Consider the following 54,491-nt stretch of genomic DNA (forward strand, 5'->3'; position numbering starts at 1 on the left):
GCACCGGGCAACCACGAGTATTACAGCGACTACAACGCGTGGATGACCCACTTCCGCAGCCTGGGGCTTAAAACGCTGGAAAACCAAAGCGTCAACATTGACATCAACGGCGCACGGCTCGCGCTTTCAGGCGTGGGCGACCCTACCTTTTACCGCAAAGGCCCTGTGCACCACGACGGCGGTATTGCCCCCGATATTCCCGCGGTTGTGCAGCAGGCCCAAGGCAGCGACTTTCACATCTTGATTGCGCACCAACCCAAGCTTGCGCGTGAAGCCGCCGCCACAGGAAGAATTGATCTTCAAATCTCCGGCCACACCCACGGCGGGCATATCGTGGGTATGGACCGCTGGCTGGTTGCGCCATTCAACGACGGCTTCGTGCGCGGGCGCTACCAAATAGGCAGTATGGCGCTCTACGTCGTTCCCGGCGCGGGCCTATGGGACGGCTTCAGCACCCGCTTAGGCGTGCCAGCCAAAATTAACGTGTTTATTTTGAAGAAGGGCGGCTAGCGCGGCAGGCGCTTTTTCCAACTGCCACGGCCATTGAATGCGATAGTAAATCGCTCAACCAGGTGTCCGTGGGAGAGGGGCAAGACCACAGTATCGATTTCCGATGAGCGATCCGGTCTGGCCATACCCGGGTTGTAGAATTATTCGTGCTTATTTGCTAATTAAACTGCACTTATTCGCGAATTAAACATTCTTGTACTTATCATTCTGCCTCGGCCATCGAGCAGTTCAGGCTAGCGCCAATACCCTGCAGAGCCACGCGGCCGCTTTGTTTGAAGCGGCCTCACGCTCGAAACTCTGAACAATTACTGTACGCGCCAGTTCTATATTCAGTTTTCGTTACGCCGCCATGGGCGACAGTGGCCCCACGCAGCAACCATAACGCTGCGGATTACAACATTCACACGGAGGTTTATCCCCATGAAGCGTTTTACGATTGCACTCGCCCTTGCTGCTGCCCTGCCTTTCGCTGCCACTGCGGCTGACGGCATCAACTACAACTATGTGCAGGGCGGCTATGTCCAGTCCCGCGTTGACGGCCACAAGGCTGCTGATGGTTACGGCGTGGCCGGCTCGGTCGCCGTGCACCCGAACGTCCACGTGTTCGGCAGCTATGCCAACCAAGACATCAAGAACACCAATGTAGATTTCGACCAGTGGACCATCGGTGCCGGTTATAACAAGACGATCGGTTCGCGTACCGACTTCGTTGCCAATGCGGCCTATGAGAAGGTTGACGCTGGCCACGGTATCAACGCGGACGGCTACAGCGTAGAAGGCGGCGTGCGCAGCATGTTGGCTTCGAACATCGAAGGTTATGCCCTGCTCGGCTACGCCGACGGTGATGATATCGATGGCGACGTTTATGGCCGCTTCGGTGCCACCGCCCACTTCACCCCGAACTGGGGCGTGGACGCCAATGTGCGCCTGATCAAGGGTGGCGACACCCAATGGTTCATCGGCCCGCGCTTCAGCTGGTAAGTCTTACCCACGTAGCACAACCAAACGCCCGGCAGTGCCGGGCGTTTGGCTATGTGGGTTTTGCAGATTAACCGAACAGCGTTTGCGGGTATTCGGCCTTGCGTTCGCGCGCCATCAATCTCGCCAGCCCTTCGGCTGGGGTGACGGTACCGTGTAAGACATCACGCACACCTTCGGCGATGGGTAGGTCGATGCCGTGAATCCCAGCCAGCCGCATCACTTCATCGGCGGTTTGCAGCGATTCCACTACTTGGCCAATGTCACGTACCGCATCGGCAATGCTCGAACCACGCCCAAGGGCAAGGCCTAAGCGCCGGTTACGCGACAGATCGCCGGTGCAGGTCAGCACGAGATCCCCCAGCCCCGCCAGCCCCATCAGTGTTTCCGGGCGGCCACCGAGGGCGATATTGACCCGCAGCATTTCATTGAGGCCGCGGGTGATGAGCCCAGCGCGGGCATTAAGGCCCAGGCCCATGCCATCGGCCACGCCGGTAGCCACGGCCAGCACGTTTTTCATCGCACCGCCAAGCTCAGCCCCGCGCATATCGTTGCCGGTATAGGCACGAAACGCCGGGCCGTGCAGCACATCGGCCACCTGCTTGCAGAACACGTCGTCATCGGCGTGTACGGTGAGCGCAGTGGGCAGCCCTTCGGCCACCTCTTTGGCAAACGACGGGCCGGTGACCACGGCCAGCGGCACGTCTTCGCCCAGCACGTCGGCAGCTACTTCATGCAGAAAACGCCCACTGCCGGGTTCAAACCCCTTGGTGGCCCACGCCACACCGGCCTGCGGTGGGCGCAGTGGTGCCAGCGCGCGCAGGGTTTCGGCAAATGCGTGCGAAGGCACTACCACCAGCACCAGCGTGGCATCGGCCAAGGCCTCATGCAGCGAGGTGGTGGCGCGCAAACCCGCAGGCAGGGCAATGCCCGGCAGGTAGCGCGGGTTTTCGCCTTGACCTTCGATCGCGGCGATGGTGGCGGCGTCACGCCCCCACAGCACTGCTTTGTGGCCGTGGCGGGCAATGAGTGCCGCAAGCGCGGTGCCCCAAGAGCCCGCGCCCAGCACCGCAACCGATACGGGCGGTTGTTGCGTCATACCGCTAAAACTTAAGCGTTGCCAGCGGTTTCAGCGTCGGCTAGCGACGCATCACCTTGCCCAACTTGCGCAGCGCGCTGACGCAGGGTTTCGGCATACAGCGCATCAAAATTGATCGGCTGCATCGGGAACGGCGGGAAGCCGCCTGCGGTGATCAGTTGGCCCACGGTGGCCGAGGCATACGGGTACAGAATGTTCGGGCACTGAATGCCGAGCATGGCATCCAGAATATGGTCTTCCATGCCGCCCAAGCCAAATACACCAGCCTGCTCCACTTCAGCAAGGTACGCCGTTTTGCCGTTGATGGTGCAGGTCAGGGTGATGCCGAGGCTAACTTCGAAGGCGTTTTCGCCCAAACGCTGCACCTTTTGGTTCAGCTTCATTTGCAGATCGGGCTGGCCCTGTTCGTTGAATACCTGCGGCGCGTTCGGCGCTTCGAAGGAAATATCCTTCACATACAGCTTTTCGACGGTGAACATCGCGCCCTGCGGCTGATCTTCGGCGGCTGCGGCGGTGCCGTTCAGGTTTTCATCGGACATGGAACACTCCAGAAACTTGGGTGGTGCAATGGAAAGGAAGGTGTGAATAAACGCACCGGAAATACGGCACTTCTAACGATGTGGGGCGCAAACGCGCAATCACAAGGTGGTTTCGAAAAAACTTAACGCCCCTTAACCAGCGGCAGATCGGCCATTTGCCAAGCGCGAATGCCGCCTTCCAGCACAGACACATTGGCAAACCCGGCTTTACGCAAGCGCTTGGCCGCCGTGGTTGCGGTTTGGCCGACATTGCACACAAGCACCACCGGCAGCGCTTTGGCAGGCGCAAGGTTTTTACTTTCTGGGTCGAATTGGCTCATCTGCACGTTTTTCGCGCCCGCGATATGGCCTTTATCGAAGTCATTGATGGCGCGCAGATCCACCACGAGGGCGTCATCGCGGTTGATCAGCGCTACCAGCTGCGCTGGGCCAATGCGGCGGATGCCACTGAGCAAACCGGCAATTTCGTTGCCGATCAGCGCTAGGGTAATGCCCACCAGCGCAAGCGAAAGCAGCAGGTGGCGGCTTAAAAAGTCGGTCAGTTCGGCGATGGTCACGTTTCAATGGCCGGAAAATGCAGGGCGGCCATTGTAGCGGCTTGCGCGGCTATTCGTCCTGCCAGAGGTTGGGCATGCCGCTCATCTGCCACCAAACACGCCCAGCTTCGTCGTAATGCCAGCGCTCGCGGTAGCGCACACTGCGCTCGGCCAAGGTGTTGCGATTGATGACGCCAATCTCAATATCGCGCACCACATCACCATTGCCCAGAACCGTGCCGCCGACGTCGCGATAGGTGGAAATTTGTACCTGCTTATAGCGCGACAGCTCCAAATCGGTGATGGGCTGCTGCTTGCGCAGCTCCGGGTCCACCAAGCCCCACGCACCCTCGAAATCGCCCCAGCGAATCGCCGCCGACCACGAATACTGCGCTTCTTCCAGCGCGCTGCCTTTGCTGGCCGACTTCGGGCAGCCTGCCAACATCAAAACACTCAATAACAACAGGCAGCGCAATAACCATTGGCGCATGGGGGTTCCCCGATTCGAGTCAGCGCTCATCGTAACCGTTTGCACTTAGCTCTTGGCAATGGCCACGTAACGCCCCACGAACGTTGCGGCCGTGCCGCCATCGGTCAGCACGGTCTTTGCCTGCAGACGAATGCTGGCGCGCCCCTGCTTGCGTAGCGTATCGGCCAGTGCGGCGTGCTCGGCCACATCGTCGTATGTGGCCTCTACCACGATGTCTTCAAATACCGGCTTGAGGTAGCGCACGCGGCTATCGGCCACAAACACGTCGGCATGCAGGCCTGCTTGCGCAAGTTCAAGCGATACGAGACCCCAAGCGGAAATGGTCATCAGCGAAACCAAGCTGCCGCCAAACGCGCAGGCTTTATCGTTGACATTTGCGGCCAGCGGCGCCGACAGACGCAAACAGCCGTGCTGCCAGCTCAAGATTCGGGGCTGGAGCGCGGCCACGGGGGGCATGCCGGCAAAATGGGTGTTCAGCGCGTCCAGCGCGGTGGGGGAAAGCGAGGGTGTGTCCATGCGTCAAGCCTGACGCATTCGCCCCACTATGCCAAGCTGTATGCATGCAGCCTGTTAGCAATCAACCTCTTCCGCTTCAAGACTGGGCCGTATTGTCGCTGCGTCCGCGCGGCCAGCACGCCAGTTTGCGCAAGGCCGCCGCGCGTACCGGGGCGCGGCTTGTGGCGGTTTCGGTCTTGGCCATTCGCCCGCTTTGCGATGCACACACGCTGCACACCCTACAAGAAGCGCTTGCCGCCGATTGCGTCCTTTTCACCAGCCCGAATGCAGTCGCCGCAGCCGCTCGGCTTGTGCCGCTGCACGCGCAAACAACACAGCACTGGATTGCGGTGGGCGAAGGCACGCGCCGCGCACTCCAGCGGCATGGCGTAAGCGCTCTTGCACCTTCGCGCATGGACAGCGAGGGGCTGCTCGCACTGGCGCCGCTACGCTGCGTGGCGCACCGCCGCGTTGGCCTGATTACCGCCCCCGGCGGGCGCGGCATGTTGGAGCCTGTGCTGCGCGAACGTGGCGCGGAGGTGATTCGCGCCAATGTGTACCAACGGGTGACAGTAGAACTTTCGGCGCACCAACGCGCACAGCTGAACACCCTTCTACAGCAGCCGCAGCAGGTTGCGCTGGCCGTTAGTAGCGGCGAAGCGCTGCAGGCCTTGCTGCAACAAACACCGCCAGCCGCGTTGATGCAGGTGCTCGTGCTGGCCGCCAGCGCACGCTTGGCGCAGCAGGCACGCGAAGCGGGCTTTACCCGCATTGCCACCGCCACCAGCGCGCGCCCAGCCGCCCTGCTGCACGCGGCCACCAAGGCGGCCTGCGCATGATGTTTGTGGTGGTGGCTGCGCTGTGCAGCGTGTTGGTTTCGGTATTGCTGAAGCTGGCCAAGCGCGCCGATATCGCGATTGATCAAGCGGTGGCATGGAATTATGTAACCACAACGGCGCTGACTCTATTTACCCTGCAGCCCAGCGCCAACGTGCTGCAGCACGCGGGTGTGCTGTGGCTGGTGTTCGCCGCCTTGGGTGTGCTGCTGCCGACCATCTTTTTGGCGCTGGCGGCCTCGGTGCGCCACGCTGGGATCGTGCGTTCGGACGCCGCGCAGCGGCTATCACTGCTGATCCCACTCCTCGCCGCGTTCACCCTGTTCGGCGAAACACCCGCACCCCTCAAGCTCGTGGGCTGCGCGCTGGGGCTGTTGGCACTGCTGGCGATGGTGTGGCGCACATCACCGCAGGCGCAGCCCCAATGGCGCTGGCCGCTGCTGGTGTTCTTCGGCTTTGGCGTGATCGATGTGTTGTTCAAACGCATTGCAGCGGCGGGCATCCCACTGGGCAGTTCGCTGGCCGCCGTGTTTTCACTGGCGCTGTTGGTGGCCTTCCTCATTGTGTGGAAAAAACGTAACCCACTGACCTTGCGCAGCGCACTTGCAGGGCTGCTATTAGGGCTGTTCAATTTTTCCAATATCTTGTTTTATCTAAAAGCCCACCGCGCCCTTCCCGAACACCCGGCCTTGGTGTTTGCCAGCATGAATTTAGGTGTCGTGACACTGGGTACTGCGGTGGGTGTGTTGGCCTTTCGTGAGCGCCTATCGCGCATCAACGCGCTGGGCGTGCTGTTGGCGCTGTTGGCGATTTTTCTTCTTACCCGCGCTTGATCCATATCAGCATTTACGCCCACACCACCTGCGCGCATCGCTACAATTTGCGAATGAATAGCATTCCCGATATCAGCACTGTCCACGCGTACCTCACCGGCCTGCAAGACCGTATTTGCAGCGCGATTGAAGCCGCCGACGGCAGCGCCACCTTTCAAGAAGATCACTGGACGCGCAGCGAAGGCGGTGGCGGGCGCACCCGTGTGCTACGCAACGGCGCGGTGTTTGAGCAAGCGGGTATTGGTTTTTCTAACGTCACCGGCAGCACCCTGCCGCCTTCGGCCACGGCCGCGCGGCCAGAGTTGGCAGGTGCGTCGTGGCATGCGGTGGGCGTGTCGCTGGTGTTTCATCCCAAAAACCCGTACCTGCCCACCACCCATGCCAATGTGCGGCATTTTCGTGCGCTGCGCGACGGCGAGCCGGTGGCGTGGTGGTTTGGCGGCGGCTTCGACCTGACCCCGTTCTATCCGTTTGATGATGACGTGCTGCACTGGCACCAAGTGGCGCGCACGCTATGCGAACCGTTTGGTGGGCAGGAGCGCTACGAGGCGCATAAGCGCTGGTGCGACGAGTATTTCAACCTCAAACACCGGCAAGAAACGCGCGGTATTGGCGGGCTATTTTTTGATGATTTGCACGGTGACTTCGCGCAGTCGTTTGCGTATCTACAAGCCGTCGGCAATGGCTTTTTAGACGCCTATTTGCCGATCGTGGAACGTCGCAAAGACACGCCCTATGGCGAGCGTGAGCGCCAGTTCCAGCTGTATCGGCGCGGCCGCTATGTGGAGTTCAATCTCGTGTTCGACCGTGGCACGCATTTTGGCCTGCAGTCGGGCGGGCGCACCGAATCCATTTTGATGAGCATGCCGCCGCTGGCACGCTGGGAGTATGGCTATACACCTGCTGCCGGCAGCGCCGAAGCGCTGCTCTCCGACTATCTACGCCCGCGCGATTGGCTGCGCGAGCTGGGTTAAACAGACGCGCTTAATCGCGCATTAGGGTGGATTTGCCAAACAGGCTTTCCACCAAATCTACGGCGAGCCGCGCGGTCATATTGCGGCGATCCAGCGCGGGGTTGACTTCCACCAAGTCTAGCGAGCCAAGGCGGCCGCTATCAGCCACCATTTCCATAATGAGCTGCGCTTCGCGGTAGTTCACTCCTCCCGGCACGCGTGTGCCGGTACCCGGCGCGATGCTGGGGTCAAGCATGTCTACGTCGAAGCTCACATGCAGATGGGTGTTGGCATCCACGCCTTCCAGCGCCTGCTCAACCGTGCGGCGCATGCCTACTTCATCGATATGGCGCATGTCGTAGATATCGAGGCCATGCTGCTTGACCAGCTTCTTCTCGTCGGGGTCCACCGAGCGAATACCAATCTGCCGCACCTGATGCGCCTGCAATACCGGCGCGCTGCCTCCCAGCGTCGTCAATGGCTCAGGGCCAAGACCAACAAGGCAAGCCACCGGCATTCCATGAATATTCCCACTGGGGGTGATATCGGAGGTGTTGAAATCGGCGTGCGCATCCAGCCACAGCACGCGCAGGTCTTTGCCCTTGGCCTTGCAGTGCGCTGCCACCGCAGCAATGGAGCCAATGGCCAAACAGTGATCACCGCCCAGCATGATCGGCATCCGCCCATCGCGGAGCTCACGCGTGCTGGTGTCAAACACAGCGCGGTTCCACGCCACCACTTCGTGCAGGTGGCGGTAGCCATACACCGGTGGCGACTGCGGATTACGCGGGCCTTGGACATCGCCCACATCGCGCACATCCACACCGCGTGCCGCGATGGCCTGCACCAGCCCCGCCACGCGCAGGGCCTCCGGGCCCATCGACGCACCACGGCGCGATGCGCCAATATCGGTAGGAACGCCAAAGATAGACACTGGCGAATAAGTACGACCCATAAAGCCCCCGGCGCTTGCGTTGTTATCGTTATGCCACGTCGGCAGTCCCCACGACGTGTAGAAATTGGTGCCGCTTATCCGAATCGAACGGATGACCTGCTGTTTACAAGGCAGCTGCTCTACCAACTGAGCTAAAGCGGCAAGGGCGCCATTCTAGCAGGGACGCGGCGGTTTTTTTCTACTCAGCGCATCTGCTTGCAATCGAGCGGCTGTGCCGGGGCCAGTTTGGCCAGTGAATCACGCGCATCCGGCTGGGCGAGGCGCGCATCTAGCCAAAGCTGCGCGGCGCTGCCGCCAATCGGCTCAAGCTGTGCAGTAAATCCTTTACCTTTCAGTTCGGCCAAGCGGCGGCGCGCGCCTGCCTCGCTGCTAAACCGCCCAAGCGCAATGCTGTTGGCTTCAGCGCCATTATTCATGACGAACAAATCCTGCACGCCTGCGGTCTTCAAGCGCTCGGCCTGTGCTAGCGCCGCCTCGCGTGAGGCTTGTGCAGGTAAAAACACCTTCCAACTCCGCGCGGCAACCGCGGGCGTGCCGTGGGCATTGACGCGGCTGTCTGCGGCGAGCAGGGCTTGGCGAACGGAGGCGCGCGCACGTTCTTCACTAAACGGGCCAAAACGCAAGCAAATAGCGGCTACGGGGGGGGCTTCAGGTGCTGGCCCTGGTGTTGGTGGTTGCGCCGGTTCCGGTTCCGGTTCCGGTTCCAGTGTCGGCTCCGACTCATCCACAGGTACATCGACCTCTGCTGCAACCGTGCTTTTCTCTAATGGCGGCTCGCTAAGTAGGCGCAACGTGGGGGCGTGCAACGCGTCTTGGCGCGGCGCGTGTGTTGGCTGAAACACCCACCACCCCGCAGCGCCGAGGTTGAGTGCAAGCAATATGACGATGGCTGAGCGCACTAGCATCGCGTCAGTTTATGCCATCCGCAGCGCATGCCAATGCACTAACCCGTGCAATACGGCATCCGGCACCCAACGATGCTCAGCCAGATGCGGGCGCAGAGACTCCGCCCCACCGCCATGCAGCACCAGCTGTGGAGTGCTGCCCAGCAGCGCCGTCGCGGCCTGCAAGCTGCGTTCTATCAAGGCGAGTGCAGCCCCCTCGCAGCCCGACGCCAGCGCGTGGTCGGTATCGTCGGCAAATTCAGCGTAGCACCCTCCCGTTTCCGGCAACTGCGCGGCGCGTTGGTGCAGGCTTTCACGCATGAGCTGTGGTGATGGCGCGATGCGCCCACCGCGGTGCATGCCACTGATATCCACTAGATCAATGGTCAGCGCCGTACCTACGCCCACCCAGAGTGTCGCTCCTTGGCCGCACGCACCCAGCATCGCCAAAAAGCGATCCACTCCGAGATGTTCGGGGTTTGCATACGCAATCTGCAACGCCCCCAATGTGCACTCGGTGCGCACACGATGAACCCGCTGAAAGCGTGCGCTCAGCGCATCGAAAAGCGCCACCCTGCGCGCCTCCGAGGCCACGCTCGCCACGCAGGCCACCTCGCCTTCGGGCAGTACACGCAGCCACGCTTCGGCGTTGTCGTGGGCCATGGCCTGCACTGCGCCCAGCCGTTCACCATCTAATAACGGCGCGCACTTGAGGCGCGTATTGCCAAGGTCAAATAGCCAGGTCGTCATCGCGCCGCCTTTTCATTTTTTGCACAGCGCACGCTGATATCCCCCGCGTGCACCAGTCGTTCGACGCCTTCACTATCGCGCACCCGCAGCGCGCCATCTTCGGCAATCCCAAGCGCCTGCGCCTGCCATACGCCGCTGGCGGCGTGCACATCGAGCATGCGCCCGGCCAGCGCATCTAAGACCGCATAGCGCGGCAGAAACGGCGCAAGCCCTTGCTGGTCGAAGAGGTCAAGCGCCGGGACGGCATGATCAAGCAGTGTTGCGACCAGTGCATTGCGCGAACGTGGCGCAGGCAGTAGCGCGGCCAACTCACTCCACGCTTGGTCGATGTCTTCGGCTGCGTTTGGCGGCATCGCCACATTGAGCCCAAGCCCAATCACTGCGCGGCTATTGCCCGCGATTTCACCACCGCCTTCAATCAACAATCCACCCAATTTACTAAGCCCGTCTGCGCTGACGACCACCAAATCATTGGGCCATTTCAGTTGCGCCCGATCCACACCCAGTGCGCGCAGCGCTTCGCAAGCGGCAACGCCTATCGCCAAACTCAACCCACCTAAGCGCGCCAAGCCGCCGTCAAAACTACGCGCCAATGAAAGATAAAGATGCGCCGCCAGCGGCGATACCCAGTTGCGCCCACGCCGCCCGCGCCCTGCGGTTTGCCGTTCGGCAAGTAGCACCGCGCAGCCGCGCGACGGAACCGCGCGCCGCAGTAGTTCGCTATTGGTGGAGTCAACCGACCACAGCACATCCAAGGACGCTATTTGTGCGCCCGCTGGCGCTGACAACTGCGCTTGAATCGCGGAGACATTCAATAGATCTAACGACTGCGCCAAACGATAGCCGCGCCCGGCAACAGCCTCGATTGCAACCCCGGCCTGCCGCAACTGTTCAATCCGCTTCCATACCGCCGCGCGGGTTAAACCTTCTTCCTGCGCCAACGCATCGCCGTTTACCGGGCCAGCCGCAAGCCGCTGCAGCAGCGCGCGCTCATACTCTTTTTGGCTCATGATCGAGAAGACCAGCGATGCCACAGCCGCGCTTTTTCAAAACGCGATTCACAGCCTTGCCGCAGCCGCTGCAAATTCGAGCGATGGGTGAACACAAGGTATAGCGCAATACCCACTGCGAATACGGTGTGCGCAAGATCGGCTTGCGTCACCAGCGCCCACAGCGGAAGCGCAAGCGCCGCCAGCACGGTTGCCAGCCCCACATAACCGGTGAGCGTGAGGGTAAACAGCCACACCGCCAGCAGCGGCAGCACCGCCAACGGCCACAGTATCAGCAGCCCACCCACCGCCGTTGCGGCGCCCTTACCACCGCGAAACCCATGCCATAGCGGCCATACGTGCCCCACTACCGCAAGCGCGGCGGCGGCAAGTGCCCAACCTGGCACCCAGCGCAGCGCCAGCCATGCGGCCAGTGCGCCCTTGCCGATATCAATCACCACCACACCCAGCGCAAAGCTCAGCCCCTGCGTGCGAAACGCATTGGTGCCGCCCGCGTTTCCGCTCCCCTGTGTGCGCACATCGACACCGCGCCAACGCCCAAGCAGCAGGCTGCCGGAAACCGAGCCGAGCAGATACGCCGTGAGCAGTGTCGCGATTGGAAGCAGAAGCACATTCATAGGTGGCATCATACTTGGCTCAGAAAAAGGCGATAAGCCACTTGGGTCAATCGCACGGCGAGGGCTGCAGCCCTACCACCAATGTGCCGCGCCCTGCGTGCGCACCAATGGCGCGGCCCAGCGCGGAATGCGCCCGCCCCGCACGGCGTGCGAAATATCGCGCGCCATGGCCAGGGTATGGGTCAGCGGCCGTAACCTCTCGAGCTCTGCCGCGATCGCTTCCGCATCGGCACCTGCCTGCGCCAATTCACCCGCCCGCCACGCCAGCAGCGCCTGCCCCACCGTGACATGGCCACTGTCCACGCACAACATGGGTTTGCGCTGCCCACGTGCTGCGCTTTCTCCCGATTGCAGCGTGCCAGACAGCGGCCGCGACAAGCCCACATATACGCCCGCAGGCTGATACCCAAGCACATGCTCGAACACGCGCCGAAAATCACCTGGCGGCGGCTGGCTGGTCTGCGGCAGTTTGGCACTTTGCGCCATGCGCCGATAAAACTCCGCTGCGGTAAGCCCCAGCCGTTCCAGATAATCGCGTTCGTCCAAACTGACCCGCACCGGCACTACGTGTATGCCAAAGCGCTCTGCAAGTTCCGCTGGCAAATCGGACGCGCTATCGGTGATCACCGCCACCTGCGCTGGGCACTCTGCGCTGCGCTGTTGCAGCACCATATCGTCGGCCTTCATCGCATCCACCTGGCCCAGCTCGGCGCAGGCATCGAATAGCTGCTGCGGCTGGCCGATATGGCCATGCACGCGCACGCGGCTGGCGCTTCCCGCCACCACTAGTGAATCCACACCTAGCGCTAGTAGGTGGTCGCGCAAAATTTGCCGCGGGATATCGTCTCCGCTGATCAAACACTCTGTGCAATAGCGCCGTGTCGGGTCCACGTCTTGATGCATATGCGTGAGCGTTTCGCCAGCTTGCGTCGCCGCGGTAGTACGCCGACGCAGCGCACCCACGCCACGTTCCAAATACTCGGCCATTCCCTCGAGCCAATCCACAAACCCGCGCGCGCTGTAGTGCTGCCGAAAAGGCTTCACGCAGGGAGGTGGCGCCGTGTTGTGCTTCGGCCTCAAGCTGCGCCGCAAAAGCCGTAATGACGCTCAATATTGTGCCTTCCACCGGCTTGGCCAAGGCGGCGCGGGCGCTGTCTGCGCCACGTCGAACGGCGACCGCCAACGCGTTGACATCCAATATCGGCAGCGCCTGCGCCTGCTCACCCGCGCCCATTAAAAACTGCGCCATGATCGCGCCGGAGTTACCGCGCGCGCCGTGTAGCAAAGACCCTAATGTTGAAGCCAGATTGCTGCCGGTATCGCCATCGGGTACGGGAAATACATTGATCCTGTTGAGCTCGTCGCGAGCGGCAATGACCCGATCGATCCCGGCAATCAATGCACGCCGCAGCGTGGCGGCGGTTAAAGGGGGCGAGGCAGGGGCAAGTATTGGGGTTGTTTCCATACGCCCCAGTGTGCCTGCGCATTCATCTTTTTACCTGCTGCGGCGCAGCACCTTTCGCCCAAATTCACTGCTATAGTCGGGGGACGAAGCGCGCGCCGCGGGCTTCATTTCCGGTTTGGTGACCCCCTATGCGCCCTCTTTCGACGCGTCAGTTGTTGCTCTGCCTTGCCCTCGCCGCTGCCTTTGGGCACGCGAGTGCTGCTGAAGTGCGGCACAACACGTCTAACGAAAGTGCGCCGCAGCCAGAAGCCGCAAACGCCACACAAAACGATCGTTTCGACGATGCCGATATCGACGGTGCGGTGGCATCAATGCATTCCACCCAGCGTGCCACGCCAAAGCCCAAAGCCAGTACCAGCAGCGCCCCGGCGCATACTGCAGGCGATAGTCGCACGCTACCCGCACGCTTCCACAGCTTCCTACCAGGAATGTTCCGCTAAAACCCGCCGGGTAGGGTCACTTCAAACTTCGCACCACCCAGTTCCTGCGAATGCCCCACGTGCAGTTCGCCGCGGTAGCTTTTGATGATGTCCTGCACGATCGACATGCCGATGCCGTGGCCTTGCACGCGCTCATCGCCGCGCACACCACGTTGCAGCACATAAGCGATGCGCTCGTCGGCAATGCCAGGGCCATCGTCTTCCACAGTAATACTGACCCCGGCACGGCGGCCGATCACCTGCTCGCCTTCGGCCACAGTCAATAGCACCCGCGACTTGGCCCATTTGAACGCGTTTTCTAACAGGTTGCCTAAAAGCTCTTGCAGGTCGCCGGTTTCACCGTGGAAACGCGCCTGCGCGGCGATTTCAAATTCGCACAGCACGCCTTTGCTGGAATACACCTTCTCCAGCCCCACCACGATTTGTTCGGCCTGCGGCTCGATCTCGATCGGTGCGGCAAACAGCTGATGCCCGGAGCGCGCGGCGCGCGCCAGTTGGTAGGACACCAGATCGTTCATACGGCGCAGCTGCGCATCCACTTCTTCGCGTAGTTCGGCCTCGCCGGTATCGCTATCGAGGCGCGAGCGCAGCACGGCCAGCGGCGTTTTCAAACTATGCGCAAGATCAGCCAGCGTATTGCGCTGGCGTTCGAGATTCTCGCGCTCACTCTGAATAAACGCGTTGATACTTTCTGTGAGCGGCTCGAGCTCGCGCGGGTGCGCTTCGCTCATGCCCGCAGCGGTGCCGGTCTGCACGCGCTTGAGCTCGTCGATCACCACGCCCAGCGGACGCAAGCTCCAGCGCAGAATGAACATTTGCAGCAGCAGCAACACCACGCCCGCACCGCCCAAATAGCGCCACAGCGCGGCGCGGAATGCGGCGACCTGCCGCCCCAATGCGGTGCTGTCTTGCAAAACATAAACGGTGTAAGGCACTTCGTGCTCGTCTTCGCTGAGCATCAGGCCGTAGCCAAAGCGGTAGGCCTGACCTTCCGCGCCGCTAATCTGGCGAATCTTGAGCGGGCCTTCAAACACCTGCTGCCCCGGCTCCAGCATTTTGCCAATGGGCAGGTCTGGGCCTTGGGTCGATTCGGAATCCCAGCGGCTATGCTCCATCACGATCTGCGCATACAGGCCACTACCGGGCCGCTTGAAGCGCGGATCTGGTGGATCCCAAGGCGGAATCACGTTGCCTTCGCGATCGAAATCGCTATTGGCATAGGCCAGCGCAAAGCTGTGCAAACGCTCACGCATCCCACTTTGCGCGGTGCTTTGGAACGCACGATCCAGCGCTAGGCCGGCCAGCGCAAGAAACGCCACAAGGCCCAAGCTGGCCGCCCACATCTGCCGCGAACGCAGCGAACGCGGCTGGCCAAAGCGCAGCCGCCGGTCACGCGGCGCAACCGGGGCTTCGGCGTTGGGCTCAGCCGGGGTCATGGCCAATCAATGGGCGAAGGATCAGTCGCCGCTGCGTGCGATGGCAAAGCGATAGCCGCGCCCGCGCACGGTTTCGATTGGTTTTAGCTCGCCATCCGGGTCCAGCTTCTTGCGCAGACGGCCGATGAAGACTTCCAGCACGTTGGAATCGCGGTCGAAATCCTGTTGGTAGATGTGCTCGGTGAGGTCGGCCTTGGAGACCAATTCGCCGGCATGCATCATCAGGTATTCCAGCACTTTGTATTCGTAGCTGGTGAGATCAACATTGCTGCCGCTCACGCTCACCGTTTGCGCGGCCAGATCCAGCATCACTGGACCGCATTCTAGGGTGGGCTTGCTCCATCCTGCGGCGCGCCGCACCAGTGCGTTGATGCGTGCCAGTAGCTCTTCCACATGGAATGGCTTGACCAAGTAATCGTCAGCACCCTGCTTCAAGCCATCGACTTTGTCTTGCCAGCTCGAACGCGCAGTAAGGATCAAGACCGGAAATTTTTTGCCGTCTTCGCGCAACGCGCGGATCAGCTCCATGCCGCTCATCTTGGGCAAGCCTAAATCGATAATGCCGACATCAAACGGCACTTCGCGGCCCATATAGAGACCTTCCTCACCGTCTTGTGCGGCATCGACTGCATAGCCTTCGCGCTTCAAGCGCGCGGCGAGGGTTTCACGCAGTGGGGCTTCGTCTTCAACGAGCAAGATACGCATGGTCACTCCTTGGATGGCGGTAGAAGGGCGAGTACGCGCTCCCGCGCACTCAGTCGTCGTTATCGCGTTGTGGCGGCCTTGGTGCACCGCGCGCCGGGTCTTGCATAAACACACGCACTCGGCCGTTGTTATCCACCACTTTCACCCGGTGCATGTCACGGCCGTCGTACTGCACGCGTTCGGCCGAGAGCACTTCACCACGCGTATTACGCTCGGCGCGGCGCACAGAATCCGACAGGCTTCCCGCCATTCGTGGCGGTGGTGCCTCCCGTTGCTGTGGCGGTGGCGGCGGCGGTTGTTGCTGCGCCAACGCCGGTGCCGATAGCAATGCGGCCGGAAGAATAAAAGCAAACAGTTTTGAGCGAACGTGTAAGACTTTCAGCATGGCAGAACAAGGCACTTCAAAAACGACACTTGCATTCTTAGAAACACGGCGTGAACCCCTCCTGAAGTTTCCTGAACAGCATACCGCTTCGTTCAGCTTCACGCCAAACCCCGCCTTAAAAAATTTCACCCACGCAGCAACGCAATGAGCCGCCCGCCGCTTCAATGGCGTCGAGCTCCACGCTGGCCACTTGAAACCCCGCCTGCTCTAGCGTGTTGCGATGCTTAGGCTGCAGCGCGCCCGACGCAGTTGCGCTCATCCAAACCACACTGTCGCTTACGGCAATGCAATTGCCCACAAACGCCGCGTGCTCGGCCGCATTGCACAGTACCGCGTGCGGCGCGTACAGAGCGGCGATGCTTTCAGCTACCTGCGGGTTGGCAAACCCTTCCGGACAGGCCACCACGGCGCGCCCCGCCAACACCGCCAAGATTACGTTGGTGTGGTACTCGCTGGGCGCAAGATCGAACATCAACGTAGCGCGCAGGCCGAAGGCTTGGTGCATCAACCGCGCCCCTTCTTCATCGCAACGCTCGGACAGGCCGCAATAGCCCACCCCACGTGCGCGGTCGATCACCAATGAGCCGGTGAGCTCGCAGGGGTGCGCTTGCGTGGAGAGTTGCGCTTCTTCATAGCCCAGCACCTGAGCGAAGAAATTTTTGATGTCGGTGCGCTCGGCTTCGCGCTGGCGCACTTCATGGCGCATCCGCCCCACGATGTAGCGGCCTGCTGCAGTGCCAAAGACGTTATTGGGAAACAATGCGTCCGGCGTATTTTCGCGCCCGGCAAAACAAATAGTGGGCACCACCTGCGACAGCGCGCGATGCAAATTACGGTGTTGCTGCGAGGCGCGCTGCGCATCAAAGGCCGTCGCTGCGGCCATATAGGTATTGTCCTGCGCCGACTGTTCGGCCAGCTGAAACCCATCGGGCGCAATTAGGAATGCGGCGCGCGCGGTGGCAGGGCCAAAGTCGGTAGCCGTTTGTTGAAAAACAGAAGTAAACGCTTCGATATCACGGGTGATCATAGGGGTCAGTACTCGCGTTCGGTGAGAGAGAGTGCGTGTTCGATCAAAGCCCAATCCGCGCCCGGCTGATGTGCGCCTTCACTTAACACCTGCCGAAATGCACGCCCGCCAGGCTGGCCAGAAAACAGCCCCAGCAGGTGACGGGTGATGTGTTTCAGGTACACGCCCTTACCCAGCTGCGCCTCCACATACGGGCGATACATGCGCAGCAATTCGGCGCGACTGCGCAGCTCACCGCCCCACCACGCCACGTCTAACTGATGCAGCAGGTACGGCGTGTGATACGCCGCGCGCCCCAGCATCGCGCCTTCGACATGTTCAAGATGTGCGCTAGCTTCCACCGCATCGGCAATGCCGCCATTGACGATCACCTGCAACGCCGGTCGCTCGCGCTTCAAGCGATACGCCCAGTCGTAGCGCAGCGGCGGCACCTCGCGATTTTCCTTCGGCGACAGCCCTTTCAACCACGCATTGCGCGCGTGCACCACGAACATCCGGCAACCGGCCTCGGCAATCGTGTCGATGAAGGCGATGAAGCGCTCCCATTCGTGGTCATCATCAACCCCCAGCCGACACTTCACCGTCACCGGCACCTTGCAGGCCGCGATCATCGCCGCCACCGATTCGGCCACCAGCGCCGGTTCGCGCATCAGGCAAGCACCGAAGCGCCCGGCCTGTACGCGGTCGGATGGGCAGCCGCAGTTGAGGTTGATCTCGTCATAACCCCACTCCGCGCCAATCCGCGCCGCCTGCGCCAGCAGTGCCGGCTCGCTGCCGCCTAGTTGCAACGCCACCGGGTGCTCGCAAGGATCCATCGCCAGCAACCGCGCGCGGTCCCCCAGCACCACCGCATTGGCGTGCACCATCTCGCTGTACAGCCGCGCATGCGGCGCCAACAGGCGGTGGAACACGCGGCAGTGGCTGTCCGTCCAATCCATCATCGGGGCGACGGACAGGCGTAGTTGGTCGGCGGGGATGGCAGCAGAGACAAACATAAGCGGCATATTGTACGGGGCTCGTCACAGCTGCAGCGGCGCGCACATCCCCAATAGGCGACAATAGGCCTTTTCCACCGCACTTTTCGCCATGAATACTGCCTTCCGCAAGCCGCTACCCGGCACCGCTTTCGACTTTTTCGACGCCCGCGAGGCGGTGGAGGCGCTTAAGCCGGGGGCGTGGGCGGGCCTGCCGTACACCGCGCGGGTGCATGCGGAAAATATCGTGCGCAAAGGCGACCCGGAGCGCATCAACGATTATCTGACCCAGTTGATCGAACGCCGCCGCGATCTCGACTTCCCTTGGTTCCCGGCGCGCGTGGTCTGTCACGACATCCTCGGCCAAACCGCGCTCGTTGATCTCGCCGGTTTGCGCGAAGCGGTGGCCAAGGCGGGCGGCGACCCGGCACAGGTCAACCCGGTGGTGCCGGTGCAGCTGATCGTGGACCACTCGCTGGCGGTGGAAGCCCCCGGCTTCGACAAAGACGCCTTCCATAAAAACCGCGCCATTGAAGACCGTCGCAACGCCGACCGCTTTGATTTCATCGAGTGGACACGACTAGCTTTCGACAATGTGGACGTAATCCCAGCGGGCAACGGGATCATGCACCAGATCAATTTGGAGAAGATGTCGCCGGTGATTTACACCCATAAGGGTGTGGCCTTCCCCGACACTTGTGTGGGCACCGATTCGCACACCCCGCATGTTGATTCTCTGGGCGTGATTGCCGTGGGTGTGGGCGGGCTGGAAGCCGAGAGCGTGATGCTAGGCAACCCCTCGTGGATGCGCCTGCCCGATATCGTCGCGGTGGAACTCTCCGGCAGGCCCGCACCCGGCATCACCGCTACCGACGTGGTGCTGGCGCTCACCGAGTTTTTGCGCCAGCAAAAAGTGGTCGGCGCGTATCTGGAGTTCCGTGGCGAGGGTGCTGCCGCACTCACCATCGGCGACCGTGCCACCATTTCCAATATGGCCCCGGAATACGGCGCCACCGCGGCGATGTTCGCCATCGACGGCAACACTTTGGATTACCTGCGCCTGACCGGCCGCGACGAGGCGCAAGTGGCGCTGGTGGAGACCTACGCCAAGCACTGCGGCTTCTGGGCTGATGATTTGGCGAACGCACAGTTCGAGCGCAGCTTGCACTTTGACCTTGCCAGCGTGGTGCGCAACCTTGCCGGGCCTTCCAACCCACACCGCCGCCTGCCGGTCAGTGCGCTGGTTGATCGCGGCATTGCCGATGCCGCCAAGCTAGACGCGGCGCATCAGGAAGAAGCGCAAGGCCTGATCCCGGATGGCGCGGTGATCATCGCCGCCATCACCAGCTGCACCAACACGTCCAACCCACGCAACGTGATTGCCGCCGCGCTGTTAGCACGCAATGCCAATGCCCGCGGCCTTACCCGCAAACCATGGGTGAAGACCTCACTCGCCCCGGGCTCCAAAGCAGTGGAGTTGTATCTGAAAGAAGCGAACCTACTGAGCGAGCTCGAACAACTGGGCTTTGGCATCGTCGGCTTCGCCTGCACCACCTGCAACGGCATGAGCGGCGCGCTGGATCCGGTGATCCAGAAAGAAGTGGTCGAACGCGACCTGTACGTGACGGCGGTGCTGTCCGGCAATCGCAACTTCGATGGCCGCATCCATCCCTATGCCAAGCAGGCCTTCCTGGCCTCACCGCCGCTGGTCATTGCCTACGCCATCGCCGGCACGGTGCGTTTTGATATCGAAAAAGACGTGCTGGGCGTGGATGCCGAAGGCATTGAGGTGCGCCTAAAAGATATCTGGCCAACGGATGAAGAAATTGATGCCGTGGTAAGCGCTAGCGTTAAACCGGAACAGTTCCGCCGCATCTACGAGCCGATGTTTGCCGCGCGCGCCAAGGGCAAAGCCAAGCCGCTGTATGACTGGCGCGCGATGAGCACCTACATCCGCAACCCACCGTATTGGGAAGGCGCATTAGCCGGTGCGCGCACACTGAAGCACCTGCGCACACTGGCCGTGCTGGGCGATAACATCACCACCGACCACCTCTCGCCAAGCAACGCCATCCTCGCCAGCAGCGCCGCGGGCGAATACCTCGCCAAGATGGGCCTGCCGGAAGAGGACTTCAATTCCTACGCCACCCACCGCGGCGACCATCTGACCGCGCAGCGCGCCACCTTCGCCAACCCCAAATTGCTCAACGAAATGGTGCGCAACGAAACCGGCGAGGTGAAGCAAGGCTCGCTGGCGCGGGTGGAACCCGAAGGCCAGGTCATGCGCATGTGGGAGGCGATTGAAACCTACATGCAGCGCGGCCAGCCGCTGATCATTATTGCGGGTGCCGACTACGGCCAGGGCAGCAGCCGCGACTGGGCGGCCAAGGGCGTGCGGCTGGCGGGCGTGGAAGCCATTGCCGCCGAAGGTTTCGAGCGCATCCACCGGCAGAATCTAGTGGGCATGGGCGTGCTGCCGCTGCAATTCCAGCCCGGCACCACCCGCCTCACGCTGGGTATCGACGGCAGCGAAACCTTCAGCGTAGAAGGCACACCCACGCCGGGCGGCACGCTGACGCTGATCATCGAACGCACTAACGGCGCGCAGGTCAGCGTTCCCGTGACTTGCCGCCTAGATAGCGATGATGACGTTGCCACCTATGTTGCAGGCGGTATCCTGCCGCGCTTTGCACATGAATTCATGGCGCAGAACGCGGCAACTTAACCTAAAAGCAAGTTGCGAAACGGCTTGTGCTGCTTAAACCGATACGTGCGAAAGTCGCGCTGATCGGTGGAAAAAATACGCCCCTCGCCAGTGCGCTCAGCAAGCAACACCAGCGAGGCAGCGGCTAGATCCATCGGCAGGTCGGCGTATTTTTTAATCAAGGCGCGCAGCCGCGGCAAATCGTGCTCATCTAGCGGGTGCAGTTGGTAGCCGCCGCGCTCGCCTAATTCAAGAAAGCGCTGCACTGCAGCGCTGCCATAACGCGCACCCAAAAAATAGACGGTTTCAGTGAGCACTGGCCATGTCACGGCCAGCTGCTCATGTAACCCGCGCGAAACTTCCACCGCACGCGCATGGTGGTGGTCATCGCGATCGAACAACGCTACCCAATAACCCGTATCTGCAAGAATCATGCGGGCTTGGACAGTTTGCTGCGCAGCGCCTCAGCCACCACCTGCTTCACGTTTTCCGAAGCATTGGGATCACCACCCGCAAACCCACCCACCAGCCCCAATGCTTGTGCCGCCTCAAACGGGGCGGCGTGCTCGGCACGCAAGCGCGCATACAGCTGCGCCACCGATTCTTTCAACACATCGCTCACGTTCATCCCAGTGTGCTCCACGATATAGCGCAAGCGCTCTTCGGCCACACGATCGAAGCGCGCATTGACACGTAATGGGTCATTGCTCTCTGTCATACACCGTATGCTGAACTAAATATTTGCGCAGTGCAAGCCCCCTATTCCAGGCTCACCCCACAGCAAACACCCGCTAGCAGTCCCGCAGGTTTTCGGTCATGATGCCGAAATCAAGGCCGCGACCGTAGGATGTGGGTTTGAGTAAAAAATCAGCCCCAACAGGTACGCCTCCGCAGCCGCCCGCAGATAACGTGCTGCGGCTGCATGAGCCCGCCTCGGCCGAAGAGGACGCGGCGTGCTGGAAAGCGGTTCTAGAAGCCACCCAGCAGGGCGTGTGGGAATACGATGGCCGCACCGATACGGTGTATCACTCGCCGTTGTGGAAATCACTACTCGGCTATGCCGATGAAGAAGTAGGCAACTCGCTTAACGAATGGATGAGCCGCATCCACCCGGATGACAGGCCGCGCGTGCAGCAGGAAATGCAGCGTCACTTCAAGGAAGAAGTTCCGTTTTACGAAAGCCTGCACCGCATTCGCCACAAGGACGGCAGCTACCGCTGGGTACAAGACCGAGGCCGTGTAACCGAGCGCGACAGCAATGGCCAGCCACTGCGCATCATCGGCACCAAGATGGATGCCAGCAGCCGCCAGCGCGAACAAGAAAACCTAGACCGGCTGACTGAGCAAGTACCCGGAGTGCTGTACCAATTTCAGCTCAGCCCCAGCGGGCATAGCTGGTTTCCCTATGCCTCCCCCAATGCCGAACGTATGTTCGGCCTGCCTTCAGAGAAACTACGCACCGACGCTACCCACGCCTTCGCATTGGTGCACCCAGATGACCTAGCTCCCACGATGGCCAGCATCGCGTATTCGGCGCAAACTCTGGAGCAGTGGGCAGCAGACTTTCGCATTCAAGTTCCCGACCAAGGCGAGCGCTGGCTACATGGCTATTCACAGCCACAGCGCTTGGAAAACGGCGACACGTTGTGGCATGGCTACTTGCAAGACATCACCGAAGAAAAACAACAAACCCTCAAACTGCAGGAAACCGAGCACTTACTGCGGCGGCTCATGAATGAAATGCCGATGGGGCTAGCCTTGGTGGATGACGGCGGCCAGTTCTACTTCCGAAACCGCCGTTTTCACGAACTGTTTGGATTCCCCGAAGACGAAGCCCTCAGCCTCCAACATTGGTGGGAAGAAAGTTATCCAGACCCAAACTATCAAACCGAGGTGATCCAAGACTGGAACACCGCGTTGGCATTCTCGCGCGCCCATGGTGGCGAGATCCCGCGCAAAGATTATCGCGTCACTTTGCGCAACGGCAGCGTGCGCACCATGGCCATCGGTGGGCTCACCTTCGGTACCCACTTCATGGCTACCTTCGAAGACCGTACCGAACAACTGGCGCAAAGCGAGCTGTTGCGCAAAATGGCTTATCTCGACGGGCTCACCGGTATCTCCAATCGTCGCCATTTTGATGAAACCCTCGCCACTGAATGGCGACGCGGCCAGCGCAACGGTCTGCCGATTTCGCTGCTGATGCTCGATATCGACCACTTCAAAGCCTATAACGATCTGTACGGCCACCAACGCGGCGATGAATGTCTGCAGTCGGTGGCACGCGCACTTCAGGATGGCCTGGCACGTGCGCAAGATATGGCCGCGCGCTATGGCGGCGAAGAGTTTGTTTGCCTGTTGCCCGAGTGCGATCTGGACGGCGCGACCCATGTGGCCCAGCACTTGTTGCAGACCGTGCAAGCACTGGGAATCGAACACAAGGGCTCGCCGGTGGCAGGCGTGGTCACCGTCAGCATTGGCGTGGCCAGCGTTACGCCCAGCGAACACAGCAGCGCTGAAACACTGCTGGCACGCGCCGACGAACTGCTATATCGCGCCAAGCAAACTGGCCGCAATCGGGTTGAAACCGGCATCGGCAGTTAACGCGTTCACCTGCTTTGCGCAGCCACACGCGCACACTGCGCGCAGGTCTTTTGCCATCAGGATGCTCCATGTCTTCGCTCAACGACAGCACGCGCCCCAATTGGGACGCCGAGCTGATTCAAATTGCCAACTACGTTACCAACTACCACCCCAGCACCGAACTCGCGTGGCAGACCGCGCGCCACATGCTGATCGACTCACTCGGCTGTGCGCTGGAAGCGTTGGAATACCCGGCGTGCACCAAACTGCTCGGCCCGGTGGTACCCGGCGCAACACTTACCAACGGCGCGCGCGTGCCGGGCACGGCCTACCAGCTCGACCCAATCAAAGCCGCGTTTGATATCGGCGCCACCATCCGCTGGCTGGACTATAACGACACCTGGCTCGCCGCCGAGTGGGGCCACCCATCCGACAACCTCGGCGCAATTCTCGCCGTGGCCGACTGGCGCAGCAGAAACGGCGCGTCAATCACGATGCGCGACGTGCTTGAATGTGCCATCAAAGCACACGAAATTCAGGGCGTCCTTGCCATCAAAAACTCGTTCAACCAAGTTGGGCTTGATCACGTTGCCCTCGTGAAACTGGCCTCCACGGCGGTGGTGAGCCAGTTGCTTGAACTTAGCCGCGAACAAACACTGGCCGCATTATCGCAGGTGTTTGTTGATGGCCAAGCGCTGCGCACCTACCGCCACGCGCCGAATACTGGCTCGCGCAAAAGCTGGGCCGCGGGCGATGCGTGTTCACGCGCAGTGCGGCTTGCGCTGATCGCACAAACCGGCGAAATGGGCTACCCCGGCGCGCTCACCGCGCCCGCTTGGGGGTTTTACGATGTGTCGTTCCAAGGCCGCCCGTTCAAGTTTGATCGCAACTTCGGCAGCTATGTCATCGAGAACGTACTGTTCAAGATCAGCTACCCCGCCGAGTTTCACGCGCAAAGCGCGGTAGAAGCCGCAATGACGCTGCACGCAATGTTGAAAACACTTGGCCGCAGCGTGGATGAGATTGAAAAAATCGTCATCCGCACCCACGCCGCCTGCGTGCGCATCATCGACAAACAAGGCCCCTTGGATAACCCCGCCGACCGCGACCACTGCATTCAATACATGGTGGCGGTGCCGCTGCTGTTTGGCCGCCTCACCGCCGCCGACTACGAGGCCAACGTGGCCGCAGACCCGCGCATCGACGCGCTGCGCGCCCGCATCCGCTGCGTGGAAGACCCAGACCTGACCACCGATTACCACGACCCGGACAAGCGCAGTATTGCCAATGGGCTAAACGTCACCTTCAAAGATGGCACGAAGCTTGATGAGGTGCTGGTGGAATACCCCATCGGCCACCGCCGCCGTCGTGATGAAGGTATTCCGCTGCTGGAAGACAAATTCCGCCACAATCTTGCACGCCGGTTTGATGCCGCGCACCAGCAGCAAATTTTAGATGTGGCGCTCGACCAAGCCACATTGGAAGCGATGCCGGTGCATACCTTCATGGATCTATTCGCCACGTCTTAATTTTAGACTCGCAGTGCTGCCTCAAAGCGGTGAAAATAGGCATTCTGTCTTGAATGGAACGCCACCATGTCGTTTGCACCGCAGCTTCGCATCCCCGCCACTTATATGCGTGGTGGCACATCGAAAGGCGTATTTTTCAAACTGGCTGATCTGCCGGAATCCGCACGTGTGCTGGGTGCGGCGCGCGATGCTCTGCTGCTGCGCGTAATCGGCTCACCCGACCCATATGGCAAGCACACCGACGGCATGGGCGGGGCGACATCGTCCACCAGTAAATGCGTGATTTTGGCGAAGTCCACGCGGCCTGATCACGACGTGGATTATCTGTACGGCCAAGTCAGCATCGACAGTGCCTTCGTGGACTGGTCGGGCAATTGCGGCAACCTCTCCGCAGCAGTGGGGCCGTTCGCCATCACCAATGGCCTGATCGACCCCGCACTGGTGCCGAAAAACGGCCTGTGCACGGTACGCATTTGGCAGGCCAATATCGGTAAAACCATCATCGCGCATGTGCCGATGCACAACTTCCAAGTGCAGGAGACCGGTGATTTTGAGCTCGATGGCGTCACCTTCCCTGCCGCTGAAATTGTTTTGGAATTTATTGACCCATCCGATGATGGCGATGCAGGCGCGATGTTCCCCACCGGGCAGCTGGTGGATACGCTCGATGTGCCGGGCGTGGGCACGCTGCAGGCGACGATGATTACCGCAGGCATCCCCACTGTATTCGTCAATGCCGCCGAGATTGGCTATACCGGCACCGAGCTGCAGGGTGCGATCAATGAAGACAAGGCTGCGCTGGCAAAACTTGAGGCCATTCGCGTGGCGGGCGCGCTGCGCATGGGTTTGATCAAAACCGCAGAAGAGGCCGCGACGCGTCAGCACACCCCGAAGGTGGCCTTCGTCGCACCACCGCAGACGTATGTGTCCTCCGCGGGCAAAACGATTGCCGCTGAAGCGATTGATTTGAACGTGCGTGCGCTATCGATGGGCAAGCTGCACCACGCCATGATGGGTACCGCCTCAGTAGCCATTGCCACCGCCGCCGCCGTGCCGGGTACGTTGGTGAACTTGGCTGCAGGTGGCGGCACGCGTGAGCGCGTGTGCTTTGGCCACCCCTCCGGCACGCTCGCGGTAGGCGCCGCGGTGACGCAGATCAACGGCCAGTGGAGCGTAACCAAGGCGGTGATGAGCCGCAGCGCGCGCGTGCTGATGGAAGGTTGGGTGCGTATTCCGCAGTAAACCCGCATGGATCGCTAGCAGGGGCTTCCCTGTAGCGAAATCAAGGGGGAGGCAGTCAGTGCAACTGACTGCCGGAGGACATTCGCGGAAGGGAAGCACCTGCTGGCGAGCCCTCGCGCAAGTTAGACCTCAAACCCGCCTTTCTTCAACTCATGTTGCGCTTGCTCAAACCCAGTGCTTGGCACAATGGCATTCGTTCGGTCGGCCAATTCGTTCCAACGCTGCAAAATCGCTTCGGCGCTGGCCGATTCACCCAACTCAATACCTTGGGTCATCGCAATGTGTACTAACTCAAAGCCACCCGCGCCCGCACTTAAAATGGCCCGGTTAGGTGCTTGCTCCGACACCAGCGCCAACACCGCCGGGCTCACCAACTCGGGTTTGAATTTCGACAGTTGCGCATCCGGCAAAATGCCTTCCATCATTTTTGTCTTGCCGGTGGGAGCGAGGCAATTCACGCGAATATTGTGCTTCTCGCCTTCGATACCCAGCGTTTGCATCAAGCCCACCAGCCCCATCTTGGCCGCGGCATAGTTGGCCTGACCGAAGTTGCCATACAAACCGCTGCAGGATGTCGTCATCACAACACGGCCATAGTTCTGTTCACGCATTGCATTCCATACCGCCTTGGTGCAATTGGCCGAACCCATTAAATGCACATCCACAACAAGGCGGAAATCATCCAGCCCCATTTTCGCGAAACTTTTATCGCGCAAGATGCCTGCGTTATTCACCAAAATGTCGATCCGCCCCCAGTCAGCCAGCACCGCATCGACCATCGCCTGCACCGCACCCGCGTCGGCCACCGAACACTGCACCGCGCGCGCCTGACCGCCCGCGGCGTGAATTTCATCCACCACCGTCTGCGCGCCGCTACCTAAATCATTGACGACTACTTTGGCGCCACGGCTTGCCAACAACAATGCGTGCGAACGTCCTAGCCCACCGCCTGCGCCAGTGACAATCGCCACGCGGCCATTCAAATCAATCATGTAGTGCTCCCAAAGCGTTGGTTACATCGACGCCAGTGCATCGAGGTCAGAAATGGCTTGCGACAAGTTGCCGATACCGTCGATTTCACGCATACGCTCACGCCCCTGGGTGAGCTGCGCGCTGGCTTCGTGCATCCAAGTGAGGTGATACGGTACATACACGCCCCAGCCACCAAGCTCGAGCACTGGCTGAATATCTGAGCGCAGCGAATTACCCACCATCAAAAACCGCGATGGATCCACGCCGAATTCTTCAAACAATCGCGCATAGGTGGTGGGGTCTTTTTCACTCACCACCTCGATACGGCGAAATAGATCCGACAACCCCGACTCGCGCACCTTGGCTTCTTGATGAAACAAATCGCCTTTGGTGATCAACACCACCGGATACTTTGCGGCGATTGCGGTAACCGCTTCGCGCACATCATCGAGCACTTCTACCGGATGCCGCAGCAGCTGCTTGGCGATCGCCACGATGCGTTTGATATCAGACGCTTTGATGCGCGCATCGGTGATATCCACCGCCGCTTCCACCATGGACAGCGCCATGCCTTTTACGCCGTAGCCGAAGAACGCGATATTGCGCGACTCATAGCCATACAGGCGCTTGCCAACGTCATCGAGATCCACGTAATGGGAAATGATGCGCTCGAACTGTGCCTGCGCATCGTCGAAATAATCTTGGCTGCGCCAGAGGGTGTCGTCGGCATCGAAGCCGACCATGGCAATGCCGCGGTTTGAGGTTTGCATCCGCTAAGTTTAATCGGTACGCGTTAAATCGGCAGTGCGGTGGTGCGCTTGACCGTGCGCAGCGCCAATGTGGACTGCACCCGCACCACCCCCGGCAGTTGGGTCAAAATTTCGGTGTGGATGCGCTCGAAGTCTTCGGCGTCGGAATAGGTCACCCGCACCATGTAATCGGCCGCGCCCGCCAGCAGGCAGCATTCGGTCACCTCAGGGTGTTCGCGCACTGCATTTTCAAATGCATCCAGCGCGGTTCGACCCTGCTGGTCAAGCGTCACCAGCACAAATGCTGTGCCGGAGAGCCCGGCCAGCTTGTCGTCGAGCAACATGACATAGCGCGCGATCAAACCCGCCTCTTCCAATAATTTCACGCGGCGCAAACAGGCAGAGGGCGAAAGATTGATGCGCTGGGCCAACTCCAAATTGGTCAGCCGGCCGTCTTCCTGTAACAGACGAATGATGGCCCGATCGCGGTCATCCAAGGGGGTTACAAAATGCCGCATTCTATTCGCTCATATTTCAGATTATTCGCTGAGAATGCGAAATTCTCAGCTAGACGGCAACATATTTGACGATTTTTTGCGCTTTCAGACGCGCATAATGCCCTCTTTCTACTCTCCTACTGAGATTCCCACGATGCGTATCGGTGTACCCAAGGAAATTAAGAACAATGAATTCCGCGTCGGCCTGATCCCGACGTCGGTGCATGAGCTGGTGCACCATGGCCACGAGGTGGTGGTGCAGCAAGGGGCCGGGCTAGGCGCAGGGCTGACCGACGACGACTACATCGCCGCGGGCGCCACGCTGCTGGCAACGGCGGAAGAAATCTTCGCCAGTGCCGATATGATCGTGAAGGTGAAAGAGCCGCAGGCCGTAGAGCGCAAAATGCTGCGCCCCGGGCAAATCTTGTTCACCTATTTGCACCTTGCCCCCGATGCACCGCAGACCCACGACTTGGTGGACTCGGGCGCCGTCTGCATTGCCTATGAGACCGTCACCGCGCCGAACGGCTCGCTGCCGCTACTCACCCCGATGTCGGAAGTAGCCGGCCGCCTCGCCCCACAAGTGGGCGCACATTCGCTGGAAAAAGCTCAAGGCGGCCGCGGCGTGCTTCTCGGCGGCGTGCCCGGTGTGGCACCGGCGGAGGTGCTGGTGCTCGGCGGCGGCGTGTCCGGTACGCAAGCAGCAACAATTGCAATTGGCATGGGCGCTCAGGTGACCGTAGTGGATCGCTCCAACGACGCGCTAAAGCGTTTGTCGGCGCAGTTTGGCTCAGCGATCTCCACCGTGTATTCCACCAAGGCTGCGATCCAAGAGTTGATCCAGCGCGCCGACCTCGTGATTGGCACCGTGCTGATTCCGGGCGCGGCCGCACCAAAGCTGATCACCCGCGACATGCTGAAGACCATGAAGCCGGGCTCGGTGATTGTGGACGTGGCGATCGACCAAGGCGGCTGCACCGAAACTTCAAAAGCCACCACCCATGCCGACCCCACTTTTGTGGTGGATGGCGTGGTGCACTACTGCGTGGCCAATATGCCTGGCGCCGTGGCGCGCACCTCTACCTTTGCGCTGAATAACGCCACCCTGCCGTTCACCCTGGCGCTGGCCAATAAGGGCTGGAAGCAGGCCCTGAAGGACGACAAGCACCTGCGCAACGGCCTGAATGTGTGCGAAGGCAAGATCACCTGCGAGCCGGTGGCCACCACCCACAACCTGCCGTATGTCACGGCAGAGAACGTGCTGGGCCTGTAATCCCTCCCCCACGAGGCGTTACGGAAGGGGACGGTTCGCCGTCCCCTTTTCATTTTCAGCGCCCGAAACGAAATGAAATATCGCATACTCAACACTCAACCTTAGGAGCCAACGTGCCCGTGAGCCGTGATACCAGCCAACGCCGCCTGCAAATCAGCGAACTTGTCCGTCAAAACGGCAGCGTTCAAGTCACCGACCTTTCCGACCGTTTCGGCGTGAGTGCGCAAACCATTCGCAAAGACCTGCGTTATTTAAGCGAACGCGGCGTGATGGCGCGCGCCTACGGTGGCGCGATTGACAGCCATGTCGTTGGCCCCAGCAGCGGCGAGCCGACGTATGAAGCCAAGCGCGGCAAGCACCCGACGCAGAAGCAGCAAATCGGCCACTGCGCCGCCAAACTGGTAACGCCCGGCAGCACCATCGTCATCGACTCCGGCACCACCGGCATCGCGCTTGCCGAAGCACTGCCCAATATTGACGTTACCGTGGTGACCAATGACTTCGGCGTGCTGGCTGCAGTCGCGCCAAAAACCAATATCCGTCTACTGATGCTCGGTGGCGAGCTGCGCCGCAAAAACATGGCGTTCTACGGCGGCCTAACGGTGGAAGCCTTGGATGCCCTGCACGTGGACTTGCTGTTTCTGGGCGTGGATGGGTTCGATCTTGAGCGCGGCATCACCACCCACTACGAGCCAGAAGCCCTACTCAACCGCAAGATGGTGGAAGCCGCGCGCCGCGTGGTGGCCATTACCGATAGCAGCAAATTTGGCCGCGTCTGCCTGCACCGCATCATCCCCGTAAACGGGCTTGATACGCTGATTACCGACCACGACGCCCCCGCTGAGCTGCGCGCATCCATTGAAGCATTGGGCGTAGAACTACTATTGGCGTAAAGCAGCACAGAGACTTTCGAAGATAAATCGCAACGAAACAAAAAGAAAATAAAACGAAACATTTTTATTGCATTCCCTCACAAAGACCGCCACAATGCCTTTCAAAAGGAAGGTATTTATGCACCCATTGCAAACTTTGATTGCGCAGCATAAGCAAGGGGCCGCCTGCGGCATCACTTCTATTTGCTCCGCGCATCCACTGGTGATCGAAGCCTCGCTGCGCCACGCCCAGCGCCACAACGCGCCGTTCGTTTTGTTTGAAGCTACCTGCAACCAGGTGAACCAAGACGGCGGCTACACCGGCATGCGCCCCGCCGACTTCGTGAAGTTCGTTCACGCGATCGCCACCCGTGTGGGCTTTCCTACTGAAAAAATTCTGCTTGGCGGCGACCACCTTGGCCCCAACCCGTGGACCGCGCTCGATGCCGCCGCCGCGATGGATAAGGCCGAAGTAATGGTAGCCGACTACGTACGTGCGGGCTTCCAGAAAATTCATTTGGATTGCTCGATGGTCTGCACCGATGACCCAGAGCCACTGCCAGAAGCCACCATCGTGGAACGCGCCGTGCGCCTCGCCCGCGCTGCTGAAGCCGCGCATGCTGATGTTGGCGGCGCCGCACCGGTGTATGTGATCGGCACCGAAGTGCCGGTGCCGGGCGGTGCTACCGAAGCCATCGAAGGCCTCGCCGTCACCACACCAGAGGCCGCACTGGCCACGATTGAAGCGCACCGCGCCGCGTTCGTTGCGGCAGGCCTTAGCGATGCGTGGACGCGCGTGATCGCCTCTGTGGTGCAGCCGGGTGTGGAGTTCGACCACCATAGCGTGATTGACTACGCGCCGGAAAAAGCCCGCGCCCTCAGCGCCGCCATTGAAGGCGTTCCCGGCATGGTGTTTGAAGCCCATTCCACCGACTACCAAACCCCGGATAAGCTCGCTGCCTTGGTGCGCGATCATTTCGCCATTCTGAAAGTCGGCCCCGGCCTGACGTTTGCCTTGCGCGAAGCGCTCTGGGCGCTCGACGCGATCGAACGCGAATGGATCGCCAGCGATCTACAGGCGCATCTGCGTGAAGTGACACTCACCCGTCTGTACGCCGAGCCCAAGTATTGGAAACGCTATTACACGGCGCAGAGCGATCAGCTTGAAATCGACCTGCAATACAGCCTCAGCGACCGCATTCGCTACTACTGGCCCGACGCACAAATAGACGCCGCGCGCGCGCGCCTGTTCGACAACCTGCGCAACAACCCGCCGCCGCTCCCCCTGCTCGGCCAATACCTGCCGCACGCACTCAAAGCGCTGCGTGAAGGCCGTATTTCTAATGCCCCCAACGCGCTAGTGATGGCGCATATCGAAGCCGTTCTGGACGACTATCAGCATGCTTGCCATTGATTCTTTTCTCGGCATCGACGCCGCCACGCTCGAAACGTCCGGTGCGCTACACACCGCTCGCGAAATTCAGCAGCAGCCCGATATGCTGCAGGCCACCCATGCGCTGATCGCATCGCTGCGTGCGGCACTTGACCTGTTCACCCAGCCGCTGGCACACAACCCCAATACGCGGATCATTTTGACCGGCGCAGGCACCTCGGCGTATATCGGGCAAATTCTTGCGCCTCTGCTCGACGCACAGCTGCCTGCGCGTGTGGATGCCATTGCCACCACCGACCTTGTGAGCGCACCCAAGCTGCACTTACAGCCCACGCAACCGCTGCTGTTGGTGTCGTTTGGCCGCTCCGGTAACAGCCCAGAAAGTGTTGCGGCGGTGGAGCTGGCCGAAACATTGGTGCAAGACGTGCGCCACCTGTTCATCACCTGCAATCCCAACGGTAAACTGGGTAAGTTGGAAGTGCGCCAAGCGTTCTCCGTGCACCTGCCGGAAGCCACCCACGACGCCAGCTTCGCGATGACCTCCAGCTTTAGCTGCATGCTTTACGCTGCGCTCGCCGCGCTCACGCCAAGCAATATCAGCGAAGCGCGCTGCAACGCCCTTAGCGCAGCCACTACGCAGGCCATTCGGCAATTTCCGCAGCCGTTACACGCGCTGGCCGAACGCGGTTTTGACCGCTGCGTGTACCTCGGCAGCGGCGTGCTGCAAGGCCTGGCGCGCGAAGCCGCGCTGAAACTGGGCGAACTGAGCAATGGCGCGATTGCCACCACCTATGATTCGCCGCTCGGCTTTCGCCACGGCCCCAAGACGTTTGTCACCGCCAATACGCTGGTCTGTGTCTTTGTATCGAACGATGCCTATACCCAGCAGTACGACCGCGACTTGATCGACGAACTGCGCCGCGATGGCGAAGCGGGTGCGGTGATCGAAATCACCGCGCAGCCGCGCGCCGAATATGCGGACAGCAGCATTGCCGTAGCGGAGATGGCGCAGGCGGACGATATTGATTTGGTGTGGCCCTATATCGCAGTGGCGCAAATGTATGCGTTCTTTGCATCGCGCACGCTGGACCGCAGCCCCGACAACCCCAACCCGCAAGGCACCGTGAACCGCGTGGTGCAAGGCGTGCGCCTATATCCACTGGACGCCTAAGCCTATGGCCTACTTCCTTGGCGTGGACGGCGGCGGCACCAAGACCCGCTTTCTCTTGATGGATGCCAACGCGCAGCCGTTGGCGCAAGCCGAACTTGGCACCACCTATTTTCCGCAGGTAGGCCTAGACGGCGCTGGTGCCGTGCTGGAAGACGGTATCGCGCAGGTACTCAGCCACGCCGGGGTCAACGCCGGGGATATTGCTTGGGCCTTCTTCGGCCTGCCCGCCTATGGTGAAAACGCGGCTGTCGCGCAGCAGCTCAACACGCTGCCCGCAGGCATCCTGGGGCATCTACGCTACACCTGCGATAACGACATGATCTGCGGCTGGGCCGGTTCACTGGCCTGCGCCGACGGCATCAATCTCATTGCCGGTACCGGCTCAATGGGCTACGGCCAGCGCAACGGCCTTGGTCAGCGTGCGGGTGGCTGGGGCGATGTTTTGGGTGATGAAGGCAGCGCCTATTGGATCGCTGCGCGTGGGCTCAATGTGTATTCCAAAATGAGCGATGGGCGCCTGCCCAAAGGCCCACTGCACGCCATCGTCAACGACGCGCTGCACCTGAAGCGCGACTTAGACCTATGCGCGCATATCTACGGCCCCAATGTGGGCTCGCGCACCGATATTGCCAAGCTGTCGCCGTTGGTGGCCAACGCGGCGCGCGCGGGCGATAGCCACGCCCAGCAGATTTATCGTGATGCCGGTTTTGAGTTGGCGCAGATCGCCATCGCCCTACGCAGCGCACTTCAGTTTGAAGCGGGTGAACAAGTATCTGTTTCGTATTCCGGCGGCGCCTTCCACGCCGGTGAGCTATTGCTAGAACCGCTGCGCAATGCCCTGCAAGCCGCGAGTGCGCAGTTCGATCTGCGCCCACCGCTGCACAGCCCCGATATGGGCGCCGCACTCTACGCGCAGCGCCTGGCCGCCTCGCGTTAAATCGTTTCTGCCACCGGGTATAGCTCCACTTCTTCGCGCTTTAGGCGCTCAAACAGCGCGCGCAATACCGTATTGGCATCGCGGCGGAACCCATCTGGGTCTGCCGCAAGCCGCGACGGCACCCGCCACTGATTCACAAAATCCGTGAACGCACCGGCCAGCCCCTGCATTTCTTTTTGATAGCGCGCGCCCAGTGTGGCGACGCGGCTATCGCCCGCATCGGCCAGCGTGGGATACAGCACGCGCTCTTCGGCCGCTAGATGGAATTTAATGCGGCTAGCGGTGCCGGTAATCAATTCACTAATTTGCGGCGCATTCTCGCGCACGCCGCTGCGGCTCAAGTTGCGCAGCAGGTTGATCTGCTCGTAGATGTGCGCGTGATCGTGGTGGTAATGCTGGATATTCATAAAATGCGATGCTCGTCGCAACTTCAAACAATTGTTTGTTGTTGATATTAACTCGCATTTGGAAAATGCCAAGCGCTAACCGCCGCTTGGCTGATCCACGTCACGCGCGCCGCATTGGCTCAGGCTTTCTTCACGAACTCCGACTTCAGCCCCATCTGGCCAATGCCGTCGATTTTGCAATCAATATCGTGGTCACCATCCACCAAGCGGATATTGCGCACCTTGGTGCCCACCTTCACCACCGACGAAGACCCCTTCACCTTGAGGTCTTTAATCACAGTGACGGTGTCGCCATCTTGCAGCACATTGCCCACCGCGTCTTTGACGATTTTGACGTCCTCGTCTTGCGCCACATCACCCGGCGCCCACTCGTGCGCGCACTCCGGGCAGACCAGCAATGCACCGTCTTCGTAGGTGTATTCGCAATGACATTTGGGGCAGGGGGGCAAGGCAGACATGGCTTTCTACTTCAAACACAGAACGGACGGTGATTTTAGCAAATGGGGAGAGGTGACTCCCCCTCTGCGCAACGAAGCCTGACATCAGTAAAAGTCCAAATCCTGTGCTTCGCGGGCAAGCTCATTCAGTCGCGCCTTGCTCTGGGCAATCTGAGCATTCTTATACGCTAGCAGATCGCGTAAATACACGCGCCGATGCGTACCGACTTTGTGATGCAGCAACTCGCCGCGCTCCAATAAACCTACAACATACGGACGCGAGACATTAAGAAAATCAGCAGCTTGTTGGGTCGTAAGTTCTGCATGAATCGGCATCAAACTTACGGCATTGCCAGACGCCATGTTGTCCAAAATATCCACCAGCATCCGCAAAGCGGCCACGGGTACTTCAATCTCGCCATCGGCATCAATCACCCGCAGACGCGCAGTGGGACCACTCCCGATGCAGGCAGCAAGCAGGCGGCTACTTTGGCGTGCCAGTTCAGTTTCTTGGGCGCTGGCAGGCGCGTTGACTAGTTGTTCGTTTAATTGGGCGGACACGGCGGCCCCATCCTCGTCAAGCACTGGTTTTGGCTCGTGAGTATATCAAATATTCGAAATAAACGAAATAAACGAAATATTCGAAATCTTAGTACCGTTGTGGCTATGCCATTCCAACCACGGCATATCGTACTTCCAGTAAAAACGGACACGGCAGTGTGTCAGCTTGCCGTCTCATGGAATGAGACCGGCACTCTGGCCACAAAAAGTACACAAGAGAAAGCGTTAGACCTTTTTACTTGGCCGCATACGCGCCAGTGCAACTTCATAGACAAGATTTTTGTCGCGCTTGCCAACGGCGATCACGGTGACGGTGACGATCTTGTCTTCCACCTGATACACAAGCCGGTAGCCTGATGCCCGCAGTTTGATTTTGTAAAGGTCTTTCGCGCCATGCAGCGCCGAAGAAGGGACTTTGGGTGATTTAAGACGCTCTGCCAGCTTCGCCTTAAATTGTGCACGCATCGTTGCCCCTAACTTGCCCCACTCTTTGAGCGCTGATTCTTTGAACGCGAGCTTATAGCTCATCGAGCGAAACTCGAACCGAGCGTTCCTGCTGGCGCTTTTTCACCACTTTAATAAGCTCAAGGTCGTCGATCATCTCGATCAATGCCTCATAGGCATCTGCTGGAACGCAGTAGAACGCTGGCGCGTTACGGTTCAAGACGGCCACGGGCATACCCTGGCCGCTAGCAACAACCTTCATGGGGTTGGCTTTGAGCTCTGAGATGCTGGCCGCCATCTCGGAAAGAACTTGATGCGGCATCAGGTCGCCCCCCAAAAGAAACGACCTATTTATAGGGCTATTAAGTGGTCTTGTCAAAATAGGGGCATTGACCATGCAAAAAACGAATCAAGCCCCCAACAGCTCCACTTCGAACATCAAGGTGGCATTTGGCGGAATAACGCCACCCGCGCCGCGTGCGCCGTAGCCAAGATGGGCGGGGATGATCAAGGTGCGTGTGCCGCCTTCTTTCATCCCCTGCACGCCTTCGTCCCAGCCCTTGATCACCATCCCAGAACCCAATGGGAACATGAAAGGTTCGCCGCGATCTTTGCTGGAGTCGAACTTGGCACCTTGTGCCTCGTTCTCATAGAGCCAGCCGGTGTAGTGCACGGTGACGGTGCGGCCGGGCTTCGCCTCGGCGCCCGCGCCAACGGCGGTGTCTTCAAACTGCAAACCAGATTCGGTGGTGGTAAACGCCATGAAAAACCCTTTGTAATGATGAACGATGCGTTGAAGGCGGGTGCCTTCACCCGCACTTGCTATAGCCGCAATTCAAACAGGTGGCGCAGCCATCCATGATGACCAGCGCCTTGGTGTTGCATTTATGGCACATGCTGGCCGATGGCGGAAAGCTGGTGCCGTCGCCAGTCACGGCCACGTCTTCTTCACGCACCGGCTGCGTCTCTTCTACGAGAGGCTCAAGGTTTTTTTTTTGCTGTTCTTCGTAGGCGCGGCGTTTTTCTGCAATGAGTGCGCGCTGTGCATCACTCATTTCCGGGTCATGCAGCATGCCGATCGACTTCAGGTGATCTTCAATAATGCTGCCCAGCTCCGCCACCAACGATGGCATATACACGCCACCGGCCTTGAAGTAACCGCCGCGCGGGTCGAACACCGCTTTCATTTCATCGACGATAAAGGTGACGTCGCCACCCTTGCGGAACACGGCGGACATGATGCGGGTCAGCGCCACGATCCACTGAAAATGCTCCATCGACTTGCTGTTGATGAAAATTTCAAACGGGCGGCGGTGTTCGTGCTCGGTGCCTGCGTTCAGCACGATGTCGTTGACGGTCACGTACATGGCGTGCTCCACCAGCGGTGATTTAATTTTATAGGTGCTGCCAATCAATACTTCCGGGCGCTCGATGCGCTCGTGCATTTGAATGACGTTGTCATCCGCACTGGCGGCAACGACAACAGGCGCGGCCTCTTTGTTTTTCCCCTCCGCGCTCACCACGGAGTACGACTTGATTTTCTTTTCAATTTTGACGGTCATGTCAGAACTTTCCGTAATAGCCTTCTTTGAGGGCGTCGAAGAGGTTGGCGGCGGTGTGCAGTTCGCCGTCGTATTCAATTTGTTCGTTGCCCTTCACTTCCACCACGCTGCCGTCTTCTAATTCAAAACGGTAGGTGGTGTTTTCAAGATCGGCTTCTTTCACCAACACGCCTTGGAACGCGGCCGGATTGAAGCGGAAGGTGGTGCAGCCCTTCAAGCCCTGCTGGTAGGCGTAGCGATAGATATCTTTGAACTCTTCGTACGGGTAATCGGTGGGGACGTTGGCGGTTTTGGAAATGGATGAATCCACCCAAATTTGCGCGGCGGCCTGCACGTCTACGTGTTCCTTCGGGCTGATGTCATCGGCAGCAATGAAGTAGTCCGGCAACTGTGCGGCAGCATCTTCTGCATACGGCATCGCGTTGGCGTTCACCAGCTCGCGGTAGGCCAGCAGCTCGAAGGAGAACACGTCCACCTTTTCTTTGCTCTTTTTGCCTTCGCGAATCACGTTGCGGCTGTAGTGGTGGGCAAAGCTCGGCTCGATGCCATTGCTAGCGTTGTTGGCAAGGCTCAACGAAATGGTGCCGGTGGGGGCAATGGAGCTATGGTGGGTGAAGCGGCAGCCTTCTTGCGCCAGCGCTTCCACCAGCTCCGGTGCTACTTCGGCCACCTTCTGCATATAGCGGCTGTATTTGGCGTGCAGCACGCGGCCTTCAATTTTCTGCCCCAGCATCCAGCCATCGGCGGCCATTTCCGGGCGCTTGCGCAGCATTTCGGCGGTGACTTCAAACACTTCGCCCATGATCGGTGCAGCGCCTTTTTCTTTAGCCAGTGCCAAGCCGGTTTCCCAGCCGGCCACCGCCATTTCGCGTGCAATGGCTTCGGTAAATTCGCACGACGGTTTGCTGCCGTACTTCATCTTCAGCATGGTCATGGTGCTGCCCAGACCCAAGAAGCCCATGCCGTGGCGACGCTTGCGCATGATCTCGTTGCGCTGCTGTTTTAGCGGCAGGCCGTTCACTTCCACCACGTTGTCGAGCATGCGGGTGAACACGCGCACCACTTCTTTGTACTCTTCCCAATCAAACTCGGCGCGGTCGGTAAACGGATGCCGCACGAATTTGGTCAGGTTCACCGAACCCAGTAGGCAGGCGCCGTAGGGCGGCAGCGGCTGCTCGCCGCAGGGGTTGGTGGCGCGAATGGTTTCGCACCACCAGTTGTTATTCATCTCGTTGACCTTGTCGATCAGGATGAAGCCCGGCTCGGCGTAGTCGTAGGTGGACACCATGATCATGTCCCACAGGTGGCGCGCCTTGATATGGCCGTAAATTTTGCAGGCTACCAAGCCATCATCGCGCACCACGTAGCCCTTTTGCGCGGGCCAATCGCGCCAGACCACTTGCTCGGGGTGATCAAGGTCAATATCCCCTTGTTCTTTGGTATTCACCGGAAACACCAGCGCCCAGTCGTCGTCGCGCTCCACCGCCTGCATAAAGCCGTCGGTGATCAGCAGACTCAGATTGAACTGACGCAGGCGACCGTCTTCACGCTTGGCGCGAATAAAATCTTTGACGTCGGGGTGCGATACGTCAAACGTACCCATCTGCGCGCCACGGCGGCCGCCCGCGCTGGACACGGTGAAGCACATTTTGTCGAAGATATCCATGAACGACAGCGGGCCTGATGTATAGGCCCCCGCACCGGCCACGAACGCGCCTTTCGGGCGCAGCGTGGAGAACTCATAACCAATACCGCAGCCTGCTTTCAGGGTAAGGCCGGCTTCGTGCACTTTGTCCAAGATGCCGTCCATCGAATCTTCAATGGTGCCCGATACGGTGCAATTGATCGTCGAAGTGGCGGGCTTATGTTGCTGCGCACCCGCGTTCGAGGTGATGCGCCCAGCAGGAATTGCCCCACGGCGCAGCGCCCACAAAAAGCGCTCTTGCCAGTAGTGCTTCAGTTCGTCGCTGGTTTCCGCATCGGCAAGCGCCTTGGCCACGCGCTGGTATGTGCCGTCGATATCGGCATCCAGCGGCACGCCCTGTTTGGTCTTGAGGCGGTACTTTTTGTCCCAGATGTCTTCCGATGCCGGTTGCATCGAAATGTCGTGTTTACTGTCTGTGATCACCGCTTCCAGCCTCGCCGTGCTCATGCCTTTCGACTCTCCTGTCTATGATGGCTTAACCTTGCGGTAAGCCGATGTATTGGTTGCGTTGTGCGTGTTTGCGGCATCCCCATGCCACAAGTATTGGGATAAACCCCACAAATGAACCACTAGATCTAGTGGAGCAAGGCTGAAACCATAGTCACGAAGCTTAGGCAAGTCAACGAATAAATTTCTCTTCAAAACCTTGCCAATTGGGCAGACCGGCCAACACGCAAAGGTGGTGCGGGTTTCACGAATTGCGGGTATGTTTCACCCGTAAAACTGAATACGCGAACGATGTTGCAATGCAAAACGCGCATTGCGATTTGCGCCAAAATCCCCACCTTCAGTCGTGGTTGCACCGCGTCTGGCAACACTCGCCTATATCGCTTGCCTTGGATCTCACGCATGAAGCATTCGACCAAAACGCTGCTGACCCTCTCCGCTGCTGCTGCTTTCGGTGGTTTTGCCGCCACCGGCCTCAACTTATTGCTTGAACGCCCCGCCACGGCCTCTACTGCGGCGGCGATGCCCGCTCTACCGTCCGCACTGCCCGGTGGCCCGGCCATGCCCACGCTGGCGCCGATGCTGAAACAAGTGCTGCCCGCGGTGGTCAGCGTAAACACCAAGCAAGTGGTGCGGGTAAACACGCCGTTTGGCGATGACCCCATTTTTCGCCGCATTTTTGGTATTCCACAGGAGCGCATTGCACAGTCGCTGGGCTCCGGCGTCATTATTGATGCGCAGCGCGGGCTGGTGCTTACCAATAACCATGTGGTGGAAAACGCCGATGAGGTGCAGGTGACGCTGGCCGATGGGCGCACACTCAAAGCGGAGTTCGTCGGCAATGATGCCGATACCGACATAGCGCTGATGCGCATACCGGCCAAAGACCTTGTGGCCATTCCCGTGGCCAATAGCGATACGCTGCAAATTGGTGACTTTGTGGTGGCCATTGGCAACCCCTTCGGTGTGGGGCAAACGGTCACCTCCGGCATTGTCTCGGCGGTAGGCCGCAACAACCTGCCCGGTGCGGGGTTTCAAAACTTCATCCAAACCGATGCCAGCATCAACCCCGGCAACTCCGGCGGCGCATTGGTCAACCTCAACGGCGAACTGGTGGGCATCAATACCGCCAGTTTCAACCCGCGCGGCTCGATGGCAGGCAATATCGGGCTGGGTTTTGCCATTCCCTCCAACCTCGCCACGCGTATCAAAGAGCAGCTCCTGCACGGCGGCGTCGTGCGCCGCGGCACCTTGGGTATCGACACGCAAGACGTGGATGAACGCATTGCCAAAGGCCTTGGCTTGAGCGAAGCGCGCGGCGCGGTGGTTACCCGCATCTACCCCAACTCGGCGGCAAGTGCGGCCGGGCTAAAGGTGGGCGACGTGGTGCTAACGGCCAATGGTGAAGCCATTGCCAATGCCGAGGCGCTGCGTAATTTTCAAGGCTTACAAATGGCCGACGCCAAAGTAGCCCTAGACGTGCGCCGCGACGGCAAACCGCTGCAGCTCACCGCCACCTTGCATGAAATCCCCAAAGCACTCAGCGGCATTCAGCTTGACGCACGCCTCACCGGCGCGAGCTTTTCCGAGCTCCCCGAATCGCTGCGCCGCCAAGGGCTTGCTGGCGTACTGGTAGAAGACGTGCAGCGCGGCAGCCGCGCCGAACAAAGCGGCCTGCAGCGCGGCGATGTGGTGCTGGCCGCCAGCAGTGGCAATTTCAGCGACCTTACCGGCTTCCGCGCCAGCCTTGCCAGCACGCCGCAGCAATTGGTGCTACGCATTCTGCGCGGCAATACCAGCGGCCAGCTGTTAATGCGTTGACCTATTCTTAGCCAAAGAGTGCGACACTTATCACACCTCTCATTCAAGGACGCACCCCATGAGCGAGCATACCGAAGCGATCAAGAGCAATTTGGGCGACGCTGGCACCCACTTAAAGCAGGCTGCATCTGCCGCCGGTAGCGCGGTAAAGAGCGCCGCAGGCGCGGCCACCGATGAGCTGCGCATTGGCAGCGCGCAGGTGCGCGCCGAATTGGGCGACAGCGCCACCGCGGGTTCGTTTGCCGCGCAGCACCTTGGCAGCGCCGCAGGTGAGCAAATCGACGCGCTCGCGGAAAAAGGCCGCGACCTGCTCGACAGCGCCGCCGAACTGATCCGCGAACGCCCGCTGGCCGCCTTTGGCGTTGCCTTTGCCGCAGGTTGGATCATTTCCAAGCTCGGCCGCAGCGACAAATAAGCCCGTGGCGGAACAGCCGCAGGCGTCCTCCTCGGACAGCACCCGCAGCAGCGCCGCGCCCGGCCTAGGCGATACCCTCGACGCGCTGCGCAGCGAAGCGCAGGCCAATGTGCAGTCCATGCACGCAAGCCTTGGTGCGCTGCGCGACTTGGTGCTGGCCGATCTTGCGCTGGCGCGTGCCGCACTGGCGCATACGCTGGTGTTTGCCGCCATCGTGGTATCGCTGGGCGTTTCGGCGTGGCTCCTTCTGATGGCGCTGCTTGTGGCCGCGCTACAAGCGCTGGGGCTGTCTTGGCTGGTGGCGCTGCTCTGCGCCGCGTTGCTGAGCCTTGCAGGCACCGTATTCGCGGCCATTGCCGCCAAGCGCAGCTTCGCCCATACGGGGCTACACGCCACGCGGCGGCAACTGGCTGGGCTTGTGCCGCAAAAGCGCGCGCCGGAAGCAGATTCGCCATGAATTTGAATACCCAGCGCGCACGCGTGCAGCAAGCCGAACAGGCACTCCAAGCTCAGGTTTTGACCAGCGCCACACGCTGGCAGCAGCTAAAACACTGCTGGCGTGAAAGCTGGACCCCCAGCCGCATCGTCATTGCAGGCCTTGCCGCAGGCTTTGCCATTGGCCGCGCGCGGCCGCTACGGCTCGCCAGTAGCGGCGGCCTGCTCAACCTGCTGCGCGCCCTCGCCCCCCTGCTGGATACCGCAAGCGCCACCGAACCAGCGGCTAGCACCCCGCCAAACACGCAAAACGAGCAGTCTTGAATGCCGGTCACAGCGATCGCGGCCGTAGCGGCCTACAATACGGGGGTGAATCCTCCCATCCGCGCCATTACCCTCGACCTCGACGACACGCTCTGGCCGTTTCCGCCCATCGGCGAACGCATCGAGCGCGCTCTGCACAGCTGGTTCGTGGCGCATAGCCCGCGCACGGCCGAGCGCTTTCCTATCGAAGAAATGCACGCGCTGCGCATGCGGGTGTTTGCCGAGTTCCCCCAACACGCACACGATCTTGGCTTGCTGCGGCGGCTCACCATCGAGCGCGCGCTGAACGAAAGCGGCGATGACCCTGCGCTTGCCAGCGCCGCCTATGGCATCTTCTTCCACGAACGCAATCGCGTAGATTTCTACCCCGACGCGCTCCCTGGGCTGCACCGCATTGCCGCCAAGCTGCCGGTAGCGGCGCTGACCAACGGCAATGCCGACCTTGCCGTGATTGGTATTGCGGACCTGTTTCAGTTTCAACTTGGCGCCCGCGAATATGGCGCGCCCAAGCCCGACGCGGGCCTGTTCCACGAAGCCTGCCGCCGCCTCAATGTCGCGCCCGAAAACGTGCTGCACGTGGGCGACCACCCCAGCATGGACGTGGCCGGGGCCAAGAACGCCGGCCTACGCAGCTGCTGGATCGACCGCGGCGACCACGCTTGGCCTAACGAGCTTGCGCAGGCCGACCTGCGCGTCACCACACTCACCGAGCTCGCCGACTGGATCGACACGGCGGCGCCACTTGAGGCCACCCCATGACACTACCTTCGGGTTTTATTGAAACCGCCGACGCATTGCCGCTGCACATCGTCAGCAAATCCACGTATTCAACCTGGCTACAAACCCAGCCCAGCCACGTGCAGCATTGGCTAAGTGCGCAGCGTTTTGACGCCAGTGCGGGCAGCCTGCAAACCTGGGCCGACGCGCAGGGCCAACTTGCCGCCGCCGTGGCCGGTGTGGAAGACACCCTTGACCCTTACGCCTACGCGCACATTCCGCGCGCCCTTCCAGACGCCCACTGGCGGGCCGAAGGTGAGGCACTGAACGATGACGCACGCCACGCCCTCCAACTGGGCTGGGGCTTGGGGCTGTATCGGTTTAGCCGCTACAAAACCCACAAAACACCCGATGTGCATTTACTGGGCCCGTTTGATCCAGAAATCTTCAATGTGCTGGCCGCCTGCCTGCGCGTGCGCGATCTGGTCAACACGCCCACCGAACATATGGGCCCGGATGAACTTGAAGCCGTGGCGCGCAGCGTCGCCAACACCCACGGCGCGCAATTGAGTGTCATCGCTGGCGACGCCCTGCTGACACATAACTACCCCGCCATCCACGCGGTGGGGCGCGCCTCGCACCGTGCGCCGCGCTTATTGGAACTCACCTGGGGCGATACCACACATCCGCATATCGCCATTTGTGGCAAAGGCGTGTGCTTCGACACCGGCGGGCTGGACTTAAAAGCCGCCGCCGGCATGCGCAACATGAAGAAGGACATGGGCGGCGCGGCGCACGCGCTGGCACTGGCCGAACTGATCATGGCGCAGCAGCTTCCGTTACGCCTCACCCTGCTGATCCCGGCAGTAGAAAACGCGGTAGGCCCCAATGCCTTCCGCCCCGGCGAAGTGGTGAGCACACGCAAAGGCGTCAGCGTGGAAATTGACAATACCGACGCCGAAGGCCGCATGGTGCTGTGCGATACGCTTACCCGCGCCTGCGAGCTCAAGCCCGATGTGCTGCTGGACTTCGCCACGCTCACCGGTGCCGCGCGCGTGGCGCTTGGCCCCGATCTGCCCGCGCTTTACGCCAATGACGAAGCGCTGGCCAATGACTGGCTCAGCGCCGGCACCCAAGCGCGCGACCCGCTTTGGCGGATGCCACTATGGCGCCCCTATCTGCGCTACCTCACCAGCGGCATTGCCGACCTCGCCAACGCCAGCAACACCACCATGGCCGGTAGCGTCACCGCCGCGCTGTATTTAGAGCGTTTTGTGGATGAAGGGCAGCGCTGGGCGCATGTGGACGTGTACGCATGGAACGATAGCGACCGCCCCGGCCGCCCAGCAGGTGGCGAGGCGATGAGCCTGCGCGCAGCCTACGCCATGCTCAAGGCCCGCGCCGAAGCGTAACCTATTGCCTTTGTTGCTATTTTTTTAAGCCGCCTGCATAATAGGCGGCTCGCTGCGCTTTGCAGCGCCTTCCCGATAATCCCATCGGGGCCGCCGTCACCCGGGCTACGGGCGACAATCACACACCATCGAGGTGCCCAATGTCTAAAGTCTGCCAAGTTACCGGCAAGCGTACGACGACAGGTAATAACGTCTCGCACTCCAACCGCAAGACGCGTCGTCGCTTCCAACCTAACCTTCACGAGCGCCGTTTTTGGGTTGCCTCGGAAAACCGTTGGGTCAAACTGCGTGTTTCCGCTGCTGCGCTGCGCACCATCGACAAGAACGGTATCGACGCCGTCCTCGCCGACCTGCGTAAGCAGGGCGAGAAGGTCTAAGGAGAACAATCATGGCAACCAAGCGCGATAAAATCCGTCTGATCTCCTCGGCCGGCACCGGTCATTTCTACACGACCGACAAAAACAAAAAGAACACCCCGAACAAGATGGAAGTCAGCAAGTACGACCCCGTTGTTCGTAAGCACGTGATGTACAAAGAAGGCAAGATCAAGTAAGCCGCTCTGCTGCTACTTTGCCTTATGAAAACCCGCCCATCGTGGCGGGTTTTTGTTTATAGCAACCTCTCAAACGCCATGCGCGGCGAGCCTTGATATTCCACCTCTCCACAATAGGTATAGCCCAGCCGCTTGAGCGTGCTCAGCATCGCCGTGTTATCAAAATTTGTATCCAGCCGAACGCTGAAAATCCCCTGCTGCGCGCCCCATGTTTCCACCTGTTGCAGCAGCGCCGCCGCAATGCCGCCACCAGCATGCTGCCGCGCGCGCGCCACGCGGTGCACCACCACATACGGCCGATCGCTTAACCACTGCCCTTCAATACTGGCGTATGCAGGCTCCGGGCGAGTAATCACCGCCGCATAAGCCAAGAGCGCGCCCGCGCGTTCCAGCACAAAGCCTTCAGCGCGCGCGATGTCATCTAGCACCGTTTGCCGATTGGGGTAGCCGTTCTGCCACTGCGTGCTGCCATCTTGGCGGCGCTGAATGATCGCGTCTTGCAAGATCTCCCAGACCGCATCGGCTTCTTCAAGCGCGGCCAAACGTAAGTGCACAGACTCCATCGCCGCCTCTTATTTGCCCGAGGTGTCGGTTTCCACCGTCATATCCAACACATAGGCATATTTCGATGCATCGGCGGGCGGATTATCGAGGGTATAGCGGTTGATCCGCAGCACGTTACGCACACCGTCTTGGTGCGTATAGCCTTCGATAGCGTCATAGAAGTTTTCAAACGCTCCGGGGGCACCCACCTTCAAGCCTTTGTCGTCGTACTTGATCTCGCGCACCTGCAAGCATTGCTTGTTTGGGATTAGCGGGTGGCTACAGGGCTTAGTATGCGCCGCAACTTCCAAGAAGACACGCTCGCCGGGGCCGCCGTAGCGCGTTTCGGCGGTGGCTTGCCCCTTAAAGCGCAGCACGTCGCCAGCCGCATTGGTCAGCACCAATGTTGGCGTGGCCCCCTCTTCAATCTGCATGCCCAGCTTGCCTTGTAAGCGCTTGCCCACTTCGCGATCTAGCGCAGCAAGCGCCGGATCTGCACAGGCCATCAGCGTGGTTGCCATCGGCTCTACGGTAAGGCTATCACCCGTGGGGGTGTGGTGCGCGCTCAGCGTATTGCAGGTATTGCCCACCGAGATGGTGGAGGCGTTGAAATCCAGCCGAACAGGTTGATTAGCACGCACAAACAGCGCGTCGATGCGCTTGCCTGCGGCGTCACGCGCGTCATCCAGCAGCCAGTGGTAGCGCGTCAGGGTGAGCGCGGCGTGCAGCGCGCTGGGCTTGGCCGTGGCATTGCTTTTAACTTGTGCCGCCGGCGTGGTGGTGGTGGTTGTTTCCGTCATCGACACCGAAGCCGAACAGGCCGATAGCATCAGCGGCAGGCACACAGCAGCAAGCAAAGCTCGCATAAACACTCCTTTTCAAAAATACGCGCGGCTTACGCCGCAGCCGGTAGCCAGAGCAATAACAGCCCGCCCAAGACGAGCCGGTACACCGCAAACACGGTAAAACGATGATTCTGAATGTAATGCAGCAGCCACTTCACCGCGACAAAGGCGGTGAGCGCCGAGGCCGCGCAGGCCACGGCCAACGCGCCCCAGTTTTCCGCCCCGATGTCACCGTGCAGATACAGTGAGAGCAGCTCATAGCCGGTCGCCGCGAACATGGTGGGAATGCCAATCACAAACGCAAATTCAGTAGCAGCGGCGCGGCTGGTGGTGCCCGCCAACAACGCCACAAAAATCGTAGCTGCACTGCGCGAGGTGCCGGGAAAGACACCCGCGAGCACCTGCGCTGCCCCCACCAAAATGGCCACCGTCCAGCTGATCTGGGTGCGCTCACCGCGCCGTTCCGCGCTGCGCGCCGCCCATTGTTCGGCCAACACCATCCACACCGCACCGATGATGAGCGCCCACGCAATCGGGTGCACCGTGTCTGGAAGCTCCCAACCCAGTTTTTTTACCAGCAGACCGCCCAGTGCCGTTACCGCAAACGCGGCCAGCAATTTATAGGCGTAATCGCGCGACTGCGCCGGGCTGGCATTGATGCCTAGCGGGTCATACGCCGCTGGGGCGTCTTTCCCCACAAACGCCTGCAGCATGCCCCACAGCCGCTTCCAGTAGATCAGGGTGATCGCAAGGATGGCCCCGGCTTGAATGGCAATAATGAACAGCGCCGAGTAGTGGCGATCTAACAAATATTCGGCAATCAGCAGGTGGCCCGTGCTGGAAATGGGTAGAAACTCGGTGAGCCCTTCAATGATGCCAAGCAACAGGGCGGCCAAAAAATCATTCATAACGCGGTCGGTTCAAGCGGTGGCAAAGGATAACCCGCGCAACACGCACTATTTTTGTGAAATAGCGATTTAATTTTGCACGGTTATAGTGCATTTATTCTTTAACGAACTTTAATTCTCTTTAGTTTCAATGCGTTATCGCTTGGCACGCCACTTGCTAGAACCTGTGTGTTCCCACTCCCTCCATTCAAGGAATGCCCGATGTCGCTCGAATTCGTTGAAACACTGATCAAAAATCACAAGATTGAGTTCGTTGACCTGCGTTTTGCTGATCTGCGCGGTGTGCAGCATCACGTCACCTTCCCCAAATCCATCGTCGATGCCAGCCTGTTTGAAGACGGCAAGATGTTTGACGGCAGCTCGATCATTGGCTGGCGCGGCATCCAGAACTCCGACATGGTGCTGCTGCCCGACCCATCCACCGCTTATGTGGACCCATTCACCGCTGACCCAACCCTAGTGCTGATCTGCGACATCCTCGACCCGGCCACCATGCAGGCCTATTCCCGCGACCCGCGCGGTGTGGCCAAGCGCGCGGAAGCCTTCTTGAAGTCCACCGGCCTCGCGGATCAAGCCTTTTTCGGCCCCGAGCCCGAATTTTTCATCTTCGATAGCGTGCGCTTTGCCAACGAGATGGGCCATACCTTCTTCCAGATCGATTCCGAGGAAGCACACTGGAACTCCGCGCGCGAATACGCTGGCGGCAACAGCGGCTACCGGCCAATGGTGAAGGGTGGCTACTTCCCGGTGGCCCCACTGGACTCGTTACACGACCTACGCGCCGAGATGTGCAAGACCTTGGAGCAGGTCGGCATCGAAGTGGAAGTGCACCACCACGAAGTGGCCAATGCGGGGCAGTGCGAGATCGGCACCAAATTCAATTCGCTGACGAAAAAGTCCGACGAATTGTTGGCGATGAAATACATCATCAAAAACGTGGCGCACCGCAACGGCAAGACCGTCACCTTCATGCCCAAACCCATCGTTGGTGACAACGGCAGCGGTATGCACGTGCATATGTCGTTGGCCAAGGGCGGCGTCAATCTATTTTCCGGTGATGGCTACGGCGGCCTAAGCCAGATGGCGCTGTGGTTCATCGGCGGTATCTTCAAGCATGCGCGCGCGGTCAATGCGTTCACCAACTCCAGCACCAATAGCTACAAGCGCTTGGTGCCGGGCTATGAAGCACCGGTGATGTTGGCCTACTCGGCCAGCAACCGGTCGGCCTCCTGCCGCATTCCGTATGTGGCCAACCCGAAGGCGCGCCGCATTGAGATGCGCTTCCCCGACCCGATGAACAGCGGCTACCTGACCTTCGCCGCGCTGATGATGGCCGGCCTTGACGGCATCAAGAACCAGATCGACCCGGGTGAGCCTTCCGACAAAGATCTGTACGACTTGCCGCCGGAAGAAGAAAAGAACTTCCCCACCGTCTGCCATTCGCTAGACCAAGCGTTGGAAGCGCTGGACGCCGACCGTGAATTTCTCAAGGCCGGTGGCGTGTTCACCGATGACCTCATCGATGCGTATATCGGCTTGAAGATGAAGGAAGTGACCGCGTTCCGCGCTGCCACCCACCCGCTGGAATACCAGCTGTACTACACGCTGTAATACCGTAAGGCATTCGCCAAACAAGGAAGCACGCACCGACAGGCGCGTGCTTCTTTCATCCGCCATGTGCGCGTACGTAGGCGACAAACGCCTCTGCCGGAAGCGCCGGCGACCAGTGATAGCCTTGGCCAAACTCACAGCCAAATGCCTGTAGCTTGGCCAAGGCCTGCGCGTCTTCCACACCTTCCGCCACAACCTCTAAATCTAAGTGGTGGGCCATTTCGATCACGGCACGCACCAGCCCTTCGTCATGTTTGTCTTGGCACATGGTGCGCACAAATGATTGGTCGATCTTCAGGCGATGCACGGCAAAGCGGCGCAAATAGCCCAAGTTGGAATAGCCTGTTCCGAAGTCATCAATGGCAATTTTTACACCGCGCGCTGAGAGGCGTTGCAATATTTCTTGCAAATGCTGTGTGTCGGCCATCAGCACCGATTCGGTCAGTTCAAGCTCCAGCGCCGAAGCGTCCAAGCCGGAAAATTCCAACGCGCGCATCACGTCTTGTTCGATATCTCCACGACGAAATTGCAGTGGCGAGACGTTCACCGCCATCAACAACCCATTCAAACCTTGCTGCTTCCAAGCGCGCGCCTCCACGCAGGCTTTGCGCAGCACCCAAGTGCCAAGTTCGTGGATCAAACCGCTGCGCTCAGCGATTGCGATGAACATATCTGGTGGAATAAAACCACGCTCGGGATGACGCCAACGCAGCAGCGCTTCGGCCCCACAAATACGCTCTGTTTTGAGATCCCACTGTGGTTGGTAGTACAGCTGAAGTTCGCCATTGGCCATTGCGGTGCGCAAATTAGCAGCAATCTGCAATTGCTCCACCGCGCTTTCATTCATGCTGTTATCAAAGAAGCAGAACGTATTGCGCCCCCGCTCTTTGGCTTTGTACATCGCCGTATCGGCATTACGCAGCAGCACGTCGGGGCTATCACCATCGCGCGGAGCAACGGCAATGCCCAGCGAAGCGGTGACCAAAATATCGATACCCGCTACTTCAAATGACCGGCGCAGGGTATGGGTTACTTTTGCCACGACCTCAACGATGGCGTCTTCGTTTTCTAATTCGCCCAGCAAGATCAGAAATTCGTCACCTGAAATCCGCGCCACCGTATCGGATTCGCGCACGCACTCAGAAACCCGCTTACCTACTTGCCGCAGCAAGTCGTCACCACTGAAATGCCCTAGTGAATCGTTGATGGTCTTGAAGTTGTCTAAATCCAAGAACAGCACCGCTACCATGCCGCCATCGAGGCGCGCTAGCCCAAGGAGGTGTTCCAAACGATCCATGGCCAATGCGCGGCTGGGCAGGCCGGTGAGCGCGTCGCGCTGCACCAAGGTTTCTACTTGCACTTGCGCATCCAAAAGTGCCTGTTTTTCTGCTTGCAAGCGGGACAATGTATGGCGCAGCTCCTTAGAAAGCTCCCAAACGAAATAACCCGCCACTAAGGTCACCATCACCATGATGACCAAGCGCTGCGGCCCAACGGGTTGCGCGATGCTGAGATGCATGCCTGTTTCATGCAGGGCATACAGCCCCACCAAAATGGCCACACCGCCGGCCGTCATCACCACTAATGTTCGACCAGACGAAAACAGCCCGGCAAACACAAGTAGCACGGGAATGGACATGGGGGCTTCGTCATACAGCCCTTGGCTGAGCAGCGCCAGCCAGCCCAGCCCAAGTAATAACGTGGTGAGTGTCGTTGCAACGGCCCGCGCCAACTTGCCCCGCTCACACCACCAAAGCGCCAGACCAAACAACAGAAACAGCGCGATATCCGCAGAGAAATTGATCCACCGCATGCGGTAGAGGTTCATCCCCGCGAGGATCGTAAATGCCAGCAGCAAGACGAGCAGCATCTGCCGAAGCCGCTGCTGATGGAAGGTCAGCACGCGATCGGGTGGGGGCTGGTTGGGCTCGGGGGGGGAGTCGTTCGCCATTGCTGCCACGATACAGGGCTAGAACCAAGGTGCAATAGGGCTGTGGTAGCGATGGTTTTTGCACTAAATTAGTGCAAATGCAAACGCCCATCGCGGATTCTCTACTCGACACCCTCACCACCCCACTGCTGCAGCTGGATGCGCAGGGCGTGGTGCACTACGCCAATGCTGGGATCGGGCGCTGGCTGCACACCAGTTGCCGCCGCCTGTTGGGGCTGCATGCGGCCGCGCTGGAGCGCGATAGCGATGTGCTCGCCGCCGCCCTTGTGCAGCAGCCCACGGCACCATTGCGACTGCGTCGGGTGGGTTTAGCCGCGCCCGGTAGCGAAGAGCTGCGCTTTGCTGACGTGTGGCTTACACCTATTGATAGCGGGCTGTGGCTGGAAGCCCATCCGGTGGATGAGTTTGCCGATGGTGACCCCGCCGGGCTGCTGCCTGCGGCTCTAGCCGCTTCGCTGAAAGGCCTCGCGCATGAACTGCGCAACCCGCTGCTGGGTATCCAAGGCGCGGCGCAGCTGCTGGCGAGGCGCGTGGAACCGGAGGCGCGTGAATTAACGGGAATCATTGAAGACGAAGTACAGCGTTTGGCCACGCTGGTTGATCACCTGCTGCATCCAGCGCCCCCGCGCGCGTTTACGCCAATGAATATCCATCTTGTGCTGGAACGCGTGCTGCGCCTGGCCGAAAACGATGCGGGCTGGGCGGTGCAGCTGCAGCGTGATTACGACCCTTCGCTGCCCGACCTAACCGGCGATGCCGATCGACTGACCCAAGCCGTGTGGAATCTTGTGCGCAATGCAATGGAGGCCGGCGCCGGCAGTATCCATCTACGCACCCGCGCCGAGCACAGCGTCAAAATTGGTGAAGACTGGTGGCCAATGGCGCTGCGTTTAGAGGTGATCGACAACGGCCACGGCGTCCCAACGGAACTGGCTGAGCACTTATTCCTGCCCTTGGTCAGCGGACGCGCAAGCGGCAGTGGTCTTGGGCTGGCACTGGCCCAGCAGATCGCACGCGAACATCGTGGCGCACTGACCTGGCGCTCGCGCCCGGGGCATACCGTGTTCACCTTACTATTGCCGTTGGGCGAACACGAAGAGGCGCGCGACGCACATGCCTAACGCCGCGCACATTTGGGTAGTGGACGACGATCGTTCGGTGCGCTTCGTGCTGGCCACCGCACTCGGTGAAGCTGGGTTTCGCGTCACTGCGTTCGGCGACGCCGGTGAAGTGCTCGATGCACTTGCCTCAGGCCGCGTACCCGACCTACTGCTTACCGATGTGCGTATGCCTGGCGAAAGCGGCCTTGCGCTGCTGGATAAGCTGCACGTGAAATTGCCGCAGCTCCCCGTGATCGTGATGTCGGCGCACACCGACATCAGCAGCACCGCCAGCGCGTTTCGCGGCGGCGCGCGCGAGTTTCTATCCAAACCGTTTGATCTCGATGAAGCGGTGGCCGTTGTGCAGCGCGCACTGCCGGAAACTACCGCCACATCCCACGCATCGCCTGCCCATAACCTTCCCAAAGAATCACTACTGGTGGGCGAAACCCCGGCCATGCGTGAACTGTTCCGCGCCATTGGACGGTTGGCGCAAGTGCCGCTGGCGGTGCTGATCACCGGCGAAACCGGCACCGGCAAAGAACTGGTGGCGCGGGCGCTGCACCGAGAATCACCGCGCGCGCAACGTCCGTTTGTCGCGCTCAATACCGCCGCCATTCCGGCAGAGCTATTGGAGTCGGAGCTATTTGGCCACGAAGCGGGCGCGTTTACTGGCGCGCAGAAACGCACTATTGGGCGCTTTGAGCAGGCCGACGGCGGCACGCTGTTTTTGGATGAAATTGGTGACATGCCCGCCGCGCTGCAAACCCGGCTGTTGCGTGTACTCGCCGAAGGCGAGTTTTTCCGTGTCGGTGGGCGTGAACTGATTCGCGTGGACGTGCGGGTGATTGCCGCCACCCATCAGCCGTTGGAAGCGCTGGTGGAACAAGGCCGCTTCCGTGCCGACCTGCTGCACCGCCTCGACGTGGTGCGGCTGCGTCTGCCGCCACTGCGCGAACGCCGTGCAGATATTGCGCTGCTTGCCGCACGTTTCTTAGAGCACGCCGCGCACAAGCTTGGCATTCGCAGCAAAACCCTAACCGCCGCGGCCTTGCAGCAGCTCACCGAGTACCCGTGGCCGGGCAATGTGCGCGAGTTAGAAAACGTCTGCTGGCGGCTTGCGGCGCTCACCAGTGGCGCGCATATCGGCCCAGCAGACCTGCATGTGGCGCTTCCAACAACGCCTGCGCGCGGCGCGGCACACGCTGAACACTGGACGCACGCGCTGCACCAATGGGCGCGCGCCGAGCTTTCAGAAAACACGCCGCAATTGCACGACAAAGCGCGAACACTCTTCGACCAAACCCTGCTGGAAGCCGCGCTCGAATTCTGTCATGGGCACCGCAGCGATGCCGCCGATGCGCTTGGCCTCAGTCGCAATACCGTGACGCGCAAACTTGGCAGCTCACGCAAACCACGCTAGAGCACGCCTCCACACCGGCTAAATGCCTGCACATGGCATGATGCTGGATCATTCGTACGAAGGGCTTTCATCTATGCGATCTTCACTTGGCCTTGCCGCACTGCTGGCCGCGCTCACCGCATGCTCCACAGCACCGCATTCGAACAGCGTGCCCAAAACCACCACGGTACCAACACCGAACGCAGCTACTCGACACGCCGTGGCCAATCTTGCCTCGGCCTCAGGCAGCCTCGTCAGCGGGCGCTTGCTGCTTGCATCAACGCCAAGCGGCGTGCGCATCAGCGGCGATATTGGCGGCTTGCAGCCCAACGCCCAGCACGGCTTTCATATCCATGAAAAAGGCGACTGCAGCGCGGTGGATGGCAGCGCCGCAGGCGGCCATTTCAATCCAGATAAAAAACCGCATGGCCGCGTGGGTGCAGGCCCGCATCACGCGGGCGATAGCGACAATATCGTGGCTGATACGCAGGGCGTAGCACATCTCAACATTGTGCTAAATGGCATTAGCCTAGGCAGTGGCGCGGGCAACGACGTGGCCAACCGCGCGCTGATCGTGCATGCGGTGGCCGATGACTACACCAGCCAACCGGCGGGCAATGCGGGCGCGCGCGTGGCCTGCGGGGTCATCCGCTTAAGCCAGCCGTAGTCGGCGCAGCGGGCAGCGCGCTTACTGCGCGCCGCCGCCGTGTTCAAAATTCACCGTCATCCCGTGCGCCTCAAATACCGCCGCGTACTGGCGCTGGCGCATCTGATAGTGGGCAAAACCGCGTTCCAGCTTGGCCGGGTCGGTTTCCTCCGGCGCGTTGCGCTGCTGCCATGTTGCCGGATCAAGCAGCGCGATATGCATCTGGCCTTCGCCATAGCGCACCAAAGGCTCTGGCGGCACGTCCAGCGCATACGCGCTTTCTGGCTCTAGTAGCGCGGTTTCCAGCAGCGCCCACAAGCCATCTAATTCCATATTTTGAAACTGCATCGCCATTACCGATAGCAGGTCGTGCAGGCTCATGTAGCGAATATGTTCGGCATCCGCA

The 54,491-nt window shown here is 60.3% G+C and carries 61 protein-coding genes, 1 tRNA gene and 1 pseudogene (1 of these 63 running past the window's edge); 28 read left to right on the plus strand and 35 right to left on the minus strand.

From position 1 onward, the window contains the following. A pseudogene (locus KUL77_RS02795) lies at positions 1-510 on the plus strand (metallophosphoesterase); the annotation flags it as partial. 420 nt (positions 511-930) lie between these two features. After that, positions 931-1,491 (plus strand): diffusible signal factor-reguated Ax21 faimly protein, encoded by a 561-nt coding sequence (locus tag KUL77_RS02800; RefSeq protein WP_297143337.1) that lies wholly within the window; start codon positions 931-933, stop codon positions 1,489-1,491. A 67-nt stretch (positions 1,492-1,558) separates the two neighbouring features. Here KUL77_RS02800 and KUL77_RS02805 read toward each other — a convergent pair whose 3' ends face one another. The 5 genes from KUL77_RS02805 to KUL77_RS02825 all read right to left on the minus strand — a co-directional run bounded on the left by KUL77_RS02805 (position 1,559) and on the right by KUL77_RS02825 (position 4,668). Next, positions 1,559-2,587, minus strand: a complete 1,029-nt coding sequence (locus KUL77_RS02805) for an NAD(P)H-dependent glycerol-3-phosphate dehydrogenase (protein ID WP_297143340.1) — start codon at positions 2,585-2,587, stop codon at positions 1,559-1,561. Between the two features lie 11 nt (positions 2,588-2,598). Beyond that, positions 2,599-3,126, minus strand: coding sequence for a protein-export chaperone SecB (secB, locus tag KUL77_RS02810; RefSeq protein ID WP_297143341.1), 528 nt, complete (start codon positions 3,124-3,126; stop codon positions 2,599-2,601). A 122-nt stretch (positions 3,127-3,248) separates the two neighbouring features. Further along, positions 3,249-3,683, minus strand: a complete 435-nt coding sequence (locus tag KUL77_RS02815; protein ID WP_297143343.1) for a rhodanese-like domain-containing protein — start codon at positions 3,681-3,683, stop codon at positions 3,249-3,251. A gap of 49 nt (positions 3,684-3,732) precedes the next feature. Continuing rightward, entirely contained in the window at positions 3,733-4,152 is a 420-nt protein-coding gene (locus KUL77_RS02820) for a hypothetical protein (protein WP_297143346.1), read from the minus strand. Positions 4,153-4,197: 45 nt separating this feature from the next. Then, positions 4,198-4,668 carry a YiiD C-terminal domain-containing protein gene (locus KUL77_RS02825; RefSeq protein WP_297143348.1) on the minus strand — a complete coding sequence of 157 codons (471 nt, stop codon included), beginning with the start codon at positions 4,666-4,668 and terminating at the stop codon, positions 4,198-4,200. A 44-nt stretch (positions 4,669-4,712) separates the two neighbouring features. Here KUL77_RS02825 and KUL77_RS02830 point away from each other — a divergent pair, with 44 nt between their 5' ends. Genes KUL77_RS02830 through hemF form a run of 3 tightly spaced genes read left to right on the plus strand, consistent with a single transcriptional unit; the run spans position 4,713 to position 7,290 of the window. Continuing rightward, positions 4,713-5,486 (plus strand): uroporphyrinogen-III synthase, encoded by a 774-nt coding sequence (locus KUL77_RS02830; protein ID WP_297143350.1) that lies wholly within the window; start codon positions 4,713-4,715, stop codon positions 5,484-5,486. Next, positions 5,483-6,316 carry an EamA/RhaT family transporter gene (locus KUL77_RS02835; RefSeq protein WP_297143352.1) on the plus strand — a complete coding sequence of 278 codons (834 nt, stop codon included), beginning with the start codon at positions 5,483-5,485 and terminating at the stop codon, positions 6,314-6,316. Before KUL77_RS02830 ends, KUL77_RS02835 begins: the two co-directional genes overlap by 4 nt. A 53-nt stretch (positions 6,317-6,369) precedes the next feature. Then, on the plus strand, positions 6,370-7,290 hold the full coding sequence (gene hemF / locus KUL77_RS02840; protein ID WP_297143355.1) for an oxygen-dependent coproporphyrinogen oxidase: 921 nt from the start codon (positions 6,370-6,372) through the stop codon (positions 7,288-7,290). A gap of 10 nt (positions 7,291-7,300) precedes the next feature. On the opposite strand, the gene rocF is transcribed toward hemF, so the two are convergent. From rocF to KUL77_RS02875, 7 genes are all read right to left on the minus strand, one after another. After that, positions 7,301-8,224 (minus strand): arginase, encoded by a 924-nt coding sequence (rocF, locus tag KUL77_RS02845; protein ID WP_297143358.1) that lies wholly within the window; start codon positions 8,222-8,224, stop codon positions 7,301-7,303. A gap of 65 nt (positions 8,225-8,289) precedes the next feature. Beyond that, positions 8,290-8,365: transfer RNA gene (locus KUL77_RS02850), tRNA-Thr, on the minus strand. A 41-nt stretch (positions 8,366-8,406) separates the two neighbouring features. Further along, complete coding sequence (locus KUL77_RS02855) at positions 8,407-9,129, minus strand: SPOR domain-containing protein (protein ID WP_297143360.1); 723 nt, start codon at positions 9,127-9,129, stop codon at positions 8,407-8,409. 9 nt (positions 9,130-9,138) lie between these two features. After that, a complete protein-coding gene (locus KUL77_RS02860; RefSeq protein ID WP_297143362.1) occupies positions 9,139-9,858 on the minus strand; it encodes a type III pantothenate kinase in 720 nt (239 codons plus the stop codon). After that, positions 9,855-10,868 carry a biotin--[acetyl-CoA-carboxylase] ligase gene (locus KUL77_RS02865; protein WP_297143365.1) on the minus strand — a complete coding sequence of 338 codons (1,014 nt, stop codon included), beginning with the start codon at positions 10,866-10,868 and terminating at the stop codon, positions 9,855-9,857. Before KUL77_RS02865 ends, KUL77_RS02860 begins: the two co-directional genes overlap by 4 nt. Beyond that, positions 10,865-11,485, minus strand: a complete 621-nt coding sequence (gene plsY / locus KUL77_RS02870; protein WP_297143368.1) for a glycerol-3-phosphate 1-O-acyltransferase PlsY — start codon at positions 11,483-11,485, stop codon at positions 10,865-10,867. The genes KUL77_RS02865 and plsY overlap by 4 nt, the downstream gene beginning before the upstream one ends. Positions 11,486-11,557: 72 nt before the next feature. Next, a complete protein-coding gene (locus KUL77_RS02875) occupies positions 11,558-12,529 on the minus strand; it encodes a DegV family protein (protein WP_297143371.1) in 972 nt (323 codons plus the stop codon). Between the two features lie 56 nt (positions 12,530-12,585). Here KUL77_RS02875 and KUL77_RS02880 point away from each other — a divergent pair, with 56 nt between their 5' ends. Together KUL77_RS02880 and KUL77_RS02885 are read left to right on the plus strand one after the other, a co-directional pair. Continuing rightward, positions 12,586-13,026, plus strand: a complete 441-nt coding sequence (locus KUL77_RS02880) for a hypothetical protein (RefSeq protein WP_297143374.1) — start codon at positions 12,586-12,588, stop codon at positions 13,024-13,026. A gap of 52 nt (positions 13,027-13,078) precedes the next feature. Next, positions 13,079-13,390, plus strand: a complete 312-nt coding sequence (locus KUL77_RS02885) for a hypothetical protein (protein WP_297143376.1) — start codon at positions 13,079-13,081, stop codon at positions 13,388-13,390. Here KUL77_RS02885 and KUL77_RS02890 read toward each other — a convergent pair. The 5 genes from KUL77_RS02890 to dusA form a co-directional block, all read right to left on the minus strand. Continuing rightward, positions 13,387-14,748, minus strand: coding sequence for an ATP-binding protein (locus KUL77_RS02890; protein ID WP_297143601.1), 1,362 nt, complete (start codon positions 14,746-14,748; stop codon positions 13,387-13,389). The two genes, KUL77_RS02885 and KUL77_RS02890, sit on opposite strands and share 4 nt — an antisense overlap. A 99-nt stretch (positions 14,749-14,847) precedes the next feature. Then, the gene (locus KUL77_RS02895) at positions 14,848-15,531 is read right to left on the minus strand and encodes a response regulator transcription factor (protein WP_297143378.1); all 684 of its coding nucleotides are present in this window, start codon (positions 15,529-15,531) and stop codon (positions 14,848-14,850) included. A 49-nt stretch (positions 15,532-15,580) separates the two neighbouring features. Continuing rightward, on the minus strand, positions 15,581-15,916 hold the full coding sequence (locus KUL77_RS02900; RefSeq protein ID WP_297143380.1) for a hypothetical protein: 336 nt from the start codon (positions 15,914-15,916) through the stop codon (positions 15,581-15,583). A gap of 115 nt (positions 15,917-16,031) precedes the next feature. Continuing rightward, positions 16,032-16,943 (minus strand): arginine deiminase-related protein, encoded by a 912-nt coding sequence (locus tag KUL77_RS02905; RefSeq protein WP_297143382.1) that lies wholly within the window; start codon positions 16,941-16,943, stop codon positions 16,032-16,034. A gap of 5 nt (positions 16,944-16,948) precedes the next feature. Next, a complete protein-coding gene (gene dusA / locus KUL77_RS02910; RefSeq protein ID WP_297143385.1) occupies positions 16,949-17,947 on the minus strand; it encodes a tRNA dihydrouridine(20/20a) synthase DusA in 999 nt (332 codons plus the stop codon). An 82-nt stretch (positions 17,948-18,029) separates the two neighbouring features. On the opposite strand from dusA, the gene acnD reads away from it, so the two are divergent. Further along, the gene (acnD, locus tag KUL77_RS02915; RefSeq protein WP_297143387.1) at positions 18,030-20,642 is read left to right on the plus strand and encodes a Fe/S-dependent 2-methylisocitrate dehydratase AcnD; all 2,613 of its coding nucleotides are present in this window, start codon (positions 18,030-18,032) and stop codon (positions 20,640-20,642) included. Here the strand turns inward: acnD and KUL77_RS02920 are convergent. Next, on the minus strand, positions 20,639-21,055 hold the full coding sequence (locus tag KUL77_RS02920) for a PIN domain-containing protein (RefSeq protein WP_297143390.1): 417 nt from the start codon (positions 21,053-21,055) through the stop codon (positions 20,639-20,641). The genes acnD and KUL77_RS02920 overlap by 4 nt on opposite strands. Continuing rightward, on the minus strand, positions 21,052-21,339 hold the full coding sequence (locus KUL77_RS02925; protein ID WP_297143393.1) for a hypothetical protein: 288 nt from the start codon (positions 21,337-21,339) through the stop codon (positions 21,052-21,054). The genes KUL77_RS02920 and KUL77_RS02925 overlap by 4 nt, the downstream gene beginning before the upstream one ends. Before the next feature lie 137 nt (positions 21,340-21,476). Between KUL77_RS02925 and KUL77_RS02930 the strand changes: the two genes are divergently transcribed. From KUL77_RS02930 to prpF, 3 genes are all read left to right on the plus strand, one after another. Next, the gene (locus KUL77_RS02930; protein ID WP_297143395.1) at positions 21,477-23,225 is read left to right on the plus strand and encodes a GGDEF domain-containing protein; all 1,749 of its coding nucleotides are present in this window, start codon (positions 21,477-21,479) and stop codon (positions 23,223-23,225) included. Between the two features lie 68 nt (positions 23,226-23,293). Beyond that, on the plus strand, positions 23,294-24,733 hold the full coding sequence (locus KUL77_RS02935; protein ID WP_297143398.1) for a bifunctional 2-methylcitrate dehydratase/aconitate hydratase: 1,440 nt from the start codon (positions 23,294-23,296) through the stop codon (positions 24,731-24,733). A gap of 66 nt (positions 24,734-24,799) precedes the next feature. Beyond that, positions 24,800-25,975: a 2-methylaconitate cis-trans isomerase PrpF gene (gene prpF, locus KUL77_RS02940; protein ID WP_297143400.1), complete on the plus strand. Its 1,176-nt coding sequence runs from the start codon at positions 24,800-24,802 to the stop codon at positions 25,973-25,975. A gap of 122 nt (positions 25,976-26,097) precedes the next feature. On the opposite strand, the gene KUL77_RS02945 is transcribed toward prpF, so the two are convergent. Genes KUL77_RS02945 through KUL77_RS02955 form a run of 3 tightly spaced genes read right to left on the minus strand, consistent with a single transcriptional unit; the run spans position 26,098 to position 28,214 of the window. Beyond that, positions 26,098-26,967: an SDR family NAD(P)-dependent oxidoreductase gene (locus KUL77_RS02945; protein ID WP_297143402.1), complete on the minus strand. Its 870-nt coding sequence runs from the start codon at positions 26,965-26,967 to the stop codon at positions 26,098-26,100. A gap of 21 nt (positions 26,968-26,988) precedes the next feature. Next, a complete protein-coding gene (locus KUL77_RS02950; protein ID WP_297143404.1) occupies positions 26,989-27,717 on the minus strand; it encodes an HAD family hydrolase in 729 nt (242 codons plus the stop codon). 23 nt (positions 27,718-27,740) lie between these two features. Next, the gene (locus tag KUL77_RS02955; protein WP_297143407.1) at positions 27,741-28,214 is read right to left on the minus strand and encodes an Lrp/AsnC family transcriptional regulator; all 474 of its coding nucleotides are present in this window, start codon (positions 28,212-28,214) and stop codon (positions 27,741-27,743) included. A 133-nt stretch (positions 28,215-28,347) separates the two neighbouring features. On the opposite strand from KUL77_RS02955, the gene ald reads away from it, so the two are divergent. From ald to KUL77_RS02980, 5 genes are all read left to right on the plus strand, one after another. After that, positions 28,348-29,466, plus strand: a complete 1,119-nt coding sequence (ald, locus tag KUL77_RS02960; protein ID WP_343231528.1) for an alanine dehydrogenase — start codon at positions 28,348-28,350, stop codon at positions 29,464-29,466. Positions 29,467-29,585: 119 nt separating this feature from the next. Next, the gene (agaR, locus tag KUL77_RS02965; protein WP_297143413.1) at positions 29,586-30,359 is read left to right on the plus strand and encodes a transcriptional repressor AgaR; all 774 of its coding nucleotides are present in this window, start codon (positions 29,586-29,588) and stop codon (positions 30,357-30,359) included. Between the two features lie 118 nt (positions 30,360-30,477). Further along, positions 30,478-31,752: a D-tagatose-bisphosphate aldolase, class II, non-catalytic subunit gene (locus KUL77_RS02970; protein ID WP_297143416.1), complete on the plus strand. Its 1,275-nt coding sequence runs from the start codon at positions 30,478-30,480 to the stop codon at positions 31,750-31,752. Then, the gene (locus KUL77_RS02975; protein ID WP_297143417.1) at positions 31,739-32,902 is read left to right on the plus strand and encodes an SIS domain-containing protein; all 1,164 of its coding nucleotides are present in this window, start codon (positions 31,739-31,741) and stop codon (positions 32,900-32,902) included. The genes KUL77_RS02970 and KUL77_RS02975 overlap by 14 nt, the downstream gene beginning before the upstream one ends. Before the next feature lie 4 nt (positions 32,903-32,906). Then, a complete protein-coding gene (locus KUL77_RS02980) occupies positions 32,907-33,839 on the plus strand; it encodes a BadF/BadG/BcrA/BcrD ATPase family protein (protein WP_297143418.1) in 933 nt (310 codons plus the stop codon). On the opposite strand, the gene KUL77_RS02985 is transcribed toward KUL77_RS02980, so the two are convergent. The 8 genes from KUL77_RS02985 to KUL77_RS03020 form a co-directional block, all read right to left on the minus strand. Further along, positions 33,836-34,246, minus strand: coding sequence for a hemerythrin domain-containing protein (locus KUL77_RS02985; RefSeq protein ID WP_297143420.1), 411 nt, complete (start codon positions 34,244-34,246; stop codon positions 33,836-33,838). The genes KUL77_RS02980 and KUL77_RS02985 overlap by 4 nt on opposite strands. 119 nt (positions 34,247-34,365) lie before the next feature. Continuing rightward, a complete protein-coding gene (locus KUL77_RS02990) occupies positions 34,366-34,704 on the minus strand; it encodes a zinc ribbon domain-containing protein YjdM (protein ID WP_297143425.1) in 339 nt (112 codons plus the stop codon). Between the two features lie 84 nt (positions 34,705-34,788). Next, positions 34,789-35,244, minus strand: a complete 456-nt coding sequence (locus tag KUL77_RS02995; protein WP_297143429.1) for an excisionase family DNA-binding protein — start codon at positions 35,242-35,244, stop codon at positions 34,789-34,791. Positions 35,245-35,469: 225 nt separating this feature from the next. Continuing rightward, entirely contained in the window at positions 35,470-35,772 is a 303-nt protein-coding gene (locus tag KUL77_RS03000; protein ID WP_297143433.1) for a type II toxin-antitoxin system RelE/ParE family toxin, read from the minus strand. After that, on the minus strand, positions 35,762-36,010 hold the full coding sequence (locus tag KUL77_RS03005; RefSeq protein ID WP_297143436.1) for a type II toxin-antitoxin system Phd/YefM family antitoxin: 249 nt from the start codon (positions 36,008-36,010) through the stop codon (positions 35,762-35,764). The genes KUL77_RS03000 and KUL77_RS03005 overlap by 11 nt, the downstream gene beginning before the upstream one ends. An 87-nt stretch (positions 36,011-36,097) precedes the next feature. Continuing rightward, complete coding sequence (locus KUL77_RS03010) at positions 36,098-36,451, minus strand: FKBP-type peptidyl-prolyl cis-trans isomerase (RefSeq protein WP_297143438.1); 354 nt, start codon at positions 36,449-36,451, stop codon at positions 36,098-36,100. A 46-nt stretch (positions 36,452-36,497) separates the two neighbouring features. Then, a complete protein-coding gene (locus KUL77_RS03015) occupies positions 36,498-37,250 on the minus strand; it encodes an NrdJb (RefSeq protein WP_297143441.1) in 753 nt (250 codons plus the stop codon). A 1-nt stretch (position 37,251) separates the two neighbouring features. Further along, positions 37,252-39,402 carry an adenosylcobalamin-dependent ribonucleoside-diphosphate reductase gene (locus KUL77_RS03020; protein ID WP_297143443.1) on the minus strand — a complete coding sequence of 717 codons (2,151 nt, stop codon included), beginning with the start codon at positions 39,400-39,402 and terminating at the stop codon, positions 37,252-37,254. A gap of 402 nt (positions 39,403-39,804) precedes the next feature. Here KUL77_RS03020 and KUL77_RS03025 point away from each other — a divergent pair, with 402 nt between their 5' ends. From KUL77_RS03025 to rpmG, 8 genes are all read left to right on the plus strand, one after another. Then, entirely contained in the window at positions 39,805-41,223 is a 1,419-nt protein-coding gene (locus KUL77_RS03025; protein ID WP_297143446.1) for a Do family serine endopeptidase, read from the plus strand. Positions 41,224-41,281: 58 nt separating this feature from the next. Beyond that, complete coding sequence (locus KUL77_RS03030) at positions 41,282-41,638, plus strand: hypothetical protein (RefSeq protein WP_297143449.1); 357 nt, start codon at positions 41,282-41,284, stop codon at positions 41,636-41,638. A gap of 4 nt (positions 41,639-41,642) precedes the next feature. Then, a complete protein-coding gene (locus tag KUL77_RS03035) occupies positions 41,643-42,095 on the plus strand; it encodes a phage holin family protein (protein ID WP_297143452.1) in 453 nt (150 codons plus the stop codon). Beyond that, the gene (locus KUL77_RS03040) at positions 42,092-42,397 is read left to right on the plus strand and encodes a hypothetical protein (protein WP_297143454.1); all 306 of its coding nucleotides are present in this window, start codon (positions 42,092-42,094) and stop codon (positions 42,395-42,397) included. The genes KUL77_RS03035 and KUL77_RS03040 overlap by 4 nt, the downstream gene beginning before the upstream one ends. Before the next feature lie 45 nt (positions 42,398-42,442). Further along, on the plus strand, positions 42,443-43,156 hold the full coding sequence (locus KUL77_RS03045) for an HAD-IA family hydrolase (RefSeq protein ID WP_297143457.1): 714 nt from the start codon (positions 42,443-42,445) through the stop codon (positions 43,154-43,156). Continuing rightward, complete coding sequence (locus KUL77_RS03050) at positions 43,153-44,526, plus strand: leucyl aminopeptidase family protein (RefSeq protein WP_297143459.1); 1,374 nt, start codon at positions 43,153-43,155, stop codon at positions 44,524-44,526. Before KUL77_RS03045 ends, KUL77_RS03050 begins: the two co-directional genes overlap by 4 nt. Positions 44,527-44,666: 140 nt before the next feature. After that, complete coding sequence (gene rpmB / locus KUL77_RS03055; protein ID WP_271679897.1) at positions 44,667-44,903, plus strand: 50S ribosomal protein L28; 237 nt, start codon at positions 44,667-44,669, stop codon at positions 44,901-44,903. Positions 44,904-44,914: 11 nt separating this feature from the next. After that, positions 44,915-45,079, plus strand: a complete 165-nt coding sequence (rpmG, locus tag KUL77_RS03060; RefSeq protein ID WP_028840080.1) for a 50S ribosomal protein L33 — start codon at positions 44,915-44,917, stop codon at positions 45,077-45,079. Between the two features lie 56 nt (positions 45,080-45,135). On the opposite strand, the gene KUL77_RS03065 is transcribed toward rpmG, so the two are convergent. The 3 genes from KUL77_RS03065 to KUL77_RS03075 are packed head-to-tail and all read right to left on the minus strand — an operon-like array spanning position 45,136 to position 47,375. Continuing rightward, a complete protein-coding gene (locus tag KUL77_RS03065; protein ID WP_297143472.1) occupies positions 45,136-45,642 on the minus strand; it encodes a GNAT family N-acetyltransferase in 507 nt (168 codons plus the stop codon). 9 nt (positions 45,643-45,651) lie between these two features. After that, positions 45,652-46,488, minus strand: coding sequence for an META and DUF4377 domain-containing protein (locus KUL77_RS03070; RefSeq protein WP_297143475.1), 837 nt, complete (start codon positions 46,486-46,488; stop codon positions 45,652-45,654). 29 nt (positions 46,489-46,517) lie between these two features. Beyond that, positions 46,518-47,375 carry an undecaprenyl-diphosphate phosphatase gene (locus KUL77_RS03075; RefSeq protein ID WP_297143477.1) on the minus strand — a complete coding sequence of 286 codons (858 nt, stop codon included), beginning with the start codon at positions 47,373-47,375 and terminating at the stop codon, positions 46,518-46,520. A 201-nt stretch (positions 47,376-47,576) separates the two neighbouring features. Here KUL77_RS03075 and glnA point away from each other — a divergent pair, with 201 nt between their 5' ends. Further along, positions 47,577-48,986 carry a type I glutamate--ammonia ligase gene (glnA, locus tag KUL77_RS03080; protein ID WP_297143480.1) on the plus strand — a complete coding sequence of 470 codons (1,410 nt, stop codon included), beginning with the start codon at positions 47,577-47,579 and terminating at the stop codon, positions 48,984-48,986. 55 nt (positions 48,987-49,041) lie between these two features. Here glnA and KUL77_RS03085 read toward each other — a convergent pair whose 3' ends face one another. Continuing rightward, positions 49,042-50,937 (minus strand): EAL domain-containing protein, encoded by a 1,896-nt coding sequence (locus KUL77_RS03085; RefSeq protein ID WP_297143482.1) that lies wholly within the window; start codon positions 50,935-50,937, stop codon positions 49,042-49,044. Positions 50,938-51,014: 77 nt separating this feature from the next. Here KUL77_RS03085 and KUL77_RS03090 point away from each other — a divergent pair, with 77 nt between their 5' ends. From KUL77_RS03090 to KUL77_RS03100, 3 genes are all read left to right on the plus strand, one after another. Next, positions 51,015-52,058, plus strand: a complete 1,044-nt coding sequence (locus tag KUL77_RS03090) for an ATP-binding protein (protein WP_297143485.1) — start codon at positions 51,015-51,017, stop codon at positions 52,056-52,058. Further along, the gene (gene ntrC / locus KUL77_RS03095; protein WP_297143488.1) at positions 52,051-53,460 is read left to right on the plus strand and encodes a nitrogen regulation protein NR(I); all 1,410 of its coding nucleotides are present in this window, start codon (positions 52,051-52,053) and stop codon (positions 53,458-53,460) included. Before KUL77_RS03090 ends, ntrC begins: the two co-directional genes overlap by 8 nt. A 73-nt stretch (positions 53,461-53,533) precedes the next feature. Continuing rightward, complete coding sequence (locus tag KUL77_RS03100; RefSeq protein WP_297143490.1) at positions 53,534-54,106, plus strand: superoxide dismutase family protein; 573 nt, start codon at positions 53,534-53,536, stop codon at positions 54,104-54,106. 21 nt (positions 54,107-54,127) lie between these two features. Here the strand turns inward: KUL77_RS03100 and KUL77_RS03105 are convergent, their stop codons facing one another. Further along, positions 54,128-54,491, minus strand: partial view of a hypothetical protein gene (locus KUL77_RS03105; RefSeq protein WP_297143493.1) — the 3' portion only. Its footprint extends 494 nt past the window's final position; the window shows 364 of its 858 coding nt (coding positions 495-858); its start codon lies beyond the right edge, outside the window; the stop codon is at positions 54,128-54,130.

Origin of the sequence: Thermomonas sp. (assembly GCF_019104945.1) — a bacterium.
GTDB lineage: Bacteria > Pseudomonadota > Gammaproteobacteria > Xanthomonadales > Xanthomonadaceae > Thermomonas.

What these genes read in the sequence shown, in the direction of transcription:
- KUL77_RS02800 (WP_297143337.1), top strand. Translation starts at nt 931, where the DNA reads ATGAAGCGTTTTACGATTGCACTCGCCCTTGCTGCTGCCCTGCCTTTC.
- KUL77_RS02895 (WP_297143378.1), bottom strand. Translation starts at nt 15,531, where the DNA reads ATGCGTATCTTGCTCGTTGAAGACGAAGCCCCACTGCGTGAAACCCTC.
- KUL77_RS02970 (WP_297143416.1), top strand. Translation starts at nt 30,478, where the DNA reads ATGCACCCATTGCAAACTTTGATTGCGCAGCATAAGCAAGGGGCCGCC.
- KUL77_RS03085 (WP_297143482.1), bottom strand. Translation starts at nt 50,937, where the DNA reads ATGGCGAACGACTCCCCCCCCGAGCCCAACCAGCCCCCACCCGATCGC.
- hemF (WP_297143355.1), top strand. Translation starts at nt 6,370, where the DNA reads ATGAATAGCATTCCCGATATCAGCACTGTCCACGCGTACCTCACCGGC.
- KUL77_RS02975 (WP_297143417.1), top strand. Translation starts at nt 31,739, where the DNA reads ATGCTTGCCATTGATTCTTTTCTCGGCATCGACGCCGCCACGCTCGAA.
- KUL77_RS02880 (WP_297143374.1), top strand. Translation starts at nt 12,586, where the DNA reads ATGACGCTCAATATTGTGCCTTCCACCGGCTTGGCCAAGGCGGCGCGG.
- KUL77_RS03090 (WP_297143485.1), top strand. Translation starts at nt 51,015, where the DNA reads ATGCAAACGCCCATCGCGGATTCTCTACTCGACACCCTCACCACCCCA.
- plsY (WP_297143368.1), bottom strand. Translation starts at nt 11,485, where the DNA reads ATGAATGTGCTTCTGCTTCCAATCGCGACACTGCTCACGGCGTATCTG.
- KUL77_RS03050 (WP_297143459.1), top strand. Translation starts at nt 43,153, where the DNA reads ATGACACTACCTTCGGGTTTTATTGAAACCGCCGACGCATTGCCGCTG.
- KUL77_RS03000 (WP_297143433.1), bottom strand. Translation starts at nt 35,772, where the DNA reads ATGAGCTATAAGCTCGCGTTCAAAGAATCAGCGCTCAAAGAGTGGGGC.
- KUL77_RS02980 (WP_297143418.1), top strand. Translation starts at nt 32,907, where the DNA reads ATGGCCTACTTCCTTGGCGTGGACGGCGGCGGCACCAAGACCCGCTTT.
- rpmG (WP_028840080.1), top strand. Translation starts at nt 44,915, where the DNA reads ATGGCAACCAAGCGCGATAAAATCCGTCTGATCTCCTCGGCCGGCACC.
- KUL77_RS03040 (WP_297143454.1), top strand. Translation starts at nt 42,092, where the DNA reads ATGAATTTGAATACCCAGCGCGCACGCGTGCAGCAAGCCGAACAGGCA.
- KUL77_RS03030 (WP_297143449.1), top strand. Translation starts at nt 41,282, where the DNA reads ATGAGCGAGCATACCGAAGCGATCAAGAGCAATTTGGGCGACGCTGGC.
- ntrC (WP_297143488.1), top strand. Translation starts at nt 52,051, where the DNA reads ATGCCTAACGCCGCGCACATTTGGGTAGTGGACGACGATCGTTCGGTG.
- KUL77_RS02885 (WP_297143376.1), top strand. Translation starts at nt 13,079, where the DNA reads ATGCGCCCTCTTTCGACGCGTCAGTTGTTGCTCTGCCTTGCCCTCGCC.
- KUL77_RS02900 (WP_297143380.1), bottom strand. Translation starts at nt 15,916, where the DNA reads ATGCTGAAAGTCTTACACGTTCGCTCAAAACTGTTTGCTTTTATTCTT.
- KUL77_RS02955 (WP_297143407.1), bottom strand. Translation starts at nt 28,214, where the DNA reads ATGCGGCATTTTGTAACCCCCTTGGATGACCGCGATCGGGCCATCATT.
- KUL77_RS02855 (WP_297143360.1), bottom strand. Translation starts at nt 9,129, where the DNA reads ATGCTAGTGCGCTCAGCCATCGTCATATTGCTTGCACTCAACCTCGGC.
- KUL77_RS02830 (WP_297143350.1), top strand. Translation starts at nt 4,713, where the DNA reads ATGCAGCCTGTTAGCAATCAACCTCTTCCGCTTCAAGACTGGGCCGTA.
- acnD (WP_297143387.1), top strand. Translation starts at nt 18,030, where the DNA reads ATGAATACTGCCTTCCGCAAGCCGCTACCCGGCACCGCTTTCGACTTT.
- KUL77_RS03010 (WP_297143438.1), bottom strand. Translation starts at nt 36,451, where the DNA reads ATGGCGTTTACCACCACCGAATCTGGTTTGCAGTTTGAAGACACCGCC.
- KUL77_RS02805 (WP_297143340.1), bottom strand. Translation starts at nt 2,587, where the DNA reads ATGACGCAACAACCGCCCGTATCGGTTGCGGTGCTGGGCGCGGGCTCT.
- KUL77_RS03070 (WP_297143475.1), bottom strand. Translation starts at nt 46,488, where the DNA reads ATGCGAGCTTTGCTTGCTGCTGTGTGCCTGCCGCTGATGCTATCGGCC.
- KUL77_RS03100 (WP_297143490.1), top strand. Translation starts at nt 53,534, where the DNA reads ATGCGATCTTCACTTGGCCTTGCCGCACTGCTGGCCGCGCTCACCGCA.
- KUL77_RS03020 (WP_297143443.1), bottom strand. Translation starts at nt 39,402, where the DNA reads ATGAGCACGGCGAGGCTGGAAGCGGTGATCACAGACAGTAAACACGAC.
- KUL77_RS02925 (WP_297143393.1), bottom strand. Translation starts at nt 21,339, where the DNA reads ATGACAGAGAGCAATGACCCATTACGTGTCAATGCGCGCTTCGATCGT.
- KUL77_RS03005 (WP_297143436.1), bottom strand. Translation starts at nt 36,010, where the DNA reads ATGCCGCATCAAGTTCTTTCCGAGATGGCGGCCAGCATCTCAGAGCTC.
- KUL77_RS02860 (WP_297143362.1), bottom strand. Translation starts at nt 9,858, where the DNA reads ATGACGACCTGGCTATTTGACCTTGGCAATACGCGCCTCAAGTGCGCG.
- KUL77_RS02935 (WP_297143398.1), top strand. Translation starts at nt 23,294, where the DNA reads ATGTCTTCGCTCAACGACAGCACGCGCCCCAATTGGGACGCCGAGCTG.
- KUL77_RS02820 (WP_297143346.1), bottom strand. Translation starts at nt 4,152, where the DNA reads ATGCGCCAATGGTTATTGCGCTGCCTGTTGTTATTGAGTGTTTTGATG.
- dusA (WP_297143385.1), bottom strand. Translation starts at nt 17,947, where the DNA reads ATGCCGCTTATGTTTGTCTCTGCTGCCATCCCCGCCGACCAACTACGC.
- KUL77_RS02835 (WP_297143352.1), top strand. Translation starts at nt 5,483, where the DNA reads ATGATGTTTGTGGTGGTGGCTGCGCTGTGCAGCGTGTTGGTTTCGGTA.
- prpF (WP_297143400.1), top strand. Translation starts at nt 24,800, where the DNA reads ATGTCGTTTGCACCGCAGCTTCGCATCCCCGCCACTTATATGCGTGGT.
- KUL77_RS02920 (WP_297143390.1), bottom strand. Translation starts at nt 21,055, where the DNA reads ATGATTCTTGCAGATACGGGTTATTGGGTAGCGTTGTTCGATCGCGAT.
- KUL77_RS02945 (WP_297143402.1), bottom strand. Translation starts at nt 26,967, where the DNA reads ATGATTGATTTGAATGGCCGCGTGGCGATTGTCACTGGCGCAGGCGGT.
- ald (WP_343231528.1), top strand. Translation starts at nt 28,348, where the DNA reads ATGCGTATCGGTGTACCCAAGGAAATTAAGAACAATGAATTCCGCGTC.
- KUL77_RS02825 (WP_297143348.1), bottom strand. Translation starts at nt 4,668, where the DNA reads ATGGACACACCCTCGCTTTCCCCCACCGCGCTGGACGCGCTGAACACC.
- KUL77_RS02950 (WP_297143404.1), bottom strand. Translation starts at nt 27,717, where the DNA reads ATGCAAACCTCAAACCGCGGCATTGCCATGGTCGGCTTCGATGCCGAC.
- KUL77_RS02865 (WP_297143365.1), bottom strand. Translation starts at nt 10,868, where the DNA reads ATGAGCCAAAAAGAGTATGAGCGCGCGCTGCTGCAGCGGCTTGCGGCT.
- rpmB (WP_271679897.1), top strand. Translation starts at nt 44,667, where the DNA reads ATGTCTAAAGTCTGCCAAGTTACCGGCAAGCGTACGACGACAGGTAAT.
- KUL77_RS03025 (WP_297143446.1), top strand. Translation starts at nt 39,805, where the DNA reads ATGAAGCATTCGACCAAAACGCTGCTGACCCTCTCCGCTGCTGCTGCT.
- secB (WP_297143341.1), bottom strand. Translation starts at nt 3,126, where the DNA reads ATGTCCGATGAAAACCTGAACGGCACCGCCGCAGCCGCCGAAGATCAG.
- KUL77_RS02985 (WP_297143420.1), bottom strand. Translation starts at nt 34,246, where the DNA reads ATGAATATCCAGCATTACCACCACGATCACGCGCACATCTACGAGCAG.
- KUL77_RS02990 (WP_297143425.1), bottom strand. Translation starts at nt 34,704, where the DNA reads ATGTCTGCCTTGCCCCCCTGCCCCAAATGTCATTGCGAATACACCTAC.
- KUL77_RS03065 (WP_297143472.1), bottom strand. Translation starts at nt 45,642, where the DNA reads ATGGAGTCTGTGCACTTACGTTTGGCCGCGCTTGAAGAAGCCGATGCG.
- KUL77_RS02905 (WP_297143382.1), bottom strand. Translation starts at nt 16,943, where the DNA reads ATGATCACCCGTGATATCGAAGCGTTTACTTCTGTTTTTCAACAAACG.
- KUL77_RS03015 (WP_297143441.1), bottom strand. Translation starts at nt 37,250, where the DNA reads ATGACCGTCAAAATTGAAAAGAAAATCAAGTCGTACTCCGTGGTGAGC.
- glnA (WP_297143480.1), top strand. Translation starts at nt 47,577, where the DNA reads ATGTCGCTCGAATTCGTTGAAACACTGATCAAAAATCACAAGATTGAG.
- rocF (WP_297143358.1), bottom strand. Translation starts at nt 8,224, where the DNA reads ATGGGTCGTACTTATTCGCCAGTGTCTATCTTTGGCGTTCCTACCGAT.
- KUL77_RS03075 (WP_297143477.1), bottom strand. Translation starts at nt 47,375, where the DNA reads ATGAATGATTTTTTGGCCGCCCTGTTGCTTGGCATCATTGAAGGGCTC.